Source organism: Mycoplasmopsis iners ATCC 19705, from assembly GCF_000701805.1.
Classification (GTDB): Bacteria; Bacillota_I; Bacilli_A; order Mycoplasmatales; family Metamycoplasmataceae; genus Mycoplasmopsis; species Mycoplasmopsis iners.
Genome location: NZ_JNJW01000003.1, coordinates 1 through 57,671, shown reverse-complemented (window position 1 = coordinate 57,671; position 57,671 = coordinate 1). Strand labels below are relative to the sequence as shown.

Annotated in this window: 44 protein-coding genes and 2 tRNA genes (1 of these 46 running past the window's edge); 25 read left to right on the top strand and 21 right to left on the bottom strand. The window is 28.7% G+C overall.

What is annotated here, in order from left to right:
- The 3 genes in view from T395_RS0101380 to T395_RS0101370 are tightly spaced (at most 10 nt apart) and all read left to right on the top strand, a layout consistent with a single transcriptional unit that may run on beyond the window.
- Positions 1–195: the 3' portion of a hypothetical protein gene (locus tag T395_RS0101380; RefSeq protein ID WP_029512720.1), read on the top strand. The gene continues 87 nt to the left of window position 1, outside the view; only the last 195 of its 282 coding nucleotides appear in the window; the start codon falls outside the window, past its left edge; it ends in the stop codon at positions 193–195.
- A gap of 10 nt (positions 196–205) precedes the next feature.
- Positions 206–1,585 carry a hypothetical protein gene (locus tag T395_RS0101375; RefSeq protein ID WP_029512719.1) on the top strand — a complete coding sequence of 460 codons (1,380 nt, stop codon included), beginning with the start codon at positions 206–208 and terminating at the stop codon, positions 1,583–1,585.
- Positions 1,578–2,438 (top strand): hypothetical protein, encoded by an 861-nt coding sequence (locus T395_RS0101370; RefSeq protein ID WP_029512718.1) that lies wholly within the window; start codon positions 1,578–1,580, stop codon positions 2,436–2,438. The genes T395_RS0101375 and T395_RS0101370 overlap by 8 nt, the downstream gene beginning before the upstream one ends.
- A 237-nt stretch (positions 2,439–2,675) precedes the next feature.
- Here the strand turns inward: T395_RS0101370 and rpmG are convergent, their stop codons facing one another.
- The 3 genes from rpmG to ftsY all read right to left on the bottom strand — a co-directional run bounded on the left by rpmG (position 2,676) and on the right by ftsY (position 4,172).
- A complete protein-coding gene (rpmG, locus tag T395_RS0101365; protein ID WP_029512717.1) occupies positions 2,676–2,828 on the bottom strand; it encodes a 50S ribosomal protein L33 in 153 nt (50 codons plus the stop codon).
- A gap of 68 nt (positions 2,829–2,896) precedes the next feature.
- Entirely contained in the window at positions 2,897–3,139 is a 243-nt protein-coding gene (locus tag T395_RS0101360) for a sigma factor-like helix-turn-helix DNA-binding protein (protein ID WP_029512716.1), read from the bottom strand.
- Positions 3,126–4,172, bottom strand: a complete 1,047-nt coding sequence (ftsY, locus tag T395_RS0101355; RefSeq protein ID WP_029512715.1) for a signal recognition particle-docking protein FtsY — start codon at positions 4,170–4,172, stop codon at positions 3,126–3,128. The genes T395_RS0101360 and ftsY overlap by 14 nt, the downstream gene beginning before the upstream one ends.
- Positions 4,173–4,425: 253 nt before the next feature.
- Between ftsY and metK the strand changes: the two genes are divergently transcribed.
- From metK to fusA, 6 genes are all read left to right on the top strand, one after another.
- Positions 4,426–5,589, top strand: a complete 1,164-nt coding sequence (metK, locus tag T395_RS0101350) for a methionine adenosyltransferase (protein ID WP_029512714.1) — start codon at positions 4,426–4,428, stop codon at positions 5,587–5,589.
- A gap of 157 nt (positions 5,590–5,746) precedes the next feature.
- Positions 5,747–6,319: an elongation factor P gene (gene efp, locus T395_RS0101345; RefSeq protein WP_029512713.1), complete on the top strand. Its 573-nt coding sequence runs from the start codon at positions 5,747–5,749 to the stop codon at positions 6,317–6,319.
- Positions 6,319–6,621: an MMB_0454 family protein gene (locus T395_RS0101340; RefSeq protein WP_029512712.1), complete on the top strand. Its 303-nt coding sequence runs from the start codon at positions 6,319–6,321 to the stop codon at positions 6,619–6,621. The genes efp and T395_RS0101340 overlap by 1 nt, the downstream gene beginning before the upstream one ends.
- 200 nt (positions 6,622–6,821) lie before the next feature.
- On the top strand, positions 6,822–7,238 hold the full coding sequence (gene rpsL, locus T395_RS0101335; RefSeq protein WP_029512711.1) for a 30S ribosomal protein S12: 417 nt from the start codon (positions 6,822–6,824) through the stop codon (positions 7,236–7,238).
- Positions 7,239–7,266: 28 nt separating this feature from the next.
- Positions 7,267–7,737 carry a 30S ribosomal protein S7 gene (gene rpsG, locus T395_RS0101330; RefSeq protein WP_029512710.1) on the top strand — a complete coding sequence of 157 codons (471 nt, stop codon included), beginning with the start codon at positions 7,267–7,269 and terminating at the stop codon, positions 7,735–7,737.
- A 20-nt stretch (positions 7,738–7,757) separates the two neighbouring features.
- Positions 7,758–9,848: an elongation factor G gene (fusA, locus tag T395_RS0101325; RefSeq protein ID WP_029512709.1), complete on the top strand. Its 2,091-nt coding sequence runs from the start codon at positions 7,758–7,760 to the stop codon at positions 9,846–9,848.
- 312 nt (positions 9,849–10,160) lie between these two features.
- On the opposite strand, the gene T395_RS0101320 is transcribed toward fusA, so the two are convergent.
- The 5 genes from T395_RS0101320 to T395_RS0101300 form a co-directional block, all read right to left on the bottom strand.
- Positions 10,161–10,913: an LEM-3-like GIY-YIG domain-containing protein gene (locus T395_RS0101320; RefSeq protein ID WP_029512708.1), complete on the bottom strand. Its 753-nt coding sequence runs from the start codon at positions 10,911–10,913 to the stop codon at positions 10,161–10,163.
- Positions 10,914–10,926: 13 nt separating this feature from the next.
- Complete coding sequence (locus T395_RS0101315) at positions 10,927–11,751, bottom strand: hypothetical protein (protein ID WP_051617788.1); 825 nt, start codon at positions 11,749–11,751, stop codon at positions 10,927–10,929.
- Positions 11,752–12,173: 422 nt separating this feature from the next.
- On the bottom strand, positions 12,174–12,869 hold the full coding sequence (locus tag T395_RS0101310) for a pseudouridine synthase (protein WP_029512706.1): 696 nt from the start codon (positions 12,867–12,869) through the stop codon (positions 12,174–12,176).
- Between the two features lie 11 nt (positions 12,870–12,880).
- Positions 12,881–14,146, bottom strand: a complete 1,266-nt coding sequence (gene obgE / locus T395_RS0101305) for a GTPase ObgE (protein ID WP_029512705.1) — start codon at positions 14,144–14,146, stop codon at positions 12,881–12,883.
- Between the two features lie 136 nt (positions 14,147–14,282).
- Complete coding sequence (locus T395_RS0101300; protein WP_029512704.1) at positions 14,283–15,098, bottom strand: Cof-type HAD-IIB family hydrolase; 816 nt, start codon at positions 15,096–15,098, stop codon at positions 14,283–14,285.
- Positions 15,099–15,623: 525 nt separating this feature from the next.
- On the opposite strand from T395_RS0101300, the gene rsmD reads away from it, so the two are divergent.
- Positions 15,624–16,172 (top strand): 16S rRNA (guanine(966)-N(2))-methyltransferase RsmD, encoded by a 549-nt coding sequence (rsmD, locus tag T395_RS0101295; RefSeq protein ID WP_029512703.1) that lies wholly within the window; start codon positions 15,624–15,626, stop codon positions 16,170–16,172.
- Positions 16,173–16,379: 207 nt separating this feature from the next.
- Entirely contained in the window at positions 16,380–17,564 is a 1,185-nt protein-coding gene (locus tag T395_RS0101290; RefSeq protein ID WP_029512702.1) for a hypothetical protein, read from the top strand.
- A gap of 23 nt (positions 17,565–17,587) precedes the next feature.
- Here T395_RS0101290 and dcm read toward each other — a convergent pair whose 3' ends face one another.
- A complete protein-coding gene (dcm, locus tag T395_RS0101285; RefSeq protein ID WP_029512701.1) occupies positions 17,588–18,553 on the bottom strand; it encodes a DNA cytosine methyltransferase in 966 nt (321 codons plus the stop codon).
- Between the two features lie 239 nt (positions 18,554–18,792).
- Here dcm and T395_RS03640 point away from each other — a divergent pair, with 239 nt between their 5' ends.
- The 6 genes from T395_RS03640 (at position 18,793) to T395_RS03635 (ending at position 24,256) form a co-directional block, all read left to right on the top strand.
- The gene (locus T395_RS03640) at positions 18,793–18,945 is read left to right on the top strand and encodes a hypothetical protein (protein ID WP_156933067.1); all 153 of its coding nucleotides are present in this window, start codon (positions 18,793–18,795) and stop codon (positions 18,943–18,945) included.
- Between the two features lie 37 nt (positions 18,946–18,982).
- Positions 18,983–20,356 (top strand): ATP-binding cassette domain-containing protein, encoded by a 1,374-nt coding sequence (locus T395_RS0101280; RefSeq protein ID WP_029512700.1) that lies wholly within the window; start codon positions 18,983–18,985, stop codon positions 20,354–20,356.
- Positions 20,340–21,176 (top strand): ABC transporter permease, encoded by an 837-nt coding sequence (locus tag T395_RS0101275; RefSeq protein ID WP_029512699.1) that lies wholly within the window; start codon positions 20,340–20,342, stop codon positions 21,174–21,176. Before T395_RS0101280 ends, T395_RS0101275 begins: the two co-directional genes overlap by 17 nt.
- Entirely contained in the window at positions 21,169–22,023 is an 855-nt protein-coding gene (locus T395_RS0101270) for an ABC transporter permease (RefSeq protein ID WP_029512698.1), read from the top strand. Before T395_RS0101275 ends, T395_RS0101270 begins: the two co-directional genes overlap by 8 nt.
- Positions 22,016–23,734, top strand: coding sequence for a hypothetical protein (locus tag T395_RS03375; RefSeq protein ID WP_051617785.1), 1,719 nt, complete (start codon positions 22,016–22,018; stop codon positions 23,732–23,734). The genes T395_RS0101270 and T395_RS03375 overlap by 8 nt, the downstream gene beginning before the upstream one ends.
- A gap of 369 nt (positions 23,735–24,103) precedes the next feature.
- Positions 24,104–24,256 (top strand): hypothetical protein, encoded by a 153-nt coding sequence (locus T395_RS03635; protein ID WP_156933066.1) that lies wholly within the window; start codon positions 24,104–24,106, stop codon positions 24,254–24,256.
- 25 nt (positions 24,257–24,281) lie between these two features.
- On the opposite strand, the gene T395_RS0101250 is transcribed toward T395_RS03635, so the two are convergent.
- Positions 24,282–26,351, bottom strand: coding sequence for an MYPU_1760 family metalloprotease (locus tag T395_RS0101250; RefSeq protein ID WP_029512695.1), 2,070 nt, complete (start codon positions 26,349–26,351; stop codon positions 24,282–24,284).
- A 233-nt stretch (positions 26,352–26,584) separates the two neighbouring features.
- Here T395_RS0101250 and rpmF point away from each other — a divergent pair, with 233 nt between their 5' ends.
- Complete coding sequence (gene rpmF, locus T395_RS0101245; RefSeq protein WP_029512694.1) at positions 26,585–26,785, top strand: 50S ribosomal protein L32; 201 nt, start codon at positions 26,585–26,587, stop codon at positions 26,783–26,785.
- A gap of 41 nt (positions 26,786–26,826) precedes the next feature.
- On the opposite strand, the gene ruvB is transcribed toward rpmF, so the two are convergent.
- The 5 genes from ruvB to T395_RS0101220 form a co-directional block, all read right to left on the bottom strand.
- Positions 26,827–27,777 (bottom strand): Holliday junction branch migration DNA helicase RuvB, encoded by a 951-nt coding sequence (ruvB, locus tag T395_RS0101240; RefSeq protein WP_029512693.1) that lies wholly within the window; start codon positions 27,775–27,777, stop codon positions 26,827–26,829.
- A complete protein-coding gene (gene ruvA / locus T395_RS0101235) occupies positions 27,749–28,363 on the bottom strand; it encodes a Holliday junction branch migration protein RuvA (RefSeq protein WP_029512692.1) in 615 nt (204 codons plus the stop codon). The genes ruvB and ruvA overlap by 29 nt, the downstream gene beginning before the upstream one ends.
- Before the next feature lie 112 nt (positions 28,364–28,475).
- Positions 28,476–28,558 (bottom strand) — tRNA-Leu (locus T395_RS0101230).
- A 50-nt stretch (positions 28,559–28,608) separates the two neighbouring features.
- A tRNA-Thr gene (locus T395_RS0101225) sits at positions 28,609–28,684 on the bottom strand.
- Positions 28,685–28,741: 57 nt separating this feature from the next.
- A complete protein-coding gene (locus T395_RS0101220; RefSeq protein ID WP_051617783.1) occupies positions 28,742–29,434 on the bottom strand; it encodes a hypothetical protein in 693 nt (230 codons plus the stop codon).
- Positions 29,435–29,706: 272 nt separating this feature from the next.
- Here T395_RS0101220 and rpoB point away from each other — a divergent pair, with 272 nt between their 5' ends.
- From rpoB to T395_RS0101185, 7 genes are all read left to right on the top strand, one after another.
- Positions 29,707–33,339 carry a DNA-directed RNA polymerase subunit beta gene (gene rpoB / locus T395_RS0101215; RefSeq protein ID WP_029512690.1) on the top strand — a complete coding sequence of 1,211 codons (3,633 nt, stop codon included), beginning with the start codon at positions 29,707–29,709 and terminating at the stop codon, positions 33,337–33,339.
- Positions 33,332–37,822 (top strand): DNA-directed RNA polymerase subunit beta', encoded by a 4,491-nt coding sequence (locus T395_RS0101210; RefSeq protein WP_051617782.1) that lies wholly within the window; start codon positions 33,332–33,334, stop codon positions 37,820–37,822. Before rpoB ends, T395_RS0101210 begins: the two co-directional genes overlap by 8 nt.
- A 194-nt stretch (positions 37,823–38,016) precedes the next feature.
- Complete coding sequence (locus T395_RS0101205) at positions 38,017–47,289, top strand: SGNH/GDSL hydrolase family protein (protein WP_029512688.1); 9,273 nt, start codon at positions 38,017–38,019, stop codon at positions 47,287–47,289.
- Between the two features lie 122 nt (positions 47,290–47,411).
- Entirely contained in the window at positions 47,412–48,707 is a 1,296-nt protein-coding gene (locus T395_RS0101200; RefSeq protein WP_029512687.1) for an AEC family transporter, read from the top strand.
- A 111-nt stretch (positions 48,708–48,818) separates the two neighbouring features.
- On the top strand, positions 48,819–49,403 hold the full coding sequence (def, locus tag T395_RS0101195) for a peptide deformylase (RefSeq protein ID WP_029512686.1): 585 nt from the start codon (positions 48,819–48,821) through the stop codon (positions 49,401–49,403).
- Positions 49,403–50,596 (top strand): hypothetical protein, encoded by a 1,194-nt coding sequence (locus T395_RS0101190; protein ID WP_029512685.1) that lies wholly within the window; start codon positions 49,403–49,405, stop codon positions 50,594–50,596. The genes def and T395_RS0101190 overlap by 1 nt, the downstream gene beginning before the upstream one ends.
- Positions 50,597–50,835: 239 nt before the next feature.
- Positions 50,836–52,080, top strand: coding sequence for an MnuA family membrane nuclease (locus tag T395_RS0101185; protein ID WP_029512684.1), 1,245 nt, complete (start codon positions 50,836–50,838; stop codon positions 52,078–52,080).
- Positions 52,081–52,137: 57 nt separating this feature from the next.
- Here the strand turns inward: T395_RS0101185 and T395_RS0101180 are convergent, their stop codons facing one another.
- From T395_RS0101180 to T395_RS03515, 6 genes are read right to left on the bottom strand one after another with little or no spacing between them, the layout of a single operon-like run.
- Positions 52,138–53,022: an aromatic motif membrane protein gene (locus T395_RS0101180; protein WP_029512683.1), complete on the bottom strand. Its 885-nt coding sequence runs from the start codon at positions 53,020–53,022 to the stop codon at positions 52,138–52,140.
- Positions 53,012–54,043, bottom strand: a complete 1,032-nt coding sequence (locus tag T395_RS0101175) for an aromatic motif membrane protein (protein ID WP_029512682.1) — start codon at positions 54,041–54,043, stop codon at positions 53,012–53,014. The genes T395_RS0101180 and T395_RS0101175 overlap by 11 nt, the downstream gene beginning before the upstream one ends.
- A complete protein-coding gene (locus tag T395_RS0101170; protein ID WP_029512681.1) occupies positions 54,033–54,998 on the bottom strand; it encodes an aromatic motif membrane protein in 966 nt (321 codons plus the stop codon). Before T395_RS0101170 ends, T395_RS0101175 begins: the two co-directional genes overlap by 11 nt.
- On the bottom strand, positions 54,976–55,686 hold the full coding sequence (locus T395_RS0101165; protein WP_029512680.1) for an ABC transporter ATP-binding protein: 711 nt from the start codon (positions 55,684–55,686) through the stop codon (positions 54,976–54,978). The genes T395_RS0101170 and T395_RS0101165 overlap by 23 nt, the downstream gene beginning before the upstream one ends.
- Before the next feature lie 2 nt (positions 55,687–55,688).
- Positions 55,689–56,477, bottom strand: a complete 789-nt coding sequence (locus tag T395_RS03520) for a hypothetical protein (RefSeq protein ID WP_051617780.1) — start codon at positions 56,475–56,477, stop codon at positions 55,689–55,691.
- A 9-nt stretch (positions 56,478–56,486) separates the two neighbouring features.
- A complete protein-coding gene (locus T395_RS03515; protein WP_051617778.1) occupies positions 56,487–57,515 on the bottom strand; it encodes an ABC transporter permease in 1,029 nt (342 codons plus the stop codon).
- Positions 57,516–57,671: the final 156 nt, after the last annotated feature.

The following is a 57,671-nucleotide window of genomic DNA, read 5'->3' as shown; positions in this document are numbered from 1 at the left end:
ATTATTTCTAATGCTGAATTTATTTTAAGAGTTTATCGTGATTACGCCGTTTTACCACAAGAAATGTTAAGTAATGCTCGTGTAGAACGTTCATATGCAATTGGTGGTGTGGCATTATCAATAGTAATTATTTTAATGGGATCATATATTTGCTACGCTGGTTTCAAAAGTTGAAACTACAATGCAATCTTATAAGGGGGAGCGAATGAAAAAAATTAAAAAATTACTTATTCCAGTTGGCTTAGTTGCTTCAGCAACTACACCAATTATTGCTTCTTCTTGTTTATTAACTGTTGATCCAAACATTAAATACATTGCCAAATATGCCAAAACATTCCCTATTAAATTAAAAGCAGATTATTACACTGTTAATCCACAAGCCGATTCAGCACAAAGATATTTATCAGACTTAATTAAATATCACTCAATGTTTATTGACTATGATCCAAATAGCTATACAACATTAAAATGAGACAGTACTAAATTACAAACAACTGAATTAAATAAATTTAAATCAAGTAAAGATGGCTTAAAAGTGTTGAATTATTTCTTCAAAAATACACCATTTAATTATTTAGCCATCACAAATTACAATGTTTTACTTAAAGAAAATGCTAATGGTTCAATTACAGGTCAACCAATTTCTTTAATGTACAAATCAGATGACAAAATTTATTCATACTTCTTGAATAAATTTAACGAAAAATATAATGCTGGTAAGACAACCAGAGAAAAATTATTAAATATGTTTAATTATGCTTTAAACCACGGTTTAAAACTTAATTATCAACAAGAAAAAGGTATGCAATTAGCCATGCCATCAATCTTCTTACTTGAAAGAAAAAGCGAATTATTTAGCGATGTTTCATTAGAAACAGTCTTTAGCAAAGTGGTTGAAAAAGACAGCGAAAAATGAAATGAATTCCTTAATAGTCCAGCTACTTTCTTTGACAATGAAGAAAATGTTAAAAATTACTCACAATTAGAAAGTTTAGATGTCACAACAAGAACAGTAGTTGAAGAAAAAATTAACGATTTAGTAGATGAATGAATTGACAATTATGGTGCTCAACCACAAGATGTTGCTAGATTTTTTGCTACAATTCTTTATTACAATGGTTTAGAAAACGTTCAAGTTAATGTTGCTTACAGTAGAGCAAACCACAATTTAGTTTATTTCTTAGAAGTGTTTAACAAAGAAACAGATTCATATGATTACTACGATATTGCCAAAATTGTTAACGAATACAAAAAAGGTAAAAGAGACACAGATGCCAAAACATATGAATTTACTTTAGAAAATATGCCAGTTTACACTAAAGATATTTTCCAAAGTGATTGAACATACAACCCAACCTTGTTAGATGCTAATAAACAAGAAGTAAATTATGGAGATGCCAACTACAGCAGCTTAGAATCAAGCGCTAAAATTAAATGAGCAAGTAGCGATTCATCATGAATTAGATCAAATATCGCAAGGGACTTTATTGCTAACTCAGAACCAAACAACCAACACATTTTAGAACTTCTAAAATTATTCAAATTAAATGCTAATAACACAAATAGCGAGGCAAATAATGGATAATCGTAAAAATATTCATAAATTCTGAGCAGATAGCAATCATGGTCAAGACTACTTTGTTAATGAGCAATTAATTTTAGAACAACCAATTCAAAAAACAACAAAGCTAGACGAAGAACAAGGCACAAAAGAACAAGTAACTACACAATCTGTTCAAGAAACTTCTGTTAGTGAAAAACACAATAAAACAGCTTCTTTAGTTAAACCAGGTGTTCGTAATAAATACAATATTAGAGATTTAATTAAAGGAAACTTTTTCCCAATTGTCGCTCTTTTAATTACATTCTTAATCATGTTATTAGCGGCATGATTCCTTATGGAAAATGGTTCTAGATATGACCTTTATAAAGGCCTAGCTAAAACAGCTAAAGACCATACATTTTTAAGAGAAACAGGATATTATTTCTCAAAATTCTTTACTAACACAATTTATCTATTAATTGATAAAGCTAAAGAAAAAGAATTATCATATTTATTATTTGAAGTTAAATCATCAGCAATACTAGTTGCTTTCACAGCTTATATAGTATTCCTTGTTGTGTTCATGAGTTTAATTATCATTTCAATTTGAAAATTAATTTCATTATTTAAAGTTAACTTCATATATGGAATAGTAGCTACCGCCTTAACTTTGATAATTGTTGCTTTAACACTTTTAATTTTCACAGTCGCAAGAACTTCAAGTTTCTCATACATTCAAATGAAAAACATTGTTGATTCAAATTTAGACGCACCAAAAATCAAGAGTCAAGGCAGATGGTGAGCTTACTTCTTAATAGCAATCAACTTAATCGTTACTTCATCAACAGCTTTTGTATATGTAAAAAGCCAATCAAACCCTAAATTTGCTGCGTAATTTTAAAATCTCACATTTGTGAGATTTTTTTACATCTTTTGTGTCGCTAATAGGCCAAATTTCATTTAGCATTCGAAATAGATCCATTAATTCTATGTGTGTAATTTAAGAAAGCAAAAATGCCAAATATTACTATGAATAAGCAATATTAGGCATTTTCAATTTGCAAACTTGGAAAGTATTCGCCCCCAAAAGCAAAAATAAAAGCTCCATAAGGAGCTTTGATAATTATTAGAATTATTTCTTTTCTTTGTGATTTGTTTGTTTTCTACATGTGTTGCAGAATTTAGAAATTTCAATTTTTTCTGGATTATTCTTTTTGTTTTTTTTGCTGATGTAATTTTCATTTTTACATTCTGTGCAAGCTAATGTAAATCCTTCTCTTGGCATATTTCCTCCTCTAATTCATCGAAAAAAGTATCATTATTATATAGAAAAAAGTCAATTTTACAATTATTTTATTTGTGTTTTAATTTAGCTCCAATTTTTTTTAAGTTTTGAATTGCTTTCTTAACACTGTCATAAGCTGCGCTTCTTGTAGTAGCTGTTTCATTAGCTATTTCTTGATAAGACAAGTTTTCATAAAAGTAAAGCATAAATGCTTGTTTTTGAGTTTGTGTTAAGAAATCCTGATAGTTTTCAAATAAATCAATTAAATAATCAATTTCATCAATTTCATTGATTAAATTAATCTGCTTCATCGATTAAATCCTTTGTCATCGCGTAAATGAATTTATCTAAATCAAATTCTTCTAAATCATCTAAGCCTTCGCCTAAACCAATATATTTAACATTTAAATCGAATTCATCTTTAATTGATAAAACTATACCACCTTTTGAAGTTCCATCCATTTTGGTTAAAATAATGCCTGTTGGACTAGTAACTTCGCTGAATGCTTTGGCTTGACTAACACCATTTTGACCTGTGGTTGAATCTAAAACTAATAAACATTCATGTGGTGCATCTTCTTGGAATCTTTTAATGATTTGATACATTTTTTCCAATTCTTTCATCAAATTAACTTTGTTTTGCAATCTACCAGCAGTATCGATTAATAATAAATCATAATTTTCAGCTTTCGCTTTATCTAAAGCACTATAAACTACTGATGAAGGATCTGCACCTTCTTTAATTGGTTTAACAATATCAGCACCAACACGATTTGCTCAAACTTCTAATTGACTAACTGCTCCAGCTCTAAATGTGTCAGCGGCCGCAATTAAAACTTTTTTACCTTCTATGATAAATTTATGTGCTATTTTAGCAATTGAAGTGGTTTTTCCAGAACCATTAACCCCGATAAAAATAAAGGTATTTAAACGATCTTCATGATAATTTAAAGTTGTATCAACCACGCTTTTATTAGTATAAATAACAAACATTTGGTCTGCCACTAATTCGCCAATTGCTTTAGTTTCAGTTAAATTTCTTCTTTTAACTTCGTTTTGAATATGTGTAACAATTGCATAAACCAAAGAAGCATTAATGTCACTCATAATTAAAATTTCTTCAAGCTCTTCAAAAAATTCTTCATTAATTTTGGTATGTTTGTTTTGTAAGTCAAGAATTTTTTGACCAAGTGATGATTTAGCTAAACCAGCATTATATTTATCTAGTTTTTTAGATTCAACTAATTCTTTATCGATTTTGGCTTTTAATTCTTTTTCTTTTTCAGCTACATCTTTTTTATTTTTATTAAACAATTTATTCTTTAAATAACTAAAAAAACCCATCTTGTCTCCTAATTAATATATTAATAATAATATTACATATTATTAAATAATGGAAATATTAAAAAAACGCTTCAACTGTTTTTATTTTATATTATGATTGTTTAAGGAAACATACAGAGTTGTGGAGCTTAGTTAGCTTTGAAGCATGCCAACCTACTATTTAGCAAGGTGGATAACGAGGGGTAATAACCTAACATGTATAAACATCAACAAATCTCCGTGTGTTTCCATTAACAAGGAGATTTTTATTTTTATGATTAGTGAAAAAATTTATTTTACAAGCGAGTCTGTCGGTGCTGGACACCCAGATAAAATATGTGATCAAATTTCAGATGCAATTTTAGATGCATATTTAAAACAAGACCCATATGCACACGTTGCAGTTGAGGCTTTAATTAGTAGAAATGTTTTAACAATAGCCGGCGAAGCTTCTTCAACAGCCCATGTTGAAGTTGAGCCAATTTTGGAACAAATTTTTGCCAAATTAAATTTAACAAATTGATATCAAAAAGCCGCAAAAACAATTAGCATTAATGAACAAAGCCCTGACATTAAACAAGGTGTAATTTTAGCTGATGAAGAAATTGGTGCTGGTGATCAAGGGATAATGTTTGGTTATGCAACTAATGAAACCCCAAGTTATATGCCTTTACCAATTACTTTAGCCCATGAATTAGTTAAAAAAGCTGAAGAATTGAGAAATTTACCTGACAATGATCCATTAAAATTCAAATGAGCAGGCAGCGATATGAAAAGCCAGGTTTCAATCGACTATTCACATCAACCATATACTGTTGAAGCGATATTATTTTCAGTTCAACATTCAGAAGATTATAATGAACAAGAATTTAAAGATTTTATCAAAAACATCATAATCAAAGGTGTTTTAGATAAATATAACTTAGCCATGCCAAGCAAAATTTATATTAATCCAACTGGCAAATTTGTTATAGGCGGTCCTGTTGGTGATACCGGTTTAACAGGTAGAAAAATTATTGTTGATACTTACGGTGGAAGCGCAAGACATGGCGGTGGTGCTTTTAGTGGTAAAGACTGCACTAAAGTTGACCGTTCTGCTGCTTATGCTTGCAGATGAATTGCTAAAAATTTAGTTGCAGCTGGCATTTTGCCTAAAGTTGAAATCCAAGTTTCATATGCTATTGGTGTTACAGAACCAATGTCCATTTCAGTTAATACATTCAATTATGGCAACAAAGACTTAGAAAGAAAAATTGCTCAGTGTATTTATGAAGTTTTTGATCTTACACCAGCCGGTATTATTCGCGATTTAGATTTAAGAAAACCAATTTATCAACAAACAGCAACTTTTGGTCACTTCGGTAGAGACGATTTAGATTTACCTTGAGAAAGATTAAATAAAGTTGAAGAAATCAAAAACTATTTTAAAAATAGTTAATAAGACAAATTTAAGAGCTAATAATAGCTCTTTTATTTTGCCCAATTAACTTTTTCACAGCCAATTAAGTAAATGCAATATTTAAGTTAACTAATTAAATATTAAGAAATTTAATAAATATATTAAAATTATAACAATCATAAATGGAGGATATATTATGGATGTAATTAATGTTAATACATTTAAACCAGGAATTACTTTTGAAGATGATGGTGAAATTTTTGTAGTTTTAGATGCTCAACACTCAAAACAAGGTAGAGGGCAAGCTAATGTTAAGGCTAAAGTTAAAAACTTAAGAACTGGCAGCACAACAATTAAATCTTATACAGGTGGCGACAAAGTTAATAAAGCTCACATTGACAAAAGACCAATGAATTACTTATATTCAGATGGTGAAAATATTGTGTTAATGGACAATGAAACATATGAACAAATTGAAATCCCAGTTAAAAATGTTGAATGAGAACTCAACTTCCTAAAAGAAGGCTCAATTGTTAAAATTAGAAAATACAATGATGAAGTTCTTGATGTTGAATTAGATGCTAATGTTACTTTACAAGTTATTGAAGCGCCGGATGCTGTTAAAGGCAATACAACAACCAATCCACAGAAAAAAGTAAAAATTGAAACTGGTTTTGAATTAGAAACCCCAATGTTCATTAAAGAAAATGATTACATTATTGTTTCAACTGAAACAGGTAAATACGTTGGTAAAGGTAATAAAGAATAATGAATTACGTAACAGTAAATTATTCAGTAAATCAATCATATTCAATTACTGAAGATGCTTTTGTGCAATTGGTGCACAATTGCATTAGTGATGTGCCATACATTAAATTGGCAAATGAACCAAGAATCATTTTTACTAAAAGCCATGACAATGTTGGTTTTGTAATTGATGTAAAAATTAAAAAAGATAAAAACTTTCACACAGTAATTAATAATTTCGCTAAAGAATTGGAAAATAGGTTTGTTGCTTTACTTGATATCAAACCTGAAAGCTTAAAAATTTGTTTTACTGGACTTTATTAGAAACTCGCGAATTATGCGAGTTTTTTTAATTTTTAGCCCAATTTTATTAATTAAATTTTGAAGTTTTATTAACCCGAAAAATAAAAAAAATTTTTTTTGATACACACGGGTTAGTTGTTATATAATAGACACAACTATATTAATTTAAGTTATATTAACTATAGTGAATTTTGGACATTGAAAATTAAGAAAGGAAAAATATGCCAACAACAAATCAATTGGTTACAAGTGGTAGAGTTGACAAAGTGAGAAAATCTAAAGCTCCTGTTTTAAATTTATCTTACAACTCATTGCTTAAAAAACAATATAAAGCATCTGCCCCTTTTAAAAGAGGTGTATGTACAAGGGTTGCAACAATGACCCCTAAAAAACCTAACTCAGCTATGCGTAAATACGCTAGAGTTAAATTATCAAATGGAATGGAAGTTACAGCTTACATTGGTGGTGAAGGACACAACTTACAAGAACACTCAGTTGTTTTAATTAGAGGTGGTAGAGTTAAAGACTTACCTGGTGTTAGATATCATATCGTTCGTGGAACACAAGACTTAGCTGGTGTTAACAACCGTAAACAAGGTCGTTCATTATACGGTACAAAGAAAGAAAAGAAAAACTAATCTAGTTTATTTAAATTAAGGAGAAAATATGTCAAGAAAAAATAGTGCACCTATTAGAGAAGTATTAGCAGACCCAATTTTTAACTCAGTATTAGTTACCAAATTAATCAACACCATTATGTTAGACGGTAAAAAATCTATCGCTCAAGAAATCCTTTACAGCGCATTTGATATTGTTAAAAAAGAAACACAAAAAGATCCAATGGAAGTTTTCTTATTAGCTATTGAAAACATTACTCCACAATTGGAAGTTAGAACAAGAAGAATCGGTGGAACAAACTACCAAGTTCCTACAGAAGTTTCAGCTCGTCGTAAACAAACATTAAGTTTAAGATGATTAGTACAATATGCACGTCTTAGAAACGAAAAAACTATGGACGTTCGTTTAGCTAAAGAAATTATTGATGCATCAAACAAAACAGGTGGAGCAATCAAAAAACGTGAAGACACACACAAAATGGCTGAAGCCAACCGTGCTTTTGCTCACTTTAGATGATAGGATTAATTATTTAAGATACTATGGCTAGAGAATACGAATTAAAAGATTACCGTAATATCGGTATTATGGCTCACATTGATGCAGGAAAAACTACAACTACAGAAAGAATCCTTTTACACACAGGTAAAATTCACAAAATTGGTGAAACCCACGATGGTGCTTCACAAATGGACTGAATGGAACAAGAACAAGAAAGAGGTATCACAATTACCTCAGCTGCTACAACAGCTTACTGAAATGGTAAAAGAATTAACATTATTGACACACCAGGACACGTCGACTTTACAGTTGAAGTTGAACGTTCACTTCGTGTATTAGATGGTGCTGTTGCTGTTTTAGATGCCCAAAGTGGTGTTGAACCTCAAACTGAAACAGTTTGAAGACAAGCAACAAACTATAAAGTTCCAAGAATTGTTTACGTAAACAAAATGGATAAAGCAGGTGCTGATTTCTTCATGTCAGTTAGATCTGTTAGAGAAAGATTAAATGCAAATGCAGTAGCAATTCAAATTCCAATTGGTGCTGAAAGCTACTTCGAAGGTATTGTTGACCTTGTTGAAATGAAAGCATTTGTTTATGATGGAAAACCAGAAGAAATTGCTAAAGAAGTTGAAATTCCTAGTGATTTAGTTGAATTAGCAAAAACTAAACGTCAAGAATTAATTGAAGCAGTTGCCACTTTTGATGATGACTTCATGATGCAAGTGTTAGAAGGTTATGAACCAACAGTTGAAGAATTAAAAGCAATTATTAGAAAAGCAACTATTACTTCAGAATTCTTCCCAGTTGTTTGTGGAACAAGTTTCAAAAACAAAGCTGTTAAGAAAATGTTAGATGCTGTTGTTGATTACTTACCTTCACCATTGGATGTTCCAGCTATTAAAGCTGAATTAAATGGCGAAGAATTAGATGTTCCTGCAACAGATGATCACGATTTTGCAGCTCTTGCTTTCAAAATTATGACTGACCCTTATGTAGGTTCATTAACATTCTTCCGTGTGTATGCTGGTGTGCTTAAAAAAGGTAGCTATGTATACAACTCAACCAAAGATGTAAAAGAAAGAATTGGACGTATTATTCAAATGCATGCTAATAGCCGTCAAGAAATTGATGAATGTTATGCTGGTGATATCAATGCTGCTGTTGGTTTAAAATCAACCACAACAGGTGATACTTTAGTTGGCGAAAAATCTCCACGTTACATCTTAGAAAAAATGGTTTTCCCAGAACCAGTTATTTCACAAGCTCTTGAACCAGAATCAAAAGATGCTATGGAAAAACTTGCTTTAGGTCTTCAAAAATTAGCTGCTGAAGACCCTACATTTAGAACTTACACAGATGAAGAAACCGGTCAAACCATTATTGCTGGTATGGGTGAATTACACCTTGATATCATTGTTGACCGTTTAAGAAGAGAACACAATGTTAAAGCTAAAGTTGGTGCTCCTCAAGTTTCATACCGTGAAACAATTACCAAAGCTGCTGAAGTTGAAGGTAAACACGTTAAACAATCTGGTGGTAAAGGTCAATACGGTCACGTATGAATTAAATTTGAACCAAACCCAGACCAAGGTTTTGAATTTATTGACAAAATCGTTGGTGGTAAAATTCCTAAAGAATACATTAAACCAATTCAAAAAGGTCTTGAAGACAAAATGGCAGCAGGTATTTTAGCTGGTTACCCAATGATTGATGTTAAAGCGACATTATTTGATGGTTCATACCACGATGTCGACTCATCAGAAATGGCTTACAAAATAGCTGCTTCTAAAGCTTTAACTAAAGCTAAAGATCAATTAGGCACAGTACTTCTTGAACCAATTATGGACGTAGCAGTAGTTATTCCTGAAGATTACTTTGGTGATGTTATGGGTGATTTAACTCGTCGTAGAGGACAATTACAAGAAAACGAAACAAGAAACGATGGAGCAAGCATTATTCGTGCTTTAGTACCTCTTAGTGAAATGTTTGGTTATTCAACCGACTTACGTAGTATGACATCAGGACGTGGAACATACCAAATGCAATTCCACCACTATGAAAAATGTCCAAAAAACATTGCTGATGACATTATCAAACGTCGTAACATTCAAGTTAAAGACGAAGATTAATAATAAAAAAATCACAATTTAAACTTGTACACGGAATATGGACAATCCATATTTCGTGTTTTTTGTTTCATGAATTTCCAACTTGGAAAATCAGGAAAACAATGGAAACGTATTTATCTCGAGTTTCCAAGTTTGAAAGTCTAAAAAAACGAATATGCCTATAAATAAGACATATTCGTTTTTTTACGTTTTAAAATTACACACATAGAATTAACCTATACATGCTATAAAATCCTGAGCTTTTAACTTTGAAACTAAGGATTGATTGCTCATATACTTTTAGTTTTCTTGCTATAAAGTTTTTTTATATTCTTAATTCTTTGAGAATAAAACAGGAGATGCCATTCCCTTCTTGCAATATGTATCTGGGATTCTGGTATTGATATATTTCTTCCTTATTTCTTCTTCAGCGATTTCGCCGTTAAAAGCAAATCGTGATGAATTTTCATCTGGAGACCTATACCAATCTTTTATTTTATAGACTTCCTTTACTATTCCGTCAGTCGCAGAAAATACATATTTATATTCTTTTACTGATCTTGGTCTTATTTTCCACTCTCTTCTTGTTGCCTCATATCTATAAGTGGTTGGAAATTCAGATTCCAATTGTTCTAATCTCCACGAACGGACTTTTATAATTAGATACTTAAAATCAGTGGGTTCATCATAAGTTTTCATTGATAATCTCATTTGAAGTTCTTCAGCGTTTGTAACTCCAAAATCTGAATGATGTCCAGACTGGATATTTGACAACCCTTGATACGCATCAATCAAAGCAGATTCTACTTGGAATGCTTCACTTTCTGTCAGATTCCACCTTTGTATGATGTGTATAACTTCAAGCCCAGATTCTTTGATGCTTTGTATTATTTTGAACTTATTTGGATCTTCTTCATCGATTCCTTCAGCTCCGTCATAGTAATCGATTGCACACTTCACATGCTGAAACACTCTGTTGCCTTTTCCTTTTCCAACATAAAAGGTCTGCCCGTTTCGAGGATTGATTAATCTATAAACATAATATTTTAATTGTTCTGCAACTTCTTGTGAAAACTCACTAATCATATTTGCCTTCCTTCTATCGATTTTTATACCAGATAAAATGGTCAAATTTCCTCTTTCTAAAAGGAATAGTTATTCCAAGCTCATCAAGTTTATTTGTGATGAAATCATTATAAGATTTATAGTCATATGAATCCACTCAATGCTGGATATTCGATTTTTTTATATCTTTGAACACCTTAGGTAATGTCTCTTTCAACACAGTATCCAATATTGAATAATCATCCCTGCCATAAAGATTCTTGTTGTGGTAACAACAATACTTTGTTGCAAATGAGAACAGATTAATCTTTCCGTTAGCTCTAGCAATAGTCGCTACAACTTCTGGATCGCCTTTTTTAATCCTTTCATCAATATTTGGAATAGATGATATTATTTCCGCTAATTCAACAACACTGATAAATCTTTTATATCTAGAAATATTCGTAGAATTTGTGATATCAATCAAACCAATCTTCAAAGCTACAGTTTCGATATCTGTATTACTTGGATATTTTTTAAAACAATCAGTGATCAATCTGTTTTCACGTCCGTAGTTTTCTGTAGCCTCTACCTCCGCATCCACTTCTTCTATGGACTCATTTGTGATTTCTAAGAAGCATATTTTGTTTTTATCCGCATTAACATTGTGTTCTTCGTAGTTGTCGCTAGACAATGAGTAATAAGAAGGATGATCACCAGTTCTCTTTACCACCCCAGAGTCAAGAAGTTTTTTCAATGTACTATAAACGTTTGGCATGTGTTTATTATCACCATAAAGAGCGACAGAAATATCACCATGAGTCACCAGACCACGTTCTTTGATTAATGATATTATTTCCTCTCGTTGGTTTATCTTCACTTTACCCTCTCATCTGCTGCAAATTTAAATGCTAAAACTTGAAAAATTTAAATCATTCACATTCACTCTCTTTCTTTGTTTATATTTTTTGTACTTTTTTAGTACTTAACTTCATTGTATTGCACAAAAAAAGACGTCTGCTAAAGCACAATAAAAAATCTGGAAAAAATTTTCTTTTTTCCATATTAGTCAAATTTGTCATTAATAAAGCAATCCAAGTAGCCTACTTTTGAAATTAATTATTCCTCAGTTTCTTCTTTTTAGGTTCTTCAACAAGTTCTTTTTTGATTTCGTTTAACAATGCGTCAATTTTTTCATCCCTTTTTAACTTGGAAACTTGAGATTATACAAGGCTAATGTTGTAAAAATATTAAAAAATCAGCCTAAGCGGAATTTACAAAAACAACTATGAAACAGTTCAATTAGTTATTTTCTTTTATTAATTGCGAATGGCTAATTTTAATTACTTCGCCTTCTTTTAAATCATTTAAAGACAAGTTGCCAAATTTAATCCGATGCAGTTCGATAACTTCATAATTAAGTTTTTTGAACATTCTTTTAACTTGATGGTATTTGCCTTCTTGAATGGTTAATTCCACCATACCAGTATCTCTAATTATTAATTCTGCAGGTTTGGTTAAATCTTTTTCACCTATATCTATGCCTTTTTCAATAATTTCTTGATCAGTTTTTTTAAAATCTTGATCGAGTTTAACTAAATATGTTTTTTGAACATGATGTTTATCAGAAGTTAATTTATGATTAAGCTCACCATCATTGGAAATAATAATCAAGCCAGTTGTATCTTTATCTAGGCGCCCAAAAGTGTTGAGATTTTTAATATATTGATATTTTTCAGGTAATAGCGAATAAATTGTTTTACCTTCTTTAATATCATGTGAACAAACTACACCTTTTGGTTTATTCATAGCTAAATAAACAAATTTAGCTGTTTCATAGGCTTTCTCGTCAATTATTAATTTATCGTTATCAAGATCAAAATTTATTGATTCGGTAATTATTTGTTGATTAACTTTAACTTTGCCTTGTTTAATTAATTTTTTAATTTCTTTGCGACTATATTCAGTGTAATTGCTAATAACTCTTTCTATTTTCATTAAATTGGGCATTAATAATTACCGTCTCACTCAAATTCATAATCAAAAATTCTAACTGTATCACCAGTTTCAATTCCCATTTTTAAAAGCTCATCTCAAACGCCAAGGTTTTTTAATTTTTGATTAAATCTTAATAAGTTGTCATAAGTATTAATTGGGTTTTTATCATAAATGTATTGAATTTTAGGTCCACTAATTTCAAAGAAACCTTTGAATGGATTAACAATTTTATAATCCTCTTCAAGCTTAATTTCAACAACTTCATCATTTTCTTCTTCTTTAATTGGAGCTAATTTATTTTCTTCAATTAGATGTCAAAGTTTTGCTTTTAGTTCATCTAAATTTTCTCTTTCAAGCGCACTAATTTTAACAATTGGTACATTTGGGTATTTGGCTTGAAATTTAGCAAAGTTTTCAGCAAAATGTTCCATATCTTCTTTATTGGCAACAACTAATTGTGGTTTTTGTTCTAAATTCAAACTATACGATTTTAATTCATCATTGATTACTTCAAAATCTTCAATTGGTTTTTTGTATTCGCTACCAAAATCAATAATGTGCGCGATAACTCTACATCTTTCAATATGTTTTAAAAATTGAAAACCTAGACCTTTGCCCAATGAAGCACCTTTAATTAAACCTGGTAAGTCAGCAATGGTAAATGAATTTTCATGAAATCTTACTAAACCTAATTGTGGTACAAGAGTAGTAAATTCATAGTCGGCTATTTTGGCTTTGGCGTTTGATAAAGCTGATAATAAAGTGCTTTTACCAGCGCTTGGTTTTCCGACAACACCAACATCAGACATTACTTTTAATACTATGTTTGCTTCAAATTTTTCACCTTTAGTACCATTTTCACTAATTCTTGGGGCGGTGTTACGAGGCGTTTTGAATTTCATATTTCCCCTTCCACCTTGACCACCTTTGGCTACTAAATAGGCTTTTTCGTCAATTATATCTGCAACAACTTTGCCTTTGTTATAAACTATTGTGCCTAATGGAACTTTGATGTATGTGTCCTTGCCGGCAGCACCATAAAGGTTTTTAGGTCCACCATTAACGCCATCTTCAGCAACAATTTTTTTATTGCCGTAAAGTGAGAGCAAGGTGTTTTTGCCAGGATCACCAACAAAATAAATGTTGCCGCCACGACCACCATCACCGCCATCAGGACCACCTTTGTCAACATGCGCTTCACGTCTGAAAGAAATCATCCCGTCGCCACCTTTACCAGCTTGTAAAATAATATTAATTTGGTCAATAAAACGAGCCATAATTAACCTCCTACCTATAAGTGTTTTTCTAATTTTACTATATTAATTTATATATTAATATTTGATTAACTATCTAATTAACGGTCTAGTTAAAATAAAAACAACTAAGTGAATAAACAATTCACCAAAGTTGTTTCTAATTATGTTTGTTTAATTTTTCAAGATAATCTAAGATTGCATAGCCTAAACCATGTTCAACAACGTGTTTTGTAACATTGTTGGCTTTTTCTTTAACTTCATCTTTGGCATTGTCCATAACATATGAGTGATAGAAACGTTTAAACATTGAAAAGTCATTTTCGCTGTCTCCTATAACCATGACGTCATCCTCAGTTACATTTTCACCAAACACATGATCTAACATTCAAACAATTGCTCTACCTTTTGATGCGCCATATGAAAGAATTTCAATATTCATGTGAGTTTTAATAATTTTGCAATCAAGCGGTTCTAATAATTCCATTAATTGATCAACATTTTGAGTGCCTTCAAAATAAACTTCAATTTTTGCTACATTTTTAAGTTCAGTTTCATTACCTGTAACTAAGGTAAATTGATCAAAGCTTTCACTTCTAAAGTAAATTTTGTTAAGAAACTCTTTGTCTTCTTCTCTAAAAACATAAAATACTTCGCTTGATCAAGCAGCTGCTGAAACGTTGAAATCCTTAAAGATTTTAAAAATTGTTTTAACTGTTTCAGGGTCTAAATATTTTTCTTTAATAAATTTTGAGTTTTTGTAATCATAAATTTGTACACCAGATGAACCAATAATGTAATCAGCATCAGTTAATTTAGCTAATTTAAGCATTCTTGGGCAAATTGGGTTACCTGTAGCTATATTAAAACTAAGATCATCTCTTTTAATTACGCTTAAGTTGAAATTAGAAACATAAGCATCTCTTGTGTAGATTGTTCCATCTACATCACTAAAAACAATAGGCTTTTTCTTCATCGTGCCTCCTTAAATTTCTAAAATTGCCGTTAAAAATTTTAGATAAAAAAATAAAAAACGTAAGAAATATTTATATTTAATCCTCTCAAGGTCAAATATTTAATTTGTAGAAATAATGTAATTTCAAAAAAAAAAAAAAAAGAACGCTAAGATCAAACAATTCAATTTTTTCTTGTCTACCAATATCTAATTTTATCATTAAACAAACCAATATTAATTTAAATAATTAAAGAATTCTTTTAATTTCATTTAGCAACAAAATCGAATATTTAAAGATTACATTTTATTGTCTTATAAATTTGGTTATTTTTTACAAAAAAATGGATTTTTCATTAAATTTTTTTAAATTATTAAACTTTTTACATCAATTTTACCTGCCTATATAGTTATTTTTTCAAATTAAAACTAAACAATTAGGAGGATAAAAGAAAAGGAAAATATTTTATTTAGGCATTTTAAATTTCAAGGAATGTTAAAAGATTTTATAAAATTAAAACAAAGTTTTATTGAAAATAAGGAGTAAACATGTTAAGAATAATTTCAGGAATTCATAGATCAAGACAATTAGAACAACCAGATATGAGCATTTCAAGACCAACAATGGATAGAGTTAGAGAAGCAATTTTTAATTCAATTAGAATGAATATAAAAGATAAAATAGTGCTTGATCTTTTTGCTGGCAGCGGTGCTTTTGCCTTTGAAGCAATAAGTAACGGAGCAATGAAAGTATTTTGTGTTGAAAACAATAAAAATGCAATTAATGTTATTAGAAATAACAAAAATACTTTAAAAGCAAATAATGTTCAAATTGAATATACAGATGTTTTGAATTTCTTAAATAGTAATCAAGGTAAAGAGTTTGATTATATTTTTATCGATGCGCCTTATTTAATGTATGAAACAGTAAATCAAACATTAGAATTAATTAATGAATTTAAATATCTAAATAAGAATGGTCTAATAATTGTCGAAACAAATGATAGCAAACAAATTATGCTGCCAAAAGGCTTAACAATTCAAAACTACAAAAAATATGGCAAAGTAGATATTTTGTATATTAGTAATAATAATTAGACCAAAAAAGCTATTTCATAGGCTTTTAGTTAAAATTAATTTGCTTTTCGTTGGTTTTTTAAGACTAACATTTTTTAAACAAATTTAATAATGTTTTCAGAATATTTTTGGATTAATTAATCTACAAAATAGATAAATTCTAGCGTCTTTAGCATCATTATAAATATTGTTATAATTTTTATATCAAGTAATTATAAGGAGTAAATAATGTTCTATAAGGACCAATCTACTGAACAACAAAAGCAATATAAAAGAATGTTAACTATTCTTGGCAATTTAACATTACTTTTTTCAGAAAGCGATAGCCCTTATTTACCATATCGAGCGCATGAAAATATTTTTTGTAAATATTTTGAAGCAGAAAATCTTGCTAGAAAAGATTGCTCAGTTGATGCTAAAAAAGGTACAATCGGCATTGGTTTAAAAACTTTTACTGGGAATATTGATCAAAAAATAGCGGAATTTGGTAAATTAAAACCTTATTATTCTCACTTAAGTGGTTTAGAACTTATTAAAAAAATTGCCAAATATAGAAATATGCGTATACGTGTTACAAAAAACCTTTATAACATTGATAAAATGATATACCACATGGTTCGTAGAACTCCTGGAAGAATGGAAATTATTGAATATCCATTTGATTTTATTGATATTGACCAAATTACAATTATTGAAAACCGTGGGAACATCAATAACACATATTTCACTGATGGTAAACATAAATATCATTTTTCAACATCAAAAAATACTTTATACATGCTTTTTGAAAATTTTGAAGTTCTTGATAGTTTTGATGTTCCAATAATAAAAGACCCTTATTCATTTTTAATGAACTCAATAATTGAAGCAGAAATTTCAAAAACTAATGAACTTTTTGTATCTAATAAAAAATCATTAGACAAAACTAATACCCTTTGTTTAAGGCTTTATTCAGAAAAAAACGGTCAGAAATTTGTTCCTGAAAAAAGCGGATTAAACCAATGAAACGCTAATGGTCGCAAACGTGATTTCAATGAAATATATATTCCTTATAATACTATTGATAGACAAAGGAATCCTAATTTCTTTCCTCAACGTGACATCCCTTTTAAATTACACCTCCCTAATGGAACAACCATTTCAGCAAAAGTTTGTCAAAGTGCTGATAAGAATAATCCGAAAATTGGTAAGGCTATAATGAGTAACCCAAATAAAGTTTTAGGCAAATGGCTTTTAAGAGATGTTTTTGAAATACCAAAGGGAACAAAATTAACTTATGAAATGCTTCAAAAATATAATATTGATAGTGTTATTTTTACTAAAATTGGAGAAAATGAATATTCAATTGATTTTTCACCATCGGGAACTTATGAAGAATATTACTATAATGATTATTTAAATAATAAAAAATAGCAGAAGAATTTTGTTGTCTTCTGCTATTTTTTGCTAACAGCAATTTTGATTTGCTCAGCCAATCTTTCAATTACTGAAACAACAACTGAGTTGCCAGCTTGTTTGTATAAAGAACTTGCACTAAGGGAATTTGGTAAAATGAAATCTTTTGAAAATCCTTGTAAATTAAAACATTCACGAGGGGTTAATTTTCTAAATTTTCCATTAAATGTACGTATTAAAGGTACATTATGGCCGCCAGTTCCCATATTTGCTGTAAGAGTTGGGCAAAGATTGCTTTTATTTTCTCTTACATAAACCCTACGTCATTGATAACAAGTATCACTTTTAGTCATGTTATTTTTTAATTCTTTATAAAAGCTACAAAGTGTTGTGTAATAATATTTTTTATCAACATCATTTTCAAAATCTATAACATCATGTAATTTTGTGGTTAGTTTTATAGGTTTAGGAAATTCAAAATTACGGTATTGTTCATAATCTTTAAAACAAACAATATAAATTCTTTCTCTTGATTGTGGCACATTTCCATAATTGCTCGAATTAAGAACCATAGATTTTACATGATAACCTTCTTTTTCTAATGATTCGCTAATAACTTGAAAGGTATTGCCATTGTCATGAGATACTAAATTTTTAACATTTTCTAAAAAAATAATTTTTGGTTTTTTAGCCTTGACAATTCGCATTATTTCAAAAAATAAATTTCCTCTTCCTTTTTCGTCATGAAATCCTTGCTGATATCCAGCAATAGAAAATGCTTGACAAGGGAATCCTGCCAACATAACGTCAAAATTTGGTATATCTTTGTTTTCATCTAATTGACGAATATCTGAAATATCTAATTGAACATTTGGGAAATTTGCTTTAAATGTTTTGGCAGCGTTTTCATCAATTTCATTAGCATATATTGTCTTAAATCCAGCATTCTCAAAACCTTTATCTATTCCACCAACTCCAGCAAAAAAAGAAGCACATTTTAAATCCATATAACCCCCACTGCGGTGCGCCGCTTTTTTATATTATAAATTACTTTATGTCTTCCAAAATTGCATAAATTATTTTTTATATTTTGTTAATACTTCTCACATTTTTTTCAATTGAATTTTCTTATCAGAAAAAAATATGAAAAATTTGACTAAAAGGACTAATTCATAAGGGTTTAAAGAAAAATAAAAAAAATTAAAAACATGGACTAAATCGCTTATTTTACTTTATAATTTTTGGCATGAAAATAGCTAATTATTGAAAGAAAGATAAATACAGATCTAAGAAAATACTTTTAGATTTCAATGAAGACAAAAATCCTTCATTGCCTTTTTATGCTATTGAATACACACAGAATGTTTTTGATCTTGCCTCCACGATAGTTTTTGCTTAATGAAGCTATTTTCATTAACAAAAATTTAAGGAGAATTATGAAAAAACAAAATTCACAATACATTATTGAACTAAAAGAAGTTGTTAAAGAATTTGATGATAAATTGGTTTTGGATAATGTGGATTTAAAAATCAATAAAGGTGAATTTGTGACTTTACTTGGTCCTTCAGGTTCAGGTAAAACAACAATTTTACGTTTAATTGCTGGTTTTGAATGAGCAACCCGTGGTGAAATTAAGTTTAATGGTCTTGATATTAAAGACTTGCCCGCTCACTCACGTGATTTATCAACAATTTTTCAAGATTATGCTCTTTTCCCACATTTAAATGTTGAAGGAAACATTAAATATGGTTTAATGCTTAAAAGAAAACCAAAAGAAAAAGTAAATCCATATTACTTAGAATTATTAGAAAAACAAAAACAAGTTTGAAATAAAAAAGCCAAAGATAAAATGGCTGAATTAGACAAGCAACAAAATGAATATGAAGCAGAAATGGAAACTTTAAAACCAACAAGCAAAAAATTCAAGAAAATCCAAAAATGACTTGATGATTCTGACTTCAAATATTCATACTGAGAATATTACACAACTAAACAAATTGAAAAATTTGAAAAGAAACATTTAACTAGAAAATTAACTAGAGAAGAAATTCAAGAAGAAGTTAATAATATTGTTAAATTAGTTGGTTTAGAAGGTAATGAAAAGAAAGCAATCAGCGAATTATCTGGTGGTATGAAACAACGTGTTGCTTTGGCTCGTTCATTAGTTATTGAACCAGAAATTTTATTGCTTGATGAACCATTAAGTGCTTTAGATGCTAAAATTCGTCAAAAAATGCAAGTTTTATTAAGAACCATTCAACAAAAATTAGGTTTAACATTCATTTTTGTTACTCATGACCAAGATGAAGCTTTAGAATTATCTGATAGAGTAGCAGTTGTTAGAGACGGAAAAATTGAACAATATGATACACCAAAAGCTATTTATGACTATCCAGTTAATAAATGAGTAGCTTCATTTATTGGCGATTCAAACATTTATAATGGTACATTTAATAGTGATGCAACTGTTACCGTTTGAAACACAAATACCTATAAAACAGTTCATGAAGAAGATGACTTTGCTGATGGTGAAGATGTTGATGTATTAATTAGACCAGAAGATATTGATATTGTTGATACAGACAGAGAACAAGGAAATAAACTTTTAGGTACAATTATTAACTCAACATACAGAGGAAGTTATTACTATTTAACTGTTAAGTTAGCAAATAAACAAATTATGTATGTTGAAACAGCTAAAAAATTTGATTTAAATCAACAAGTATTCCTTAGTTGAACAATTGATTCAATTCATTTAATGAAAAAAGATAGTAAATGAGATTATTCTTCAGATGTTTTCAAAAATTAAAAACAAATTACAACTAAATAAACGGCTTAGTTTAGCCTTGCCGTTTGTTATTATTGCTATCTTTTTCATTTTATTACCAGTTATTTTAATTATTATTAGTGCTTTAACACCAAGAGAAGGCTTTGATCAATATGCACTTATTAAAGAAAAAAATACCTGAGTTCAAATTTGACGTAGTTTAAAAATAGGTGTAATTAGCTCTCTTTTATGTTTAATTATTGGTTATCCATATGCTTATTTAATAGCATTAAGTAAAAATAAATTTTTACCAATTTACGGAATGAGCTTAATTATTAGCCCTATGATCATTTTCACAATTGCTAGAATTTATGCGATTAGAGGACTTTTCATGTCAATAGTTGACACGCCGGAAACTCTTAATGCCGAATGATTTATGGTGCTTGCTTTAACATATTTAAACTTACCGTTAATGATTATGCCTTTATATTCAGTGCTTAGAGATATGCCAAAAAATATTTTAGAAGCTAGTGAAGACTTAGGTTATGGCAAAATTAGAACTTTATTTAAAGTCGTTATTCCATATAGCCTTAAAGCAATTATTAGTGGTTTCGGTTTAATTTTCTTGGCTTCAGCAACTAACTTTGTGATTAGTGATAAACTTTTACCAAACAAAAATCAATTACCATTAATTGGATCAATAATCAATGATTATACTAACCCTTCAAATCAATTTGCTTTATCAAGAGGCAGTTTAATTGTTATTGTTGTTTCAGCAATTTTTATCGGCACATACGCATTAATTCAATTTTTACCTAAATTGATTGCTAAACATAACAAGAAAGGGTGAATTTATGAATAAATTTGTTAATTTTTTAAGACATTCTTATATTTATTTAATTTTATTCCTTACTTATGTGCCATTAACATTCGCAATAATTTTTAGTTTTAATAAACCAAGTGATAAAGGTTTCTTAAGCTTTACTTGAAATAGATTTACTACTGAAGCTTGAACCAATTTCTGACAAAATGGGCGTGATTTAGCTTTAGTTAATTCATTAATAATTGCCTTATTTACAGCGCTTTTAGTTATTTCTATTTCTTTAGTTACTGTTTTTGCTATGTGAAGACAACGTAATAAAAAATATGGTTCAGCTATTCAAGCTGTTAATAATATTCCATTAATCAATCCTGATAACATTACTGCTATTGGTTTAGTATTAGTATTTGCTATTCTTTTTGGAACATTAGCTAACACAAGCGAAGGCTTAATCAGAGGTATTGTTGGACACACAATTATGGCTTTACCTTATGGAATTACAATGATGTATCCAAGAAGCGAAAAATTTAATAAATCATTATTAGAAGCTAGTCAAGATTTAGGATATTCATTATTTAGATCATGATTTAAAACCTATTTCATTTACATGATGCCTTCAATCATTTTTTCAGGCGCCATTGCTGCTTTCTTATCATTTGATGATTTCATTATTTTAAGAACTTTAAGCAACACAGCAACATTAGGAACAAAACTTTATGAAAGTGATTTTCAAGCTTGAGGTTTAGTTGTAGGAGCAGCATTGATGTTTGCAACATTAATTGGTAATGCTATTTATTTCTTACACAAATCAAAAGGGCTTCGTAAAGCAAGAAAGTTAAAATTAAAAGCCAAAAATACTCAAAAATTAAGCGAGGTGCAAAATGGCTAAGTCTAATTTTTGAAATAAATTAAAAGGTTTTTTCCTTAATAAAACTTTCTTATATTCAGCAGTAGGTGTTGCTGTTGTTGGGGTTCTAGCAGCTTCATTAACTTATAAATATTCACATAAATTCAAACCATCATTTTACAATTACAAACAATACATTAATGATGGTGATGATGTTTCACACAAAAGAAGAATTAATCAAGATTTCGATTTCAAAGAATTTGATACTTTAAATCAATTTACAAATGCTATCTTAACCAATAAAGCAGTAGCTGGTATTGGTTCAGATTCACAAGCTGTAACACTCATTAAAAAAGGTAAATTAGAAAAATTAGACTTTAAAAAATTATTCCCAAAAGCTTTTGAAAGTAATCCTGACGCTTCGCTTGAAGAAGTTTTAAAATCAATTTACACTGAAGGTGTTTGAAACCATTTAGCATCATATGATGATGAATTATTGACTGATGAAAATGGTAAAGCATATGAGCAACCTCTTCATTTATGAGAATACTTTTTACCATATTTTGCTCAAGATATGGTTGTTGCATATAATCCAGCCAAATTAAATTTAAAAAACCAAAAACACGGCGCTGAATATGATTTTAAAGCCACTTCAACTTTAGAAAAGAAAATTTATGACAAATTAATGGAAGAAAGACCTGAAGACAAATCATGAGAAGCAGGAAGTTTTAGTCTTTATTCAATTTTAAAAGTTTTAAAAGAAGAAGGTTTTGATAATTTAGAAGCCACAGACGCAGTACGTGACAATATGATTTATGGTTCTGCTTATCGTTTAGACAAGAATGCAAATAAATATGTGTCAATCTATGCGACAGGTAAAGGACAAAACTTTAACAAGGTCAATGATCCTAATAAATTAATAGAATTATTCAAAAAACATGTCGAAGATGAAAAAGCTAAAGGTAACAATTTTGAAACTTCAGACAAAATGATTGAAGAATTAGAAATGTTTGCTAATCAACAAACATCAGGAGCTTCAAATTACCAAGAATTAATTGATCAATTTGAAAGCTTAATCAAAAACGCAACTGGTTATGCTTTGAACAGTTCGAAAATCAACTTTATTGGAAATGGTTTAGAATTAGTTGACAAAATTATTAGCCCGCAGTCTGAAATTCAAATGGGTATTATTTATAATGGTGATACCGTTGACGCGTTTTTTGGTAATGACAATAACAGTAATGTTAGAGATGGTGAATTAAGATATTTAAGACCAAAAGACAATTTATTATTAGTTGACGGTTTAGTAATCGTTAAAGGCACTTCTGATGAAGTTAAAAACAAAGTTTATTCTGCTGCTAGAGATACATTTATTCAAGGTATAGGCGACGGAACTTGAGATTCGGTTGAAGACAAATTGGAATTAGGCTCTGTTTTAAACTTTGATTCAGTGGGGTATACTCCAGTTTTCAAAAAAGTTGTTGAATACGTTCGTGAAGAATACTTCAAATCAATTGAAGAATGAGAAAAACCTGATAACTTCACAGATGAAGAATGAGCTAAACATATTGAATATGAAATTAAATATGTAAATAATTTATTTGATATTAAAGATCATTACACTGTTTGAAATCCTTTAAATCCAGACGAAGAAATTACAGCTTATAATGTTCATCATTATGACATTAAGCCTGTTGATCAAAAAACTTTAACTGAGATTGAAACTTATTGAAATCTTAAAATTAAAAAATAATCGGGGAACCGATTATTTTTTCATGTTAAGCAATTCTAACACCCGAGTTTCCAAGTTTAATGCCATTTTCAATGATAAAGTGCTTATTTATAGGGTAATTCACTATTTTTTAATCATCATTACTTACATAAAAAAATCAAAATCAAAAATGAAAATTATTTTAAAAATTTTTTATTTTGTTCAAAAAAATTATTAAAAAAGAATAAAAAATTTCGTTTATGTAATAATTGTTTTGTTATTTTAAACCAAAAATCACTGTTTTTTAGTAAATTCAACTTGGAAACTCGGGATTTTATGTGTGTAATTTTGAAACATAAAAAACGAATATGTCTTTTTTATAGACATATTCGTTTTTTTAGACTTTCAAACTTGGAAACTCGGGATCATTACACTGTTTGAAATCCTTTAAATCCAGACGAAGAAATTACAGCTTATAATGTTCATCATTATGACATTAAGCCTGTTGATCAAAAAACTTTAACTGAGATTGAAACTTATTGAAATCTTAAAATTAAAAAATAATCGGGGAACCGATTATTTTTTCATGTTAAGCAATTCTAACAACATTAAATCCATCTTGGTCACTATCAGCCTCAACAATTTCAGGTCAAGAAAAACTTATATTACTACTTGCATTCGGATTAATATATTCTTTTGAATCTGAATTAATTATTGGTCGATCAGGCAATGGGTCAGTAAATTGCTTAATTAATTCGCTATTTTCTATTTGATTGTTATTATTAACATCTTCTCATAAATAAATATAACTACCTGTATAGTTCTTAATATCGAATTCATCTGTTTTATAGGCAATATAGTCATTTTTATTAGTTAAATTATTAATGTTATCCAACACATCGCTTGGTCTTAATATTTGATTTGAATGAATTTTTTCATCAATTTGTGGCTTATTAAATGAATTAAATCTTATTAAAGGCACATAATTGATATTAACTATTTTTTTAACATTATCTTTTACAAAAACAAGCGCCTTATATTTGCTTGAATCTAAATAACCTGTTAAAGAAACCTTGCCAATTACATTATTATCTGTATTGATGTTAATGTCTGTTCCATTTTCACCAGAGATAAATGATCATTCAGTTCTACTCTTCATTTGTGAAATCAATTTGCCAAATCCCATTGATTTTAAGAACATTTTGTAAAATTCTTTATAAACCGGTTCCTTACTTTCAGCAATAATATAATTTCAAATATTATTTTCAAATGTTTGAATATTTGTTGTTTTATCTGAAATTGGCATTCCATTATTGTTTGTTCTTGCTCAATCTTGTACATAAGTATTATTTGAAAAGTATGTTGACTTTTCTCCGTTTTTTAAATATGCTGTAGCAAAGTAATTTTGTGATAAATAGTAGCCTTTATCATTTAATGATGCCGCGGGCGTTTCATACATTACCGAATAATAAGGTTTATAAGCAAATTTTGTTCATTCTCTCGGAATTAATTCAACTATTGAATAGTAATAAGGCAGGTCTTGAGGCGAGTATTCAGAAATTACATATTTGTTTAGCTCATTTTTTTTATATTTAAATGTAATTTTTTCTTGATTGCCATATAAACTAGCAAAGCTAGAAATTTTGCTGTAAATACTTTGATATTCAGCTGCGTTATTTGAATTGCCTAAGGCAAACAATTCTTGAGTGGTTAAAATTCTACCTATAAAGTTTTTTTCTGAATCTAATCATTCGTTTTCATTAGCATTTATTGGTTTTTCAGCAAAATTTAAATAAGTTTTAAATCCATTATAGAATTCTTTATAAAAATAATTAATAGTTCTTGCTTTAGAATGGTTTTGTCTATAAGAAACAGGAATAAATTGATCGTTATAATCATAGTAATTAACATATGAATTAGCTCAATGGTGCATATATTCATGGAATAATACAGGAATTAAAAATTTTACTTTTTGATCTATTTCATAGCCTTTTTCAGCAACAAATGATCCATTCAAAAAAATTGTTTTTGTGCTTGGTGTATAAAGACCATTAGCATTGCTCGCGCTTACTCTCGCATCATTAATATTTATAGAATCTAAATACATTATTTCAGGTCCGAAAGTTTGTTTAGCATAAAAATGATTAGCTAAAAGAGCTAAACCTTCTTTGCCTAAAAGAAATCTAGGTTTTTGTTCAACTTCTTCATTTTTATCTGCTTCATTAGACAAGATTTCTTCACTTTCATTTTCAGAATCTAATGTTTTTTTATAAGTTCCATAAGAATGATCTTTGAATTTAACACCATTTATTGGGTCAGTATAGACCAACACTAAAACATTATTTTCCATTTTGTATGAAAAATATTCGTCTTTAATTCAATTAGCTGAATTTTTATTTAAATCATCAAGCAATTTTTTTGTTTTATCTTGAATTTGAAAATTAGGATCATAAGTTATTTCTTTAAATGACTTATTTGACACAGACATATTGTCTTCAATTTCTAAAATGTTAATGTCAAGATTGCCTTTGCTTCCTCTAATTATTATTGAACCTTTGCTTCAGTTAGAATAAATTAAATAAGCTACGCTAGATAAAGCACCAACTGTCACAAAAATTAAAGAACTAAGAATTAATCATAATTTTGAACTTTTTTTCATTTTGCCTCTTTACATTAGCCTATTTAATTATATTTTTAATTATTTTATATATTTTTAAAAGATTTTAAAGTGTTTTTTAATTAACTCCATTTTGTCTAATAAAACTTAAATAAAGTAATAAATGGCAAAATTACAGTATTCAAAAATAATTATTTTTTTAAATAATAAAATAATCTTTTTTATTATAATTAGTAAGAATTTATTACGCGTAAAAAATATAAAGGAGGACAGACATGGCTATAGTTCCAAAACGTAAAACATCTAAACAACGTAAACACAAAAGACGTACTCATGATGCTTTACCTGTTCAAAATTTAATCTCATGTAACAATTGTGCAAGCATGATTCAACAACACACAGTATGCTACTCATGTGGTTTTTACAAAGGCAAAAAAGTTGATGGTTACAAGAGTGCAGACTCTCGTGCTGAATAATAACAATGAAAAACAGCTTAGCGGCTGTTTTTTTATTGCGTTTACACATTTTGATTAATTAAGTAATCAATACCCTTTGTAGTTATAGTTCTGCCTCGCGGACTTTTTCTGATTAATTTCAGATTTAATAATAATGGTTCAATTTCATAAATTAAACTATCTTTTGGAAAATTTAATATTCCTGCTAATGATTCTAATGAAGCGTATTTAGTTTCAAAAACTTCATTTAAGGTCATTAAATAATCAATATGATCACGATTTAAACCTAAATCATATAAATCTAAATGTTGAAAAGTTTTTCTCACTGTTTGTTTAGTGATATATTCTTCTTTTTCAATTATTGAAAAATCAAAAACTCTTTTTAATAAATGATTTGCTACTCTTGGTGTATTTCTTGAATATCTAGCGATTAAATCTAACACTCCTTGTTCAACAGTAATCTCTAATTTTTGTTGATTATTTTGCAAAATTTTAATTATGTCTTCTTGTGAATATGGATTTAATTTCGCTTTAAAACCGAATCTATCTTTAAATGGCTGACTAATTAGATTAGGTTTAGTTGTAGCAGCTATTAAAGTAAAAGGTTTTAGATTCATTCTTAAAACTTTAGAATTTCCTTCTGGACCTATAATTAAGTCAATTTTGAAATCTTCCATTGCGTTATATATAAGCTCTTCAATATTATTGTTCACGCTATGAACCTCATCAATAAATACTATGTCATTATTATTTACATTGGCAAATACCGATAAAATATCTGACTTTTTCTCTAATAATGACCCTTGTAAATAATGAATCTTAACATTTAGTTCTTGAGCCAAAATTGTTGCTAAAGTAGTTTTACCCACCCCCGGCGGACCATAAAACAAAATATGATCAATGGCTTCTTTTCTATGTAATGCTCCACTAATCATTGTTTTCAAAGTAATTTTTAATTTTTCTTGACCAATAAATTCATTAAAATTAAGCGGTCTTAAGGTTTGTTTGTTCATAATCTTTAGAAATAAATTTGATAGCTGTTTCAACCATTTCTTCAATATCGTTAGTTACATTCAAATTATCAATTGCTTTTTCAATTTGATTATTTTTGAAACCAAGCATTTTTAAAGTTTCTTTAACTTCTAAAATATTGTTGTTCTTTTCTAAGTTAGCTTGAATTTCCTTTTTATTAGTTGAATTAGTTAGCATTTTGCTTCATTTACTTTGCAATTCATTCACTACTGATCTAGCAATTTTCGGCGATATATATTGAATGCCATTTAACTCTTCACTTTGACCATTGGCTATCAAATTTGCCACTGTTTCTCAACCTTTATTTAAAATACTGCATGCTACTCTTGGACCAATTCCTTGCATTGCAATTAAATCTAAAAATAAAAGTCTTTCTTTAAAATCTTTAAAACCATATGTGGCTTGTAGATAGTCATTTTTGATTTCATGTAAATATAATTTTAGCCTCATCTTTGGTTCAAATCTCTCACTACAAGGCACAATTATTGAATAACCCACTCCTTGACTTTCAAAAATTAAGTTATTTCCATTTTTATAAATGATTTCTCCAACTCTGTATAAAACCATCTTTTTTCTCCTTTCAATTCATCTAATCCATTTAGTTAAAAGTTGAAAAATTTAAACAAAAGTGGAAAAAATATAAAAAAAAGCTGGTTTTTTCCAGCTGGCGCATTGCAAATGGTGCGCAAGGAGGGACTCGAACCCTCACGCCGAAGCACTAGAGCCTAAATCTAGCGTGTATGCCAATTTCACCACTTGCGCTTGTATGCTTACTTGAGGAATCGAACCTCATTAAACCTTTTTTAAGCATATGGTGCCGCCTATAGGACTCGAACCTACGACCTACTGATTACAAGTCAGTTGCTCTACCAACTGAGCTAAGGCGGCTTATTGCTTGAATATTATAGCATTAAAATAATAACCAAACAAAAATTTTTTATTTTTTTATCACTCTTCTCTACGGAATGTATTTGTGGCTCTTTTATAATCGAAAAGTTTAATATTACTTTCGATTATATTAATTAAATAATCATTATATTTTTGGCAATTAGCAGTATTAAAATAAAGCAAATAAAAATAAGCTACTAAAATTTTTTGTTGAATTAAATACTCTTCTCAATATGTGTTATAAGAATCTAGAAAAATTTTTTCTTCCTTATCATTTAAATTATTAAGGACTATAAACGATGCTAAATCAAAATGCTTATCACCATTCATTAAGAATTGCGAGTCATTTAACTTAATTTGATCGTTATCTTCAATCAAGTTGCTATTAAATCAAAATAAATTAGTAATTCTTGTGTTATTTGACTTGCTTAAAATAGTATTTATTCTTTTGAAATATTTATCTAAAACTTCTATTTTATAGCCTAATTGATTAAATATCATCCGATATTTTTTTATAGCTCAAGCTAATTTATTTTTACCAACAGGCAATTTGCTTTCGTGAATTTCTAACATTAATTTTGCTGCTTTGATTAATGATTTTTCATTGTTAAACAAAACACTTTTATCTTCTAAATGTGCATTTAGTTTTACATAATTTATTGAATTTTCAAAGTCATTTTTATTTTTAAGTTGTTCATAAATATTTTTTCAGTCAGTCGACCGTTCATTAAAGTTGATATTTTTAATCATAAAAAAATTATATTAGAGCTTAAAATCAAAGAAAATTTATTTAAAAGATTTTTTTGTGCCCAAAAACGCTATAAAAAAGCATTTTTAATTAAAAACATAAAAAACTTATTTTTATTTTCAAAATTATTGTTTTATGGTAATATTTTTTTACATGCAATACATTAATATAATATAAATATATATTTAATTCATAAATTGAGCTTGATGATGATAACTGTCTGGCTCCTTTTTGTTTTTTATTGCATAAACAAAATATTAAGGAAGTGTAAAGTATGAATGTCAATGAAAACTTAAAACCCGCTTACAAATTGCGTAAATTTGGTCCTATCACAGAAAGACGTGATTATTCAACTACAAAACAAACTTTAAACATTCCTGATTTTCTCTCTACTAGCAAAGAATCATTCGAATGATTCAAGAAGAGTGGAATTGAAGAATCATTACGTGAGCACTACCCAATAGTTGCTTCAAATGGAAAATTAACTTTAGAGTATATTCATTCATCAGCTTATTTAGAAATGCCAAGTGGCAAAGAATATGAAGCTGTTGCTGATGCTAGAGTTAAAGGAATTAACTATGCAGCCAAACTTCATGCTAAATTTAAAGTAACCGCAACCGAAACTGGTGTCGTTCAAGAAGACACAGTGTTTTTAGGCGAAATTCCACTTATGACATCAGGTGGAAGCTTTATTATTAACGGAAGTGAAAAAGTTATCGTTAGCCAGTTAATCAGATCTCCAGGTGCATACTTTGGTCGTGGTGTTCGTAACAAACAATCAGATGACTTGTTTAACAAATTAGAAATCTTGCCAAGAATTGGTTCATGATTAGAAATTTCTCACAAAGTTACAACTAAAAATGTAGATCCAGTAAAAATTAAGATTGACAAAAACAAAAATGTTAATTTAACCACATTTTTAATGGCACTTGGTTTTTCAGTTGAAAACATGAAAGAATTGTTTGGTAATTCAAATGAATTAGCCGAAACAATCAAACGTGACAAAAAAATTAGTGAATATGGCGACACACTTGAAGAAAAAATCAGATATTGCCAAGAAGAATTATTTGGTGTAATTCGTCGTGGTGACCGTATTACTGATGATTCAGTAGCAAACTTAATTCCAGGTATTTTATTTAACAAGAAACGTTACAGCTTAAATCAAACTGGTCGTTACATGTTGAATAAAAAACTTAATTTAGTTGATCGTATTTCAGATACTATTCTTGCTCAACCATTAACAATTTTAAATGATGAAGGCCAGGAAGTTCATTTAGAACCAGGAATTGATATAACACACAAAATTGCTTTATTAATTCAAAAGAATTTTGATGATGGCTACTTAAAATCTGTTGAAATACCAGGCGTTAAGGCAGATATAGTTTATGGTAAATTGCTTAACAACACACAAAGCAAGCACCTTAAAAAGATGACTAAAATGATTTCATTGTTGGTTTATCCAAACCGTAAATGAAAAGATAGAGGTAAAGAGCCTGTTTTAGTAATTGGTACAGATCCAAAAGCAACTGAAACTCACTTAATAATTTCAGATATTGTTGCTGCAATTAATTACTACTTCAATCTTTTAAATGGTATAGGACACGACGATGATCCAGATTCATTAACAAACAAAAGAATTGTTTCTGTTGGTGAATTAATGCAAAATCAACTTAATGTTGTTTTAACTAAACTTGAAAAAACAACTCGTGAAAGAATGGGTGCTAAAGAACCTGATAAAGTTAATCCAAAGAATGTTACTAACAATAAATTAGTTTCAACACAAATGAAAACATTCTTTAACTCTTCAAAACTTTCACAATTCATGGACCAAATCAATCCATTAGCTGAAATTTCAAACGAAAGGCGTATTACTTCTTTAGGACCTGGTGGTCTTAACCGTGATACTGCTCAATTCGAAGTGCGGGATGTTCATGCTACTCACTATGGTAGAATTTGTCCAATTGAAACCCCAGAAGGACCTAACATTGGTTTAATTTTAAACTTTGCTACTTATGCCAAAGTTAATGAATATGGTTTCTTACAAACACCATATTATAAAGTTGAAAATGGTGTTGTTAACTATGAGAAAGTTGAATATTTAACAGCAACAGAAGAAATTGGTTTTTATATTGCTCAATCAACAGTTAAAGTTGACGAAAACAACCGTATTATTGACAAGCAAGTAACAATGCGTCACAATTACACTTACGTTTTAGGTGAGCCTACACAAATTGATTACATCGAAGTTGCTTCAAACCAAATGGTTTCAGTAGCTGCTGGATGTATTCCATTCTTGGAAAATGACGATGCTAACCGTGCACTTATGGGTTCTAACATGCAACGTCAAGCAGTTCCATTATTACAAACAGAAGCTCCATTTGTTGCTACAGGTTTAGAATCAGCAATTGCTAAATATTCATCAGCTAACTTTGTGGCTAAAAACGATGGTGTTGTTGAATATGTTGATGGAAGCAAAATTAAAATTAGAAATAATAATGGCAAATCAGATAGTTATTCATTAAGAAACTTCCAACGTTCAAACCAAGATACAGTTGTTCACCAAAGACCGCTTGTTAAAATTGGTCAAGAAGTTAAAAAAGGCGACTTATTGGTTGACGGATCAAGCTTTAAAAATGGAGAATTGTCATTAGGTAAAAACTTAGTTGTTGCCTTTACAACATACAAAGGTTATAACTATGAAGATGCCATTATTCTTAACGAAAGATTAGTTAAAGAAGATGTTTTAACTTCTATTCATATTGAAGAACATACAATTCAATTTAGAACTAGTCGTATGGGTGATGATGAATTAACCGCTGAAATTCCTAACGTTTCTAAATATTCAATTCGTCATTTAGATGAAAATGGTGTTGTTAGGGTTGGTTCAGAAGTTATGCCGGGTGATGTTTTAGTTGGTCGTGTTTCACCTAAAGGTGATGACAACCCTTCACAAGAAGAAAAATTATTATCATCAATCCTAGGTCAAAGATTAACCAATGTTAAAGACACATCATTAAAAGTTAAAAATGGACATGGCGGTACAGTTATTGGCGTTGAAGTATTGAGCCGTGACAGTAATGCACAATTTGAAGATGGCATTGACAAAATTGTTAAAGTATCAATAGCTGTTAAACGTAAAATTCGTGTTGGTGACAAAATGTCAGGACGTCATGGTAACAAAGGTGTTGTTTCAATCATTCTTCCAGAAGAAGATATGCCTTATTTAGAAGATGGTACACCAGTTGATGTTATGCTTAACCCACAAGGTGTTCCATCACGTATGAACATTGGTCAAGTTTTAGAAATCCATTTAGGTATGGCTGCTAGATCATTAAATTGCAAATTTGTTACACCAACATTTGATGGTATTAAGAAAGAAGAAATTTTCAATTTAATTAAAGAAGCTAAATTACCAGAAAGTGGAAAACAATATTTAATCGACCCAATTACAGGTAAGAGATTTGATAACCCAGTTTCTGTTGGTGTTATGTACATGCTTAAACTTAACCACATGGTTGATGATAAAATGCACGCTCGTTCAGTTGGTCCATACTCATTAATTACTCAACAACCACTTGGTGGTAAGAGTCAAAATGGTGGTCAAAGATTTGGTGAAATGGAAACTTGAGCTTTAGAATCATACGGTGCTACAAATGTTCTTCAAGAAATTCTTACTTACAAATCTGATGATATTAATGGACGTAACAAGTTATACGCTGCTTTAGCTTCTGGTAAAGAAATGCCAAAACCAGGCACACCAGAATCATTCAATGTTTTAAGTTATGAACTTAAAGGTTTAAAAATGAAATTTGATTTATCTTACGCAAATCAAGATGAGCTTGATGGCAAAGATTTTGATCAATTCTATGATGATAATATAGATATTCAAGGAGGTTTAGATGAATAATTTATTCAATAAGAAACTTCAGCCAAAAAGTGTAATTGAAAAAATTACATTATCATTAGCTACTCAAGAAGATGTTAGTTCATGATCTCATGGTGAAGTAACTAAACCAGAAACAATTAACTATAAAAGTTATAAACCTGAAAGAGAAGGGCTTTTTGATGAATTAATTTTTGGTCCAACCACTGACTATAAATGTCCTATTTGTGGTACCAAATACAAGAAAAGCGATGAAAACACAATATGCCATAGAACAGCAATGTGTGAAAAATATGAACCACAAATTTTACCTAAAATTACTCGTCGTAGTAGAATGGGACATATTCATTTAGAAAACCCTGTTGTTCACTTTTGATTCTTTAAAATTGATCACTCAATTATTGCAAAATTATTAGGTTTAAAAGTTGCTAATACAAATCGTCCTGTTTCAAAGGCAGATTTGGAAAAACTTATTTACTACAAAAGCCACATTGTTCTTGAAACTGGTGGTTTAGAATCATTGAAAAAGAATAGTATTATTGACATTTCAGATGCCGCTATCATTTATCAAGATGCTTTAATTGAATTAAAAAGCAAATTAGATAAAGACGATCCAGATTATGAAGAAAAATACGAAACTATTTCAGAAACTTTAGAAGAATTGCAAAATTTTGCTACTTCAAAAGTTGGTAAAGATTACGGTATTGATTTCTATGAATATAACGAAATCATTGAAGAATATAGTGATGCTAAAATTGGCACTGGTTCAAGAGCCATTGAACATTTACTTAAAAACCTTAATTTAGAAGAAGAATTAGCAAAAGTAAATGAAGAAATTAGAGAAATTAATGCTCATATTGCTAATAATCCAGCTTCAACCAAAACTCAAGAAAGAGCAAAACTTTACAAAAGATTAAATGTTATTAATTCATTTATCAATTCAGGTCAAAGCCCATTAGATATGCTAATCTATGACTTACCTGTTTTACCTGCTGACTTACGTCCTTTAATCCAATTGGATGGTGGTCGTCACTCAACTAGTGATGTCAACGAATTATATCGTCGTATCATTATTAGGAACAATCGTCTTAAAAAATGAGAAGAAGATGATGCTCCTATGCTAATTAAGCAAAATGAATATAGAATGATTCAAGAAGCAGTGGACTCATTAATTGATAATGCTCGTAAAAAACCAACTCCTGTTTCATCAAAAGATGGACGTCCATTGAAATCTATTTCTGATGCCTTAACAGGTAAAAAAGGTAGATTCCGTCAAAACTTACTTGGTAAACGTGTTGACTATTCAGGTCGTTCAGTTATTGTTGTTGGACCAGAATTAAAAATGCACCAAGTCGGTATTCCACGTGAAATGGCTGCTAAGTTATTTGAACCATGAATTATTCGTGAATTAATCAAAGGTGATAACAATATTAACTCAATTAAAGCTGGTAAAAAAGCAGTTGAAAACTTAGAGCCAATTATTTGACCATACGTAGAAAGAGCTATTGAAGGAAGACCGGTTCTTCTTAACCGTGCTCCTACATTACACCGTTTATCAATTCAAGCTTTTGAACCTGTTTTAATTCGTGGTAAAGCTATTAAATTACACCCATTAACATGTACTCCGTTTAACGCGGACTTCGACGGTGACCAAATGGCTGTTCACGTTCCAATTAGTGATGAAGCTGTTAGAGAAGCCAGAGAATTAATGCTTGCTTCAAAAAATATTCTTGGACCTAAAGATGGTGAACCAATCATCAACCCTGGTCAAGATATTATTCTTGGTTTATACTACTTAACCATGGAAAATCCAAACGCTATTGGTACAGGTTCATATTTTGGTTCATACAACGAAATGCTTACTGCTTATGAAAATGGTAAAGTTCACTTGCACACCAGAGTTGTATTGCCAATTGAAGCTATAAACAAGCTTTATTTGAACTACCCTTCAAAAATGAAATACATTATTTCAACAGTTGGTAAATTCATTTTTAACAGAGCTTTTCCTAACACATTTGAATTCATTTTTGGTAAATATGTAGACGAAAAAGAAGCTGTTCATACTTCAAAAAATGCTAAAGATTTTGAAAAATACTTATTACCTTATGGCGCAAATTTCGTAGAAGAAATTAACAAAAGACCTATTAATTTAGCTCTTGGTAAAAAAGATATTGCTAAAATTGTTCGTCGTGTATACAACGAATATGTTGCTACAGTTAACATCGAAAGTATTTCTACTGTAATTAATGACATTAAAGAAATTATGGAACAAGATAATTTAGCCTCAAGATTAAGTGAACTAAAAGATTACAAAGGCGAAAATATCACTGGTTCTCATATTCAAATTCTTGAATCAATCATTAATGATGAATACAAAATTATTGATGAAAAAGCTAAATTCTTAGCAAGAGGCATTGAAAGCCAATGAACAATTTATGATTACACTAAATTATTGGAAAAAGTGTGATTTAGATACACAAACAAAGTTGCTAATATTCTTGATGATATTAAACAATTAGGTTACCATTATTCAACAATTTCAGGTACAACTATAGCAGTTAGTGATGTTTTAACCCACTCAGCAACTAAAGAAAAAATTAAAGCTGGTGATGAATACATTGAACAATTAAGAGGTTACTTTGAAAGAGGTTGATTAACAGACGATGAAAGATATTCATTAACAATTGCTAAATGAACAGAAATTAAAGACCAAATTGAAAAAGATCTTAAAGCTTTAACTAAAGAACATCCTCACAACCCATTATTTATGATGTTTACATCAGGTGCCCGTGGTAATTCATCTAACTTTGTTCAATTAGCCGGTATGCGTGGTTTGATGAACAACAACACCAAAATTTTAAAAGCCGATGCTGAAAACGATCGTGTTGTTCGTTCAACTGTTGAAATTCCTGTTAAATCATCATTCCTTGACGGTTTAACAGCTTACGAATTCTATTCATCAACCCACGGTGCACGTAAAGGTCTTACCGATACAGCACTTAACACAGCTAAATCAGGTTACTTAACTCGTCGTTTAGTTGACGTTGCTCAAGGTATTGTAGTTAGAGAAGAAGATTGTGGAACTGACTATGGTTTTGAAGTTAAAGACATAATGGATACCAAAACAAACACAGTTATCGAAAGTCTAGCTGAAAGAATAGAAGGCCGTTTCTCAAACAAACCTATCTTAAACCCACAAACAGGTGCTTTAATTGTTAATGCTGATCAATTAATTACTCCTGAATTAGCTCAAGAAGTGGTTAATGCTGGAATTAAATCTGTAGAAATTCGTTCAGTATTATCTTGTTACACACGTAATGGTGTATGTAAAAAATGTTATGGTAAAGATTTAGCCTTTAACCGTGTTGTTAATATTGGTGAAGCAGTTGGTGTTGTTGCCGCTCAATCAATTGGTGAACCTGGTACACAGCTTACTATGCGTACATTCCATACAGGTGGTGTTGCTGGTGTTGAAGATATTACAGGTGGTTTCGGTCGTTTAATGGAATTGATCGATGCCTATGATTCACCATGAGGTAAACCAGCCATAATTGCCAATAAATATGGTAAAATCACCAAAATTGAAAAACTTAAAGATGTTCAAGGCACTAACGGAAACGATCTTCACATTTACTTAACTTCAGTCAATGCTGATGGTGTTGAACAAACTGAAATCATTGATACTAAGAGTGACAGACGTCTTAGAGTTAAAGAAGGCGATGAAGTTGTTCCTGGTCAAAAAATTATTGAAGGTCCAATTATTTTAAATGAATTATTAAAAGTAGCTGATACACGTGCTGTACAAAACTACTTATTAAAAGAAATTCAAAGATTGTACCGTCTTCAAGGTATTACAATTAGTGATAAATATATTGAAATTATCATCCGTCAATTATTGTCAAAAATTATTATTATTGAACCAGGAGATTCAAGATTCCATGCGGGTTCATTAATTGATATTTTCGCTTACCAAAAAGAAAGTGCGCGTTTAATTAGTGAAGGTAAAAAACCACCATTTGGTGAAGTAAAAATTAAAGGTGCAAAACAATCTCCATTGTTATCAGAATCATTCTTAGCTGCTGCTTCATACCAAGAAACTCCAAAAATTTTAGTTAATGCTTCGATTGCCAACAAGCAAGATAGACTTGAAGGCTTGAAAGAAAATATTATTTTAGGACGTAAAATCCCAGCGGGTACTAATTCAAATTACGAAGTTGGTGGAAAATATGATATTAGAGATCCTAAATCATACTTTGTTGGCAAATATGACCCAAATAATGTTGAAGAAATTCTTACAAATGAAGACATTGAAGACGAAGTAAATAATTTATTAAATAGTCTTGATTTCACAGCAACTCACGAAAGTGAAAATGCTAAAAATGAATATGCCGATAATGATGAAGATTCATTATATGATGATTCAGATATTAGTGATTCAGACTTTGGTTTCACAGATGAAGTTGAAGACGCTAACGATTACTTTGACTACGACAGTGAAAAAGAATAATTAAAAAACTCAAAAAATGCGTAAAAAATGCGCATTTTTTCTTTTTTTGCCCATTTTTTGCCTAATAGGCCGATAAATCTTTATAAATGTAAAGCGCGGTAGCCAAATTTACCAAAAACAATAAAAATAGTATAATTAAGTATATTTTTTTACCTTTAATTTATAAAACATAGTTTTATAAAGGAATGGAGCATATGAAAATCAAATTAAAAACAGCTATTGTGTTATTAAGCACAACTTTAATTGGAACTATAGGATTAGGTGTTGGTTTAAGTTTTATCCCAACAAAAGAAAAAAGTATTGAAAAAGGCAAAGATGCACCAATTCAACCAGGAGCAGATTATTCTAATGTCCCAGGTTTGCCAAGCGATGATGATAATCAACCGCTTAATCCTGGCAAAGAAGATGATAAAAACCATTTATCAATCCTAGACGAAGAAAAGCAATTAGCTAAAAACGCCATAACCAAAGGAGAAAAAGTAAGATATGTAGCCATCGGTGATTCTATTACCGCTGGTTTTGATGCTACTTTACCTAATGATTTTCAAGGCGAGTTAACCGCTGAAGGTGAAGTGACTGGAGCTTCTTATCCAGCTTATTTTGCTGCTTTAATTCAAAGTGCTGAAGCAAATAAACTAGAATCATTCAAAAACTTTGCGCGTTCAGGTGCCACAATGGAGCATTGAAATGCTTTATTTGCACATAAATATGATCATTTAGAACCAAAAACTTTAGCAAAAATGCACCGTTTATTTGGTCAAGATTTAGATGGTTATGCTGATCTAGTAATTGAAAGATTAAAAACAGCTAATTTACTTACTTTGTCTTTAGGTGCTAATGACACTATCGCTTTACTTAAAAAAGAAATTGCTAAATTGCCTTTTGCAGCTTTAATTCAACAAATTACTAATAAAAAATACAACTATGGCCAAATAGTTGAAATTTTAAATACAACTTTCCAAAATGTTTATGATGCTATTGAACAAAGAGAAGTTGAACTTATAAACCATTTAAAAGCTATTAATCCAAATTTAAACATTAACTTTGTTTCATACCCATTACCAATGTCATTTATTGGTAAATTAGTTGATCAATATTTAAAAGATAATTTTAATATTCCAATAGCAGCAAGCCAAATTTTAATTGGCTTACTTAATGACAAAATTAAATTTGTTGCTAATGCAAACGACGCTAACTTTGTTAATGTTTATAACGCTCCATATTGAATCCCAAAAGTTGAAAAATTAGCCCCTTCTTTATTCGATATTCACCCTTCGATTTTTGGTTATAAAAAAATGGCAATGGAATTATTCAGCAAATTAATTTTAAAAACTAAAAATCTTGCTGAAGTTCAAAGCCATGGTTTTGAATGAGGCAATGAATTTTTTGAAAACGATCAAACAACTTATTCAAGAACTATTGAGTTTAATGAAGAAAATCCATTTAATATAACCGATCGTTTATTTGGTTCAAATCAAACAAGTTATCTTTTTGATCAAGATGCATTAACTGCTAAAGTAATTGGCTTAAAAGATATTTCAAACTACTATAACAGAGTTATTAACGAAACCCGTTTTTCAAATATTGTTTTTGGAGATTTATTATTATCACTTTTCAAATCAAAAGGTTATTTAAAACTAGACCCTGAACAAAAATTGTTTAACTTTTTAACTAGAAACAATGAAGAAAACTTAAAATCATTACAACATTGAGCTGAAGAAAACCTAGTTTTCAGTGGAATTTTAAGAGATGCACAAACTAATTTCTATGAAACCGATTGAGATAATGACGGTGAGCCAGGAGCTAAAGAATACAAATTAAACTATTTATTAGAATCATTTAAAATCGCAGCAACTAACGAGTTTAAAATTATTCAAAATATTACTTCATTTTTAAGCTTGCCAATGTTTGCTGATGATGATAAACGTAATGAATTTAAAGAAATTGTTCAAGAAATTATTGGTAATTTAATTCAAAAAGAATTAGCTGATGAAACAATTAATAAATTAGTTGGCTTATTTTACAATAATGAAGTAGCTAAATACATTGATCGTGATGATTTAGTTAGAGCAATTTCTAAAATAATCAATAATGCTAATTTAAAAACTGCTTTAGGTAAAGTTATAAGTTCATTAATTGATGCTTTCCCATCATTTAGTGAAGCAAGATCGTTCAACGATTTACTTAATATTTTATTAAATAATTCAGGCATTAAAGAAGCTTTAGGAACTGCTTTAAATGACTTATTTATAGAGCTATTGAAAGATAATGAATTCAAACAAATAGTTGCTAGAGCAGTTAACAAAACCTTTACAACCTTAGGTTTAAATGCTGAAATTGATGATCAACAATTAACCAAATTTGCCTACGAGATTTTAAATGTTGCTTTAGATTTAAACAATAATTTAGAATTATTAAAAGTTTTATTTAATGGTTTAGCTTTAAGTATTAGCCCAGAATCAATCCGTAATTTTAGCCTTGATACAGTAATGAATAATGTTGTTGGCAAAGTTAAAGAATTATTTAATGAACAAAATGCTGAAAACACTATTTTTACTATTCTTAAAGCATTATTAACCAATAATTTAGGTGATTTCAAAGAAGAATTCAAGAAAATTATTAACAATGTATTTAATAGCACAAGCTTGGGTTTAAAAGACAAATTAGCTCGTATTTTAGCTCAATTGATTCAAAAAGCAACTCAAAGCGATGTTAATGTTGATGAATTAGAAAACACAATTAAAGAAATCATCGAATCAGATAGTTTCAAAGGTGTTTTCGACAAATTAATTGACTTTATTTTTGCTTTTGATAAAGAAACAATTAAAGCTAAAACAAGTTTAAATGAATTAATTAAATTATTCACAACCGATTTTGCTAATAGTGAACTTTACAATACTTTTGTTGGTTTAATTGACAACATTCTTAATAATGAAAAAATTCAAACTTTAATTAATAATGAAATTAATGCTAGAAGTGAAGTTATTGCTCAATACATCAATGCAGAATTATTAAAAAACACTGTTAAATTTGTTTTTGAAGATAGTGCGTTTAAAGCAATTTTAAACAACTTCTTAGACAAAGCCTTATTCAATAATGATGGAACATTAACAGATGTTTCAAGTTTTGAAGCAATTTTAAAACACTGATTAGCAGATGAAGAAAACAACAAAGTTTTAATTAATTATGTTAAACAATTCTTCAATAATGCTCTAGACAACGAACAATTATTAAGTTTTATTACTTCTAATTTATATACATTCTTGAAAAATAATTCTAATTTAGTTGTTAATGTAACTGAAGAACAATTTAACCAGTTAATAAATAGAGTCCTAAATGATTCTAAAACATTAATTGATGAAAATGATTTAATTGGCGCAATACTTAATGTGTTGATTCAAAACTTCCAAGCAAATGGTTTTGCTGATTTTAGTGCGAACTTAAGTTCAAGTTTTAAAGCAGTATTTACTAGTGAAAAAATTGACACATTATTACTTAACTTATACAAATTATTTGTAAAAAATAATACTTACACAGATAATAAAGCTGTTATTAAACAAATCTTTATCAATTTCTTCAATGAAAATAAATTGTTCAATACTAAAGAAACACTTAAAAATATCATTAAAAAATTAATTCCAATCGGAGAACAAGAAGAACAATTAAGTAATGCTATTGATGAAATTTTAGGCTCAGAAAAAATAGTTAATGTAATGATTGCTTTAATTGATCAAATTTTTGCCAAAAATTATGACGAAATTAAAGATTCAACTAATTTATTTACTATTTTAAAAGCTAATTTAAATAACATTGCTAACACAGAAGTTTATAACCAATTTGTTGAATTGGTTGAAGTTGTCTTGAATAATGAAAATGTTAAAACAATTGTTGAAACAAACTTATTAAGCAAAATTTCTTCAACTGTAGCTAACAGCATTACTTATACAGATATTAAATCAATCTTATTAATTATCTTAAAAGATGAGAATGTTAAAGTGTTGCTCAATCAATTTACTAATAATGTTATTTTAGGAGCTAATTCAGTAAGTGATTTTGCTAATTTCACTGTTTTATTGGACAAATGGTTAAAAAATGAAGACAATGCAGCCGAAATTAAAACATCAGCAACAGCATTGATTAAGAGTTTATTAAGCAATGCCTCATTTAGAAAAATAGTCAATAATATTGTTTATCCTATTTTGCAAAACTTCGAAGGTATTACAACTAACATTACTAATGACGAAGTTAGCTCATTAATCAATGATTTACTTGATTTATTATTAAGATATGAAAATGACTTTAATTTAATTACCAATTTAATTGGTGCTTTTGTTGAACAATTAAAAACCAATGGTGTTTCAAACTTTAGTTTAAATGGTTTCATTGAAACATTCAAAAATTACTTTGACAAAGAAAGAATTGAATCGCTTGTTATTAGTGCTTTCAAAACAACAATTAAACAAGGCTTTATTACTAAACATAAAGCAGTAATTAAAAAATTAGTTCAAAATCTTTTAAGATCTAAATACTTTAATTCAGTAAATGATAAATTGGCTACACTTCTAGTTAATTTGGCTAGTTCGCCTGAAGAAAAAGAAAATGTTTTACAAGCAATTAAAAACATTTATGTTTCTGACAAATTTAACAGTTTTATAGATGTTTTCTTCAATAAGCTTTCTGAATTACAAGATCAAGATCTTGATTCAATTACAAAATATTCTGACATTATCAAATTATTCTTAAGTAACTTTACTAGCGGTTCTATTTACTCAACTTTAACTGATTTATTCAATTCAATCTTGCAAAATGAAACTATTTCAAATGTGTTTAAGCAAGCAATGAATAATAAATTAGGTAATTTAGCAAATTACTTAACCTATGATTTAGCTAAAAAATTATTTAATTTAGGAATTCAAAATCAATCATTTAAAGTTATTATCGATAATTTCTTAAATAGAACTTTACTTGATGAAAACGTTGATGTTTTACAAGTTCTTAAAAGCATTGATTTCTTGATCAAAACTTGATTAGCAGATGAAGAAAATAATAAAACCATTATCAATAATGTTAAACAGTTTGCGTTAGATATTTTAACTAATGCAGAATTAAACAATGAGATACTTCATTCACTTTACAATTACTTTAAAGAAAACTCTAATATAGTAACTAACATTGATGAAAATGCCTTTAAAACAGCCTTAAGTGGCGTTTTAGGCAATATGACTGACACCTTACAAAATACAACACTTGTTAACAAAGTTGTTGGTGCAATTATTAATAAATTAAGAGTTGATGGAATTAGTGGTAAATCTCTTGATTTTGGCGCTGAAATTAAGAAAGCGCTCGGTCAAAATGAATTAGAAAACTTCATTTTAGCTGTTTATAAACTATTTATCAAAAATCAAACATATGTTAATAATAAACAAACAATTAAACAATTGATTACTAATGTGTTTAATGAAACACAATTGTTTAATCTTAAAAATGCAGTTGCTCAAATTTTAAGCAATGTATTTGGAGTTGACAATACAAATGAACAATTAAATCAAATTATCAACAAAGTAATTTCATCTGAACAATTAATGAATTTAATTTTAACTTTCGCTGATAAATTACTTAACTTTGATTATGAAACAGTTAAAGACATTGACAATATTTTTGATTTATTAAAAATCAATTTAACTGACTTAACAAGTGGTGGAATATACACTAAATTAGTTGAATTAGTCAATTTTGTACTTCAAGATTCACAAGTTGAAACTTTCGTAAATGAACAATTAATTACCAAAATTCCAGAAAGCACAAGACCTTATATTACTTATGATAAAGTAAAATACATTATTAATTTTGTGCTTAAAAACAAGAATTTCAAAACAATCATTGATAAATTTGTTAATGATGCAATTCTTTCTGCAACAAACTTTGATTCAATTAAAAATCTTAACAACTTATTAAACAATTGATTGACTGTTGAAGAACATAGAACAGCAATTAATGAGCCACTAATTAATTTCTTTAAAGATGTTTTAAAAGACACTCAACTTAAAACTTATGTTCAAGATATCATTTACGCATTGCTTTCGAGATATGAAGGCATGTTAAATAACATAACTAAAGCGGAATTTAGTAATTTCTTTAACAATTTAACAGGCTTGTTAAATAGTTTTGAAGAAGAATTTGGCTTAATTTCTAAACTTGTTCAAGCATTGACACAACAATTGGCTAATGGCACAAATAACTTCAATATTGCTAATTTATTAGCATCGATTAGAGAACAATTTACCAACGAAACACTTGAAACTTCAATGATTAAGTTGCTTAAAATATTAATTAAAGAAGATCATTTAACCAACAATAAAGAGATTATTAAGAAATTAATTACTAACTTCTTAACTTCTGCACTAGGAGCAAATACTAGAAATAGTATTAGTTCAATTTTAAGCTCAATAACTAATGGTCAAATTATAGTTAAACAATTTGATGGTTTTATCAAAAACCTATTTAAAACAGCTGAATTCGGCAAATTTATCGACGCTTTATTTGAAACATTTACTAGTCTAAAAGACCAACTTGATGAAATTAATACATCAATGGATTTAGCTAAGAAAATCTTAGAAAACTTTGCTAATTCTAAACTTTATTTAGCTTTTGTTGATTTCGTAACAACATTACTAAACAAAGATCAAATTAATTCATTAATTCCGCTTAATTTAGTTGAAACAATTAAGCCAATTATTGATGGTGTTGATCAAAATACTTTAAATATTACACTTAAATTCGCGCTAACCAATGAACCATTTAAGGCTTTATTACAGCACTTTATTGACCATGCGCTATTAGAAAATGTTAATACAACCGAAGATTTATTAAGTTTCAAACAAATTATCAAAACTTACTTAAGTAATCAAGAATACATTGAATTTATTACCGAAAAAGTTTCTGCTTGAGTGAAATTAATTATTACTAATGCGCCATTTAGCGATGTTGTTAGTCAGTTAGTTGCTGGAACAATAAGCCAATACCCAGTAATTAAAGGTGATTTAACCACAGAACAAATTGTTAAATTAGTTAAAGATAAATTAGTGGCTATTGACAAAATAGACACAGAATTAGGTTTTGTTAAAACTTTTGTTGGTTTAGCGCTTCAAGAAGCTAAAGATAATTTTGACAATTTCAACTTCAAAAATGTTCTAAACAACTTTACTAATAAATACTTTAGTCAAGCCAATTTAGAAACCACGGTAGTTAAAATTATTAAAATTTTAATTAACAATACAACTGCAAATGAAGATAAAGTAACTGTTCAAAAATTAATTATTAATACCATTAAATACTTTGCGTTAACTGGTGAAAATGCCTTTGTTAATAAACTTTGAGCAAATGTTCCGCAAAAAATCAAAGATATTAGTACTTCATTCTTTACTTTAGATGATTTAAAAGCTTTAACAGCCGATGTAATAGTTTCTCAAGAAGTGAATGATATTATTTCACATATTTTTGATGGATTATTAAACAATCCAGCTGAATATAATAGTGCAACAACTTTTGCTCAATTAATTGGTATTTTTGGTAGCGATGAAACTAGAAGAAATCAATTAGCTGCTGATATTGAAAACTTAATTATTAAAGTGCTTAATTCACCACAAGTTAAAGCAATTATAGCTGGCGTATTTAACTATAATACAGCCAAATACGGTGTGGACATTAACTCGCCAGAAAACAGACAATTTGTTAGTGACTTACACACTGAATTACCAACAATTCTTAAACAATTAAATATTATTCAACCAATTATTAAAGGCATTTTAAGCAACGCTGAAAAACTCTTTACTTCAGATTCTTTTGTTGGCGATTTATTTGCAACTGTAATTAATTCATTCAATGTTAAAGACTACAACTTAGTTAAAATTATTTTAAATAGCAACACTTTAAATAGAAATAAAGAAGTTTTAAAAGACGATTTAGGCAAAGTAATTACAGGAATTACAAGCGATAAAACATTAGTAAAAAAATTCTTAGACGACTTTAAAATAGCTGAATTGTTAAAAAACCAAGGCTTAACTGATGAAGCTGCTTTAAAAACTTTAATCTCTGTTTTCCAAAGCCCTGACTTAAAAGAATTATTAATTTTACTTGTTAATGAAGTTATTGATCACTCTGCTGATTATGCTTCAGATAATAGATGAATTGATGCTTTAGCTAGATTCTTCAATTCAAATTCAGCAACTAGAATTCAAGAATTATTGAAAAAATGATTGAAAGAAATTTTAGCCGCTAAAGAAGATTTAGGTAGCACAATTGGGTTACTTTTAGCCAAAGCTTTAACTGGAGCTGGTTTCAACATTACTGAAGCACACTACCCAAGTTTTGCTAAATTTATTCAAGAAATCTTAAAAGGTGTAGCTAATTCAAGAATCATGAATGATGTTGTGAATTCAATTTTCGCTGTCTTGAAGAAAATTAACACTTACCCTGACAATTCAAACTGATTTGGTTTACTTAAAAACGCTGCCCTTGATGGTGCATTGAAATTTATGAAAAACCCAGAAAATGGCAACATTTCAATGAAATACATTATTCAGAATAAGGCTGTTTTAAAGGAAATTACACAAAATGTTGATGGCCAAGCAATGACTGATGTAATTAATATATTATTTTCTACATCGCCTGCTGATCGTTCAAAAGGTATCTTCCAATTCTTATTTGGCCCATTAAAAGATTCATCAGGTTCTTCAACAAGTTCATCAAGCAGTAGTTCAACTTCATCAAATCGTCCTGGTGATACTTGAAATGCTCCTGGTTTTGAAGTTGGTGGTTTAGGAACAATATTGAACTTGTTACAAAATGGACTAAGCGAATTAATTCAAGCTTTATTAGGCCCTGTATTTAAAAATTACTTCACAGAATTAATAGCTAAAGATAAATTCACTTCGCCAGATGCTGTTAAGCAAAATGTTTCATCATACCAAGCATTATGAAGAATTTACACATCATTATTAATTTTTGCCAAAAGTAATGTTACTCAATTACCATTCTGAAATAATACAAACACAACAGTCGAAGCAACAATTTATAACCATTGAATCAAAACTTTTGACGCTTTCAAAAATGAATTTAAAACACCAATTTATGCTAAATATGGCCAAAGCGGTAAATTTAACGCTTTATGAGTAGCAGGTTTTAACCCTGATTATTCAGTTAACACCAGATATTGAGCTGGAACCCTTAAGATTAAAAACTTCTGAGGCGACAAATCAAGTAGATCTGGTTCATTACACCAAACATGATATGCAAGTGATTTTGTTTTAATTTACATTTATTATGCCGATCAATATAAAGATGTTAAGTTCAATTCAACAAAAACCTTTACACAGGCTTTAATGGATTACTTAATTCAAGGTTATATGCCTGCTAGAACTTCAAATGATGTCGTTTATAATGATCCAAACAGTGGCGGTTTCTGATAGAAAAATTACACACAAAGAAATTTGTGTGTTTTTTCATAATTAATTGAAATAGAAAAAAGTATAATAGCAAAGTTAATTAAATGTTAATTAAATATATTGTTTATAAATAATAAGGATAATTTATGAAAGAAACCTTTATTAAGCTATTCAGCGACCAAGGTATGTGAGGCGCTGTAATAGCAACGATGACATTCATCTTATTAGGTTATTTTGCAACTAAAACTAAACTTTTTAGTGCTGAAATGAATAATCGTTTAGCCAAATTTGGAATTAGCTTTCTTCTACCATTCTTAACTTTTTCAGCATTGATGGTTGACACAAACCGTGAAAATACTGCTGAAATCGGTATTGTTTTAGGAATGAGTATTGGTTTTTATGTATTATTTGCCATCTTTACTTGATTAGTTGTTAATTATTGACCAAAACTTTTACCAAAATGAGTAGAAAGAAAAACCGCTGAACATTTCAAAAAACTTGAAGCAGCTAATCCAGAACTAGTTTTAACTAAAACTAGAGATGCATATGTTAGAAATTATCAAGCCAAATTAACTACTTCATGATTAATGATTGGTTATGGATCACTTTTAGTTTTTGCTAGCCCACTAGTTTCAAATATGAAAGGTAGTGTATTTTCAGATTTTACTAATGCGCTATTACAAATTTGAAATATTCCATTTACTTTTGCTTTATTTTCATACAAAATAATGCAATATTCTGGGGAAAAATTAACTAAAGAAAACATCAAGCCAATTATTAAAAGAATTTGTAGCCCAATGATGATTTTATTATTTGTTTCATTATTTTTATGAAGCTTACAATGAATTCCAGGTTTAAATAACTGATATTGAACAGGCAAGGGATCACAACCATATGCCTTGTCAATTAGTGATGCTCAATATATTCAATGAAAAACTTCAGGCACTATTAGTGCTAACAATGTAACTAAAGCAATGAATTTAAGTGATTTTCACCAATTTTGAGGCGCGTTCAAATTAGCTTTACCTGCTTTTGGTACTGTTCTTACTCTTGGAGCCAAAATTGTTTCGCCTGTTATTTGATTGGTTATTGGTGGTTCGCTTGCGTTATCAAATATCAAAGAAGCTGTTAAAGACAAAGCTGTATGAATGACAGTGGGTACAAAATTAATTATTTTACCCGCTATTATGTTAGGTATAGTTCTATTATTTGTATACCCATATGGCGGCAAAGGTCTTATTACTAAAGAAACCGGGACATTAATTATTTTATTAATGGTTACTCCGCCCGCTACAACTTGTGTTATGTATGCTGTCGCTTATAAACATGACTATGCTCATTACACTTCACAAGCTTCTGCTTTAGGAACATTGCTTTCAATAATTGCTATGCCAATTTGAATTGTTATTGCTAATTTAACCTATACAGCAATTGCTGGTTAAAAGGACGCTTTGGGTGTCTTTTTTAATATTCTCATTTTGGGCAAGTTACGAGTTTTATTGGCTATTTACTTTATTTAATAATTAATATCTAATTTAATATATAATAGCGATATGAAATATGATGTTAAATTAGTAAAATTACCAGCAAAAATTTTGCGTGAAAAATCGCAAGAAGTTTCATTACCTCTTTCTGCTGAAGATCAAGAATTAGCAGAAAAAATGATTTGACACGTTGACATTAGTCAAAGTCCAGATAATTTAGGCTTTCAACCCGCAGTTGGTGTAGCAGCAATTCAATATGGCATTCCCAAAAGAATGTTCTATATTAACGGAGCTAACTATAAAAAAGGCTCAAACGTTCCCACAGCCATTTTAAGAGATGTTTTAATTAACCCTCAAATTATTTCAACTAGCGCTAATAAATTAGCTTTAGATAGCGGCGAAGGTTGTTTAAGTGTAGGTCATAATTGACATGGACAAGAAGGCTTTGTGTATCGTCAAAGTAGAGTTTTGGCTAAAGCTTATTCATACTTTCAAAAGAAAGAAATTACATTAGATTTAACAGGTTATTTAGCCATTGTGTTTCAACATGAATTTGATCACTTAGAAGGCAAATTATTTGTTGATCGTATCAATAAAAAAGATCCTTGAAAAGCAGAATTAAATTCAAGATTAATCGATGTAGAGGAGGCATAATGTCGGAAACTGTAAAAGAATATTGAAACTTTGCCTCAAATCCAAGTCACTTTTGAATTCCATTAATTGTTTTTGGTTTTTTTTCAATTTTTAGCCTTTTAATTGGACTTAAAAGAGGTTGAATTCCTTCGTTAATTTCTTTAGGCTTTAATTTCTTAGCTTTAGTAATTTCAGTTTTAGCCACTATACCTTTAATCAAAGTGGTTGAAGGATTCAGTACAGATAAAGATGTTACATTACTTTTAGCTAAAACTCATAAAATTGATCCATTGCTCAGAGGTATTTGAATTTTAAGTTTCACCTTTGGTTTAATGTGTATCTTTAAATTAATTTATTGAATAGTAATTCATAGATTTATTAAAAAGAGATACAAAGCAAAAGGTAAACCTAAAGTATTAAGTAGATTACTTGGTGCTGGAATTAGTGTTGTTGGAATTATGCCATTAACTGTTTTATCAACAAATTTAACCGGAGCAGCCAATTATGCTAACGGCTTTATTAAGTTTAATGATGCAATGCTTTATGGAATGACATTCGGAACATCAAAAGGTATGTCTAAATATATGCCAGGTATTAGAGGAACAGCTAATTTAGTAACTGAAGAGAAAATAGCAGATGGTGCTGAACGAATTTTCGAACAATTTACAAAACAGGAATCTTATGCTAAACCTGATGTAAACACTATAGCTGCCGCTCTGCTCAATCCTGGAAGCAAAGTTAATTTCGAATTTACACCATTTTTAACTTCAAATCCAACAGATGATTATGCAGATGTTAAAGTAGCTTTATCAAACTTCGAATATTATGCTGAGTCAATCGAGTCAACTAACATACTTGAATTTGCTTTAAATGTGGCTCTAACAGAATCGTCAGATAGTGAAAACTTTAAAACAAGATTTAAGAACCAAGTTAAATTATTTGCTTCTGCTTTAGAAGCTACAGGTTTAGATCTTAGTCAAATTAATTTAGTTTATCGTTCAAATGATCAAGACAAAACTCGTCCTAACATTGCGCTTAAAATGTTCACTGGTGAAAAAAGAGAAAGTTTAAAACAATCATTATTAGAATCATTAGGTTACAAAGACGTCAAAGTTCCTTCAAATAATGAAAAATTAGCTGGTAAAACAGATGAAGAAAAATACATGTATGTTTTAAACATGATTGTTAATAATGTTATTTTATCTCAAGATTAATAAGTAAACTATTGCCATTATTAGGCAATGGTTTTTTATATTTTAAAATTGTAAGCAAGCTTCAAACATACTAATTGATTTGTTAATATTACGAAAATTAATTAACCAATATACCTATAAAAAAGTAATAATGGTTTTTTAACCTATCTTGCTTATTAATTAAACTATTAAACTTTCAGACAAACCAATAAAATAGTTTAAAATAATTCATAATTAATTTTTAATAAGGAAAGAGCGAAATGAAAAGTAAGAAGAATACAAAAGTTAAAAACATAATTTCAGGTTTAGCTGCCTTAATTGGTGCTTCGGTTATTGGTGCTGGCTCATATTTCGGTTATAAAAATTTTCAAAATAGAAATACAAATAAAAACAGCGACAGCGTTCAAGCGCGTGAATTAGTTAAGTTAGAGAATATTGCCAATGATCAAGTTTTGCGTTTTGCTCATTGAAACATTCTCAATTTTGGTGGCAGCGATAGCACAATTAATTCTGTCAAAGTTCAAGCAATCGCACAATTGATTTACAAATATAATATTGATGCAATCGGTTTAACCGAAGTTAATGAAGATGATGGACCAAAAGTTGAAAGAATAGTAAAAACACTTAATTCATTCATGAACAACCAGCCAATTTATAAATTTGCCTACAATAACTTTAATAAGGCACAATATACAATTTCTGATATGAGTGTTTACAAAACACAAGCTGAAGCAAATGCTATTATTTATCGAAGTGATAAATTAGATTTAATAAGTCACCAATCGATTACCCCAAGAAAACTTGAAACTTATAATGATTTTAATTACTATTTTGTTCGTCCTTTTGGCTATTACAAATTATTGGATAAAGAAAACAGTAAATCAATTAATTTTGTTATTGGCCATTTGGATAGTCCTGGACAATCATCAAATGTGCTTCGTCAACCAAGAGATTTTTTAACAAATCAAATTCATAATATAAGCTTAAGTAAGCAACAAGGTTATCAAGAATTAGTTGAAAATTACTATGTAGCAGATGAATTGGCTAAATTAAACATAGAAAATGAAGTTGTTTTATTTGGTGGTGATACTAATTTAGCTACTACTAATAGCAAATTATGAACAAATCGTGCTAAAGCTTTTGGCTATGATCAATATTACGAAGATTCAATAGCTAAAAACTATAAAACATCAATCTGACATAATGATAAAACTGGCGAAACTTATTATGCAAATGCTTATGATAAGTGATTATGAAAAGAAGATGATTTTTATAATTTATTGTCTTATGACGAAAATAATCAATTGCAGAGAAACTTTGATATGAAAATTGACACAATAAATGGTTTTAATAATGGTATATGAGATCGTGTTGAAATGCAAAAACTTTATGCCGCCATACATAAAAATTCATCATATATAACAGATGGCGAAATGGTGTTTAAAGAAATAAGTGATCATGCTCCAATAATTATTGATTTTATTAAAAAAGAAAGCTCAAATTAATTGCTAATTCGAGCTTTTATTTTACTAAAAAGGCTGTAAAAATGCCTTATTAGACAATTATTTAAAATCAACTATAGTATAAACTAATTCTTTGCCACCATATTTATCGGTAAATAAAACTGCTTCAGTGTTTGAAGAATAAAGATTGTAGTTCTCAAAACTTTGTGTGGCTAAAACATATTTTTTTAAATCAAAATCTTTTAATTTGTTATTGCTTTTGAGTAATTTAGGATAAGTATAAACATAACCGAAAACTTCAGCTTTTCTTTCTATAATTTTTTCATTTTCTTTAGCAAAACTTAAAACAATTTTAAAAATAAAGCCTTCTTCATTTAAAAAGTAAACTTGTTTAATGTTTTCATATTCGTCATTTGAATATTCTTGAATTACAAAATCAATGATTTTATTGCTTTTTGGTTGATAAAAGTTTTGATAAAGCAACATATTTTCTTCAGCTTCCGATCTTTTTTCAACACTTTGATAGTCGCTTCCGCCTTCTAATTGATCTTGAACAAAAGTGAAACGATGTAAATTATAAAGGAAGAAAAGTCAATTTTTTTCTCTTAAATTGTCAATGATTTCATTAGCAACATTTAAAATGCTTGCTTTACCACTTGTTCAAGCCACACGATTTAAATTTAAAGAATAAGTTAAATGATTAGCATATTTTAAAGCTGCTTGAATTTTATTTGTGTATGTTTCATTATTCAACTTATTTTGTTCCTGAATATATGTATTTTTTTCTTCTTCATTTGGAAATAATTGGCTTAATACTTCTTGAATTAAATTATTTTGCACAAAATCTTCATATGAATTATCCATAACTGAAAAGTGTTCATAAGCTTCTTGTTTATTCAAGGTATTAATTGGCGAATTAACGCATGAAACAGGCAAAAACGGCACAGAAAGCACACTAGATAATAAAAGTTTTTTAATTTTCATTAGTCTCTCCTGCAATTATAGGTAGCACATAAACTGGTTCGCCATAACGCTGTTTTACAACCATATCGTTAGTAAATTGCCCATAACCTTCTAGATAAGCATGTATGAATGCGTAGTGATAAATTGAAGAAATCAACTTTAAAGAAATTTCAGGAGTTTTTAAAGAAGCAAAATATCAAATGTAAGGTTGTAAGCTCAATTCTTTAACCATTGAATTAGTATTGCCGTTTTCTATTTGAATCCTCATTACCAATTTACCTGTGTTTAAGTAATAATAAGTACCTTCCGAATCTTTAGATTCATCACCTAAAGCAATTGAATTTAAATGATTATCACTTAATTTATATGTAGCAGTTAATGGAGCATTTTCAATTTTTTGAAGATATTCGTCTGTTAAATACTTTTTAAAGTTTTCAGGGATTTCGCCATTATTTTGACTTTTAATTCTATTAATTAAATCGCTGGCGATATATTGAAAATAGTCAAATTTAAATTTATCAATGTTAGTTAAAAATCAATACCAATTCTCACTAGCTAATTGACCAAAATCACTTAAATATTGTTGAAAACGTTCATTTAAATTAGTCAATTTACTTTTTGCTTCAACAATTTTTGCTTTGGTATTTTTGATTTGTTGCGAGTACACACTAGGTAAGAAATTGTAGTTCTCTAAATCTTTATTTAATTGAATTAATTCTTGATCGATTGCATCTTTTTCACTAAATGTACTTGAATATCTATTGCTTAATTCAATAAACTTATTCTTTATTTGTTCATTGTTTTGTTGGTTTAAAAACAAAATTTTTGCAGCATTATCATTTTTATAAACAACATCTAACAAAGTGTTTAAAATGGCTAAAGTTTTTAATTGTTCATTAGATTGTTTATTTTCATTAAAATCCAATTCATGATCAATGTTTTTTTCAAAATTACTTATTGATACATAATTAGCACATGATAAAGTTGTTGTCAAAGAACCAAAAGTTGTTAAAGTTAATAAACTTAAAATTTTATTTTTCATTTACATAACCTCATGTGTATCTTTCAATTAAATTATTTTGTGTTTTTAATGCATCAATAGTGTTTTTGAATAATTCTGAGTAATTATTGCTTTGATAAAGTTTTCAAATAGTTGAATCATTATTATTTCGTAAATAAGCATGATAATCAAAATCTTCATAATCAGAATTATATGCTTTTTCTTTTTCATATTTTGCTCACTTACTTTTTTCGAATTCGGCTATAAATAAGTTAAATAAGTTTTCTGGATCGCTGTTATCAATTACTAATAAGTCGGGAATGATCATAAGATGTTTTTGAATTGCATCATTTTCTTTTCTTTCATTGTATGAAAGGAAAAGCGCAAATGTTTTGGAATTAAGTTGTACAAAGTTTAATTTTTTGTCTAATCAATTATCAAACTCTTCATCTTTTAATGCTAGTGAATACATCTTATTAATTTTTGGATTTTTAATATTTAAAATTGCTTTACCATTTGTAAACTTTTCATTGATAAGTTCATCCATAGTTGACGATGATTCGCTAAAAGCAGAACCATCATAATATTCGCCATATGGATTAAAAACAAAAGTTAATTTATTTAAATTATTCAAATATCAAAATCAATTATTTGATAAAAAATTACGGATATTAATTATTGCTTGTCTTGTTCTTTTTGCTTTATCTCCAGCATTAGCCAAAACATTAACATCTCAAAGCGGAGCTAAAACTAATGAAGCATTTAACTCATTAGCTATATCATTGCTAAATTGAGCTTGTTGAGTGTAAAATGATTCAATTTGAGAAGTGTCTTGATTAAAAAAATCATTTACTATTTGTTTAATTAAAGGGTTAATTCTTTCTTCAAAACTTGGTTGATGTTGAATTGTTACCTTTGAGCTTTCTGTACAACTTGCTGAAGCAACAATTATTGAAGAACCAAAAATAAGTGAACTAATTTTGAATAATTTTTTCATAAAAAATATTTTCTAAATTTTGATATTTTTTGCCTGAATAAATAATTTGACCTTGATGAATCAAAGTTAAAGAATCAACATATTTATCAATTTCACTTAAAACATGAGAAGAAATGAAAATTGTTGTGCCTTTTTCATTCAATTCTTTAAGTAATTTAAATAAGTTAAAACGGGCTGTTGGATCTAAGTTTGCAGCCGGTTCATCTAAGATTAAAATTTTTGGTTCGAACATTAAGGCTTGAATTAAAAGAATTTTTTTCTTTTGTCCCGAAGAAAAAGAATAAGGTTTAGCATTTTTTAAATTTAAAATATTAAAGTCTGTTAAAAATTGATTAATTTTACTTTCAATGTCTGCTTTTGGAGTATTTGTTAATTTAGCTAAAGAGTACAAATATTGATAAACGGTAATATCTTTGGGGAAAAGTGCATTTTCTGGCACATAACCAAGAAAATTTTTACTTTTTGCCAAACGATTGTTAATGTTATTAATTAAAATCTCGCCTTTAAATTTTTCATAAGCACCAACAATACTTTTAATAGTGGTAGTTTTACCAGCGCCGTTTTCACCTATAAAAGCATGAAATTCACCATTTTTGACATTAAAACTAATGTCAAAAACGCCTCTTTTTTCACCTTTAGCAGTTTGGTAAATTTTGCTTAAATTTCTGACTTTTAAAATTTCTTCCATAATTATTTGTAATCTTTCTTCATGTATTTGTAGGCATTTAATAACATAAGTGCTGAAATCAAACTAATTCATATTGCAACATAACCAATTTTAGAAATGATTTGGCTTGATCTTTGTAATTCATAAACTTGATCAATATTTTGAAATAAGTAATTATCGCTTTCATGAAGATTATATCTTATGATAATTTTGTTGTTTCCATCAATTTCTCTAACTTCTTGAATAGGCGTGTATGATGAATAACCACCTATTAAATAGTTGTTTTCGTTAATTTGTATATTAAATTGTTGCGGATTAAAAGTATTTGTTTTAACAGAGCTTGTTATATCTTTTTCATTCAATAAAATAGCATCTAATAAATTTGAACCAAAACTGTTAAAGTAAATTGAATAAATTAAAGCGGTTGCTAAATAAACTTTCTTTTCAATAATTGTCTTAATTTTTTTACTTTCAATTGCACTTGAATCAAAAACAGTGATTAATGAATTGCTATAAGTATTTAAAAAACTAGTCGGATTATTTAATTCATTGCCAATTAAGTTTAAAATTTGATTTTTTAAGTTAATTAATTGACCATAATTACCTTTTTCGATTGTTTTATAGTCAATTTGGGCAAATAATTGTTGTGAATAATTAACAAAATTGTTATCTTCTAAAACTTCTTTTAAATATTTTCAGTCTAATTCACCAACTAAATTATCACTTGAAGAAAAAGTATAAGAATCCTCAGGGAATGATAATGTAAAATCATCAGCGCCTTGTCTTGCATAGATTATTTTAGTATTAATCACATTGTCTTTTTAGCTCTGGTTTTTTAAAGCGCTTGGCACAATATATTGTTTACTAATTTCATCATTGTTAATTACTTCAAATTTTCTCAAATTTGCTTCAGCTAATTTATATTTATATAAATACGAATCTTGTTTTGGATAATATAAATAATTATTTAAATTATTTGTTGAATTATTACTAAAAATATTTTTGTTGTTAACATTAAAAATATCTAAAAATTGATAAGGAATAATTGTTCATGAATAGGCTAAAAGTTCAGTGGCAGAATTATTAGCCATCTTATAAAATTCTTTTAACATTTCAGATTGTTTTTGACTAAAAGACCTATTTTGAAAGCCATTTGGTAAAATATAGTAATTATCTTGCGCATTATTTAAATAAAACTTTTCGCTGTTGCTAATATTACCTGATAGATTATTTGCATAATTTAAATTCAAGAAATAAGCCATATTGTTTGCGCTACTTGTTGATTGTTGATTGATTATTGATCCGCCAATCATTAATGGTGCTGAAACAATAAATGGCACAGTCATAGCAAACTTAGTATTCAATTTATAAGCTAATAGAGAAGCTATTACACCAAAAAAGTTGAAAATTAAAGTAAAAGCCACTAAGTTTATTAATAAATAAATTAATGTTAAATTAAATTGTCTTAAACCTAGAATCAAACTTAAGTTAATTAGCATTAAACTTAAAGCATAAAAAACACTATAAATAAGGCAATAAAGGCTTTTGGCTATATAAATGTGTTTTCTACTAATCGGCTTACTCAATGATAATATTTCAATTCCTTCTTCTTCTAATTCTTTAAAAATGTTAATGTAAATAAAAGAACTGAAAAATATCGAAAATAAAATTTGAACAAATGCAATAATAAAAATAATTAAATTTTTATCAACTTGCGGATTGATAATGCCAATTGTTATATTAATAATTAAATTTAAGGCTAAGAAAGTTAATCAAGTGATTCAAGTAATCTTTTTAGCAAAGATATTAATGTTTAAGAAATTTAAATAATTTCTTATTGAATTTTTCATTTTTCCTTTCTTAATTAAGTTTACATTTTAAAAATTATTGTTAAAAATGAAAAGATCTCTTATATATTAGTTCTATTATATAGAAAAAAAGTTGCTTTATTGTTAATTAACTAATTTAGTTTGTTAAAGGAACTGATAAGAGCAAAATGTTAAAAA